This is a genomic window from Bacillus haimaensis, assembly GCF_048270625.1.
GTDB classification, from domain to species: Bacteria; Bacillota; Bacilli; order Bacillales; family Bacillaceae_I; genus Sutcliffiella_A; species Sutcliffiella_A haimaensis.
On record NZ_CP158164.1, the window covers coordinates 402603 to 458967 of the forward strand.

Genomic DNA, 56365 nt, shown 5'->3' on the forward strand with positions numbered 1-56365 from the left:
TCTGGATAGGGCTGCGTCTTGGCCACCAAAGATGGCAGCGACAAGATCGAATTGGAAAAATCCGATTAGTCCCCAATTTATTGCACCAATGATGGTAAGTACTAAAGCAATACGTTGAATTGTGCTCATAACATTCCCTCCTTGAGAAAATAAGTGCTTCCTCTATATATTTTGTTAGAATGAAAAATTTATTCATAAACAGAATAATTTTGTTGGATGCTAGGAGAGTGTTGAGGCTGATTCTTTGCATAGGAAAATAAAATCAGCCATAATCATGGAAAAAGGGAGGGTTTAAACTAATGGAAAATTTCATATTTTATAATCCAACAAAATTAATTTTTGGCAGCGGACAGCTTGAAGTACTGCCAAAGGAGTTAGAGAAATACGGAAAAAACGTATTGCTTGTCTATGGTGGAGGAAGTATTAAAAAGAGTGGGCTCTACAGCGAGGTAACAGAGGTTCTACATAAAGCTGGTGCAGCCTTAACAGAATTAGCTGGAGTGGAGCCGAATCCACGTCTAACGACTGTTCGAAAAGGAGTGGAACTTTGCCGCGAGCATAACATTGATTTCATTTTGGCAGTTGGCGGAGGAAGTGTTATTGACTGCACAAAGGCAATTGCAGCAGGAGTGAAGTATGAAGGAGATGTATGGGATATTGTTCTTAGAAAACATATCGCAACAGAAGCACTTCCATTTGGAACCGTTCTGACACTGGCAGCTACGGGTTCGGAAATGAATTCCGGCTCTGTCATCACCAACTGGGAAACGCAAGAAAAGTATGGCTGGGGCAGTCCCGTTACGTTCCCTCAATTTTCGATACTAGATCCTAAAAATACCTTTACAGTACCAAAAGATCATACGGTATATGGTATGGTTGATATGATGTCCCATGTTCTGGAGCAATACTTCCATCAACCGACAAATGCTCCCCTACAGGATAGAATGTGTGAAGCGGTATTGATCACTGTCATGGAAACTGCTCCTAAGCTGTTGGATGACCTTGAGAGCTATGAACACCGCGAAACAATCCTCTATAATGGTACCATCGCATTGAACGGCATGCTGCAGATGGGGTACCGTGGAGACTGGGCTACCCATGGTATCGAACATGCTGTATCCGCCATTTATGATATTCCGCATGCAGGAGGTTTGGCTATCCTGTTCCCGAACTGGATGGAGCATGTGATGGATGAGAATCTCGAACGATTCAAGCAATTGGCAGTCCGTGTCTTTGGAGTACAGGATTCCGGATCGACCGATAAAGAGGTGGCACTCGAAGGAATAAGAAGACTACGTGAATTCTGGTCCAGTCTGGGGGCACCGACTCGCTTGGCAGATTATGATATCGATGACACGAATATCGAAAAAATGGCTGAGCACGTCATGTCCAGAGGTCCAGTTGGCAATTTCAAATCATTATCTTATGATGATGTGGTTTCCATCTTAAAAGCATCCTTATAATTATAAAAGGCTAATTTCGTAAAGATTGTTGCTTTTAGAATAGAGCTGGATAGAGATAAAGTGTCAACATTAAACACCCTGTTGGTCTCCGTTCCAGGCGTTCGCTTTCCGCGGGCGGCCTCGGGAGCCTCCTCGGCGCTTTTGCGCCTGCGGGGTCTCCCTTGACACGCTGCTCCCGCAGGAGTCTCACACCTTGCACTCCAACCAACAGGGGTGACTCAAAGGAATAATTCACCTTACTAAAGATAGAAAAACTTTAATTTGTCCCTATTTTTTATTTCAATAGAGCAAATAATGTGATTGTAGCGGAGGACACTTGACTCCTGCGGGAGAGTAGAGGGCATGGGAGACCCCACAGGCGAAGCCGAGGAGGCTCCCATCCGTCCCCGCGGAAAGCAAGTGTCCGGAGCGGAAATCAACGGGCAATATTTGATGTATACATTTTATCTATATAGCAAAAATGAATGCAAAAAAACAGCTAACGGTATCTGGCCGTTAGCTGTTTTTCATTTGCTGGATTGTATTGGATTGCCCTTTATTCTTTAAATCATCCTGAACAGTTCCCTTCCAAAGTGGGACATCCGTGTAATATGCAGCTCTAATCAGTAAATGCCCTGCTACAGGAGAGGTAACAAATACAAAAACAATACCCAACACTAAACGGGCACTGAAATAGTTGTCCTCAAACCAAAAATAAAGTAAAGCAGCTATTAATACCAGGAGAACCCCCAATGTGGCGCTCTTGGAAGCTGCATGGCTGCGACAATAGACATCAGGCAGGCGCAATAGCCCCAATGTGGTTACAAGGCTTAGGAGAGCACCTAACAGGACAAGCACGCCAATAAAAACGTTAACTGTTTCTGTCATATTCGATGGCATCCCCTTTCTGTAGAAACTTTGAGAAAGCTACAGTACCGACAAAGGCGATAATGCCTATTAAGAGAATAACCTCCAAAAAGGCATCCGTTTTTAGCAAAATGGAGATGATGGCGGTTATGGCAATTAAGTTTATTCCAATCGAATCAAGTGCCATGACCCTATCAGGAGTGGATGGCCCTTTTATGACACGATACACAAGCCCTAAGGTGGAGACGGATAAAATCAGTAAGCTTACTGTAAGCAATGCTTCCAAAGGAGTGTCAAACATTTTATCTCGTCACCTCCATTATTGCCTTTTCAAACGAGTTTTTTATATCTGAGATTGCCTGATCTGCATCCGGCATATTGATTGCGTGGATATAAAGGATTTTATTATCATCCGATATATCCATCACAAGCGTACCAGGTGTCAGGGTGATGAGAAGAGAGAGCAAGGTGATTTCCCAATCACTCTTCAAGTCGGTAGGCAGTGCGAAAATACCAGGCTTGATGTCAAGCTTGGGGCGAAGAATATCACGGATTACTTGAACATTGGCCAGTAGAAGCTCTCTCAGGAAAAGGAAAAACAGTTTTCCTGCGGCATTGATACGTGAAAAATAAAAACGGCCGGGAATAAAGCGCCTCATAGCCAGAATAAGAAGAAGTCCCCAAAAATAGCCTACAAAAAAGGATGGAAAGCTCCAGTCATTTTTAAGAAACATCCACGTTCCTGCAACCAAAATATTAATAAGAATTTGAAAAGCCATTAGAAACTACTCCTTTAAAACTGCTTGGATATAGATGGATGGATCCATCATTGTTTCTGCTGCCTGCCATACATACGGATATACAAATTCTGCACCTAAACCAAGGAAAGCAGAAAGTGCCAGTAAGATGACAGAAGGATAAATGAGTCCTTTTGTAGAGCCTTGTTCTTCTTTTGCAGATAGTACCTCTGCCTTAAAGAAACAATTCATGAAGATTTTCATGACAGAATAGAGGACGAGTAAACTCGACAACAGCATGACACCAACAAACACATAGTGATCAGCCTCTAAACCACCTTGCACCAAGAGAACTTTTCCTACGAAACCACTTAATGGCGGTATCCCTGCAAGTGACATTGCAGCTGTGAAAAACATCCACCCAAGTAGTGGGTGACGCTTAATAAGTCCTCCCATTTTCTTGATATTATCCGTTCCAGTGACTGCAAACATTGCTCCACCGAGGAGGAAAAGTGCTCCTTTGATGACCATATCGTGTACTAGATAATAGATGGAGCCTGCATAGCCTGTTTCGTTTGCTAGTGCCACACCATAAATGATGACACCAACTGCAGTAACGATATTATAGATGAGAATTTTTTTGACATCCCAGTATGCGATAGCTCCGATTGCACCAATAAGGATGGTGATTCCTGCTAGTATGGCAATAATGGTATGGGTAATTTCCGGTTCATGATAGAAAATAAGGGTGAATGTACGAAAGATTGCATATACACCAACCTTGGTCAATAATGCTCCAAATAACGCTGTAATAGCATATGGTGGGGCATGATAGGAACCAGGAAGCCAAAAGTACAATGGGAAAATTCCGCCTTTCAGTCCGAACACAATTAAAAACAAAATAGCAACTACTGTTAATATTCCGCTTTGACCGAATTCCGCCACTTTATTGGAGATATCGGCCATATTAAGCGTCCCCATAAGCCCATAAATGTAGGCAAGTGCAAGGACAAACAGGGCAGAGGATATCACATTGACAAGTACATATTTCAAAGATTCGCGCAGTTGGCTGCGTGTGCCCCCAATGACAATCAGGGCATAGGAGGCCATCAGCATTACCTCAAAGAAGACGAATAGATTAAATATATCCCCTGTCAGAAATGCCCCCATCACACCTGTTAATAGAAATTGAGTGAAAGCATAATAGTAATAGCTCTCCCGTCCTTTTCCAATGGAGCGGAATGCAAACAGAATACACATGAAGCTTACAATGACCCCTGTCAACACCAACAGGGAGGCAAACATATCGGCAACAAGTACAATTCCGAATGGCGGTCGCCAGTTTCCTATTTCCAGTGTTTGAATTCCGTTTGTATATACCGTATGGACCAGAACGATAGAGGCAATGGTTGCAAACGATAACGAAATGACACTAATCAATTTTTGCAGCTTGATTCTCTTTGGTAAAAGTAAAAGAAGGGTAGCTGTAATTAAAGGGATTAGTATCGGTAAGATCACTAGGTTATTCATGATTTTCATTTCCCCTTAATTTATCCATATCATCTGTCTTCAGTTCTTGATAAGCACGGTATGCCAGGACCAGGAAGAAAGAAGTAACACCAAAACTGATAACGATTGCCGTCAGAATGAGAGCCTGCGGCAACGGATCAGTATAGGAAGAGGCTTCCTCGCCAAGAAGGGGGGCTGCACCTCGCTTCAATCCACCCATCGTTAGAATCATAAGATGGGCACCATGCGATAAAAGTCCTGTTCCGATTACAATTCGTAAAATACTTCTTGAAAGCATCAAATATACAGCAGTTGCAATCAGTATTCCTGCAACTATGGTCATTACTATTTCCATTATTCGCTCTCTCCTATCGTTTGAATAATGGTCATCGCGATACCGACAACAACTAGATATACTCCTAAATCAAATGCAAGCGTAGAAGCGATGGCTGTCTTACCAAGAATGGGAAGTTCGATGTATTCAAATGCATGCGTCAAAAATGGGACGTCAAAAATGAATGCACCCACTCCTGTTAAAATAGAAATCATCAAACCGCTGGCTGCTACTGTCAGAAAGTTAATAGGCAAAGCCTCTTTCATTGTTTTTATATCAAAGGCAAGTAGTAAAAGGACGAGTGCTGCGGAAGTCATCAATCCTCCGATAAAGCCGCCTCCTGGTGTATAGTGGCCCGCAAAGAAAAGGTAGATGGAGAAAATGAAAATGATAAACGCCAAAAAAGTCGTAACAGTTTGTAAAATCAGATCATTCACCTTCATCATTGACTCCCCCCCTTCGTAAGTCGCAGCTTGATCATTGCATAGATGCCGAAAGCTGCAATGGTGAGAACGGCAATTTCAAAAAGGGTATCAAATCCTCGGAAATCTACTAAAATGACGTTAACCATGTTCTTTCCGCCTGCCTCCTCATAGGACGCCGTAACAAAATAATCTGAAATGGACTCGGCTACTCGGGAGCTGTTGACAGACAACCCAATCAAAATAACCACGATACCAACACTGATGGAGATAATGAAATTTGTCAGACGGAATCTTAGTCTGTTCACCTTCTTGGAGATTTCAGGAAGATGGTAGAAACATAATAGGAATAAAGCTACCGATACGGTTTCAACAATTAATTGAGTTAATGCCAAATCAGGTGCCCTGAATAGTACAAAGAACAAGCTCATGGAATAACCTACTACTCCAAGTGCAATGATTGCGGAAAGACGCGATTTCGTAAAGAGGATGGTAACTGCCGCAATCACCATGACTAGTGACAGGATCAGCTCGTAAACGCCGACAGTTGATGCATTGTCTAAGCTGAAGTTGAATGCCCCGGTTTGCCCCATTACATATAAGAGCAATAAGGCCATAAATCCAAATATCATCACCAGGTAATTTCGGATAAACCCTGTCATATAGAATTTAGTAAACGTGAAAGAGCCACGTTCGAGTCCAACAAGACCGCCATCATATAGCTTGTTCAACGTAAGGCGTTTCGGGAACCACTCGTAGATTTTCCCCCATTTTGCCAGGGTAAAGTACAAGAAGGAACCGAACGCAATAACACCAATCGTCATGAATAGCTCGATTGTCCATCCATGCCAGAAGTAGATGTGCACATCCTCCACTGTAAAGTTGCTCGGGAAAATGGAGTGAAGTGCTGCTTCGATTAAGCCTTTTAGAATTTCTGGGAAGAATCCGAAAATAACAACCAAGGAAGCAAGGATAATGGGAGGAATCAACATCCCAAGTGGAGCTTCATGAGGTTTTTTATCCAATTTTTCAGGCTGGTACTTCCCTGTGAAAGTTTTAAACACTAAGACCATGCTATAGATGAAAGTAAAGATACTTGCTATCCAAGCCAATACCGGGAATATCATTCCGAATGTTTCCATGTTCCACGCACCGATTTGTGTAGCGTTTACCATACCTGTAAAGAACATCTCTTTACTGAGAAATCCATTGAAAGGCGGCAGTCCGGCCATCGAAAATCCACCGATGATTGCAACGGTAAAGGTAATGGGCATCAGATTCATTAATCCGCCAAGCTTACGGATATCCCTTGTCCCGGTTTCATGGTCGACGATCCCGACAACCATAAAGAGACTTCCTTTGAATGTTGCATGATTGATCAGGTGGAATACGGCAGCAAGGGTCGCTACGGTATAGATATTTTCTTCAAGATAGTCATAGTAAACGGCAGCACTGCCAATTCCGAGCAGGGTCATGATCAATCCGAGCTGACTGATGGTAGAGAAAGCCAGGATAGCCTTCAAATCTGTCTGCTTCACAGCTGAGAAAGATCCCCAGAATAACGTAATGATTCCGAAAATCGAAATCAACCAGAACCACTCAGGTGCTCCGGCAAATACCGGGCTCATGCGGGCAACAAGGTAAATACCGGCTTTAACCATCGTCGCAGAGTGCAGGTATGCGCTGACAGGTGTAGGTGCTTCCATTGCATCAGGTAACCAAATATGAAATGGGAATTGGGCAGATTTTGTAAAAGCGCCTAATAGAAAAAGAATGAGCGCAGGTACAAATAATTCGTGAGTAGTTACGATATCAACATTCGCGATTGTCTCGCGAACACTGAATGTACCTGTCATCGTGTAGAGTAGAATAATTCCGGCAAGCATGGAAAGTCCGCCGAAAACGGTAATTAGCATGGACTTAAGGGCTCCATAGCGGGATTTTTCCCGATGATACCAATAGCTAATTAATAAGAAGGAAGAGATACTGGTCAACTCCCAAAATGAGTAGAGAACCAGCATATTATCTGATAAAACAACACCAAGCATGGCTCCCATGAACATCAATAGGTAGACATAAAAGGTGTTAAGGGCTTCTTTTTCCTTGGATAAATAATAAATGGAATACAGAACCACCAAGGAACCGATTCCCGTTATTAAAAGGGCAAACAATAACCCCAATCCATCCAGGTACACAGCAAAATTTATTCCCATGGAGGGAATCCAGTTCATTGTGCTCAAATATGTATTACCGTCCATCGTTTCCCCTAAATTTCCTATAAAGTAGATGAACAATAGAATGGGAAGTAACAGGACGAACCAACCGGTATGTATACGCTTAAAATATTTATGCAGCAAAGGCACAAAAATCGCCAGCAAGAAAGGCGATAAGATCACTAAGTGAATCAGTGACAAGACACAAACCTCCTCTATTTCAAGTAACCTCCCTAACATAAGAAAACAATGCAAAGCACATTAATTAATAAGCACCTGCAATGTATTGTTGAGAGTAATTATTTATAAAGAAACATTACCAAATCAAATTATATACTAAATCCAACCTAATAGCATCCATGTCGATTCTTAGTATAGGCCATTTTTCCTTTCTATATTAAATAAATAGAAACTCGTCCAAAACAAATCAAAAAATTTTTTTCTGCATGCATAAAAAACGTCGTATTTTGCCATTCTATAAACAGGGTGGTGGTAGTTATGATGAAAACAAAAGCAGCTGTTGCTCTTTCAATATTTTCCACATTATTTGCTGGTGCATGGTGGGTTAATACCGAGCAGAAAAAGGAATTTGACGATAGTATGAACACCACTGATACTCAGATAGTACTGATTGGAAGCAATCAATTGGACGATCAAGGCAGCTTAAATGTCATCAGACCATTTAAGCCACGTGAATATATTCGTGTAGTAGTGGCGAAAAATAAAGGTGAAAAAGAAGAAGTGGAGCCAACCTGACACTTCTGTAAGTCTTCAGATATTAAATAAGATACGGTTATACGTAGTGTATAGCCGTTTTCTTATGTCCCGAATCCTCTTTGAAAACTGTATCCGCTTTCAAAGAGTGGTCTTCTTGAATTATTGTGTGTTATTAGGTAAAGTGAAAATTGGCATGGCAAATATGTTTTTTGGAGGGTATAAACAATGACACATATTCGCTTCGATTATAGTAAAGCTTTATCATTTTTCGGCGAACATGAAATTACATACTTAAGAGATGCAGTGAAAGTGGCACATCATTCTCTACATGAGAAAACAGGGGCAGGAAATGATTATCTAGGATGGATCGATCTGCCTACTGCCTATGACAAAGAAGAGTTTGCACGAATCGTCAAAAGTGCAGAGAAAATTAAAACGGACTCCGATATTCTATTGGTGGTGGGGATTGGTGGATCCTATCTTGGAGCGCGTGCTGCCCTTGAGATGCTGAATCACTCGTTCTACAATGCACTATCAAAAGAACAGCGTAAAACCCCACAAGTGATTTTCGTTGGAAACAACATCAGTTCCACTTATATGAAAGATTTAATGGACCTATTAGATGGAAAAGACTTTTCCATCAATGTCATTTCCAAATCGGGTACTACTACAGAGCCGGCATTGGCTTTCCGCATTTTCCGCAAGATTCTAGAAGAAAAATACGGAAAAGAAGAAGCTCGCAAACGTATTTACGCAACAACGGACAAAGCGCGTGGTGCATTAAAAACTCTTGCAACGGAAGAAGGATACGAATCATTCATTATTCCTGACGATGTTGGGGGACGTTATTCTGTTCTGACAGCAGTAGGATTGCTGCCTATAGCCGTTTCTGGTGCAGATATCGAGGAGATGATGAAGGGCGCAGCACAGGCAAGCTCTGATTTCTCCGAATCTGAGTTGGAAGACAATGCTGCCTATCAGTATGCCGCAGTTCGTAATGTCCTTTACAACAAAGGCAAGACAATTGAAATGCTCATCAACTACGAGCCAGGACTGCAATATTTCTCTGAATGGTGGAAGCAGCTGTTTGGTGAAAGTGAAGGGAAAGATCAAAAGGGTATTTTCCCTGCTTCTGCAAACTTTTCTACAGACCTGCACTCTATGGGGCAATATGTACAGGAAGGCCGTCGTGACTTGTTTGAGACAATCATCAAAGTGGATACTCCTAGACATGAGCTTAAAGTGGAAGCGGAAGAAAACGATCTTGATGGTTTGAACTACCTGGCTGGTGAGACAGTCGATTTCGTCAACACAAAAGCTTACGAAGGCACATTGCTTGCACATACTGACGGTGGGGTGCCAAACCTTGTTGTGAACATTCCTGCGATGGATGCCTATACATTTGGCTATCTTGTGTATTTCTTTGAAAAGGCTTGTGCAATGAGCGGGTACCTTCTTGGGGTCAATCCGTTTGATCAGCCTGGAGTGGAAGCTTATAAAGTTAACATGTTTGCCCTATTAGGCAAACCAGGCTTCGAAGAGGTAAAAGCGGAGCTTGAGAAGCGCTTGAAATAATTTTAAATGGAAAAGCTGCCGTGGTTGTGGGCAGCTTTTTTTATGCTTTTGCATGACAAACATCCTTAAAGGGAAGCCTACCACTATAAAAGGAGGGATTTCCATGATTCCAATTCCTTCAAAACTGGAAGGTACGGAGTTTCATCTTTATAAGCTGGAACAGGAACTAAAAAGTCTGGGCTACTCAATTGGTGGCGGATGGGAGTATGACCATGGCTATTTTGATTATGAAATCGACAGTGATGTAGGCTACCAATTTTTACGCGTTCCCTTTCAAGCGGTAGATGGGCAGCTTGATTCCCAAGGTACCTCTGTGAGATTGGGAAGACCTTTTTTACTATCACATAAATACCAAAGAGGATTAGATGATAATGTGCATGTAGATAATGCAACAGCTTCATTTGACCAGTTTTCCGAACCAGTAGACCCGGACGCTTCTTTCCCTAAAGAATACATCGATCTCGGCAAAACCCTGGTGAAAGAATTGGAAGCTTTGCTGCTAAGAGATTAGTCTTTAATGACCAAAAGACTATCATCTGCCTGAATAAGCGTGAAGAGAGGAGGATTGACCATCGTTTCCTCTCTTCTTTTTATGCCTATCAATAATATTTTATTTTGTAATAGCTGGTTGCTTAATTGCTCAAAGGTCGTTCCGATATAGGATTCCTCTGCATCCATATACTTCAGCTTGCTGCCCTTTAGTTGATCAAGCATATTAAGGACAGTATTGGACATGCCATATGAAACCATACTGTTGATGAGACAATAGCTTGACAGCATATTGGTCTGGATAATTTCATCTGCACCTGCCCGCCTGGCATTCTTGACCTGGGCCGAAGTCAGTATCTCCACAATGGTATGAACATCAGGATTCAATCCTTTCACGGTCAATAATGTTAAGACGGCATTCATGTCTGCCTGGACTTCATCTTTGCTCTGATCGGATGTAATGACAACGAGTGAAGCATTTTTAACGTTTGCATTTAATAGCACCTGATCATAAATGGGATTCCCTTTAATATAATGGACATTTTGGTCATGAAGTGGGTTTTGCTGCAGGGTTTGATCGATTAAGACAACTCCAACAGGCTTCTTTACAAGCTTTCTTATCTGCATCAAAGACTCTTTGACCCTCTCATTCCAACCGACGATTATGATATGTCCTTCACCTTTATACTCCACTTTGCCCTCCAAATAAGCATTTTGTGTAGCCACAGCACTGGCTGCAAGCGCAACAAAATACGTAGTCACAAAACCTGTCCCGAAAAATATCAATAGTATGGCCAAGGATCTCCCGGTAACTGTAACAGGTACGTAATCTCCATAGCCAAGTGTAGCTGTTGTTACAATGGCCCACCAAATCCCATCAAATATTGCGGGGAACTCAGCCGGTTCGATAAAATGTATCAACACTCCAAATGAGATATTAATAATGAAAATAATACAAAGAATTCTAGTGATTACTGGCCAATGAATAAAGGCGAATAAAAATGAAGTATTATTCTTGAGATTCTTCATGATTCCTTTTCCTCATCAGAAACAAAGGATAGTACTTCTTTGAGGATCAGATTGATCTTTCTTGTCAGGGCGCTTTCTCCATATTTCTCTTTCCCTGCCACGATCAGTGCAATGACCTCATCATCCAGCTCAATAATCGCTTTATCTTCTTCAGCTTCATTATAGAACTCAATAAAACGGTCCAGGCTTTCATTCATCTTGTCTATTGCATCACTTAAGGCTTCTTTTTCATCAGGTTTCAGCTTCATTATGTTCACCTCTTTTTATATTCTTGACAATAGAGGCAAGGGCTTAAACTTTGGAGGCATAAATAAGAGGAAAAAAGCAAAAATATAAAGATGAAGAACATAAGAAAAAAATGCAGGAGTGATAAAAATGGAAACAAAACGTGTGAAACAGATCCTCTCATCATCAGCCGACATAAATGTAACTTTTCAAGGAACAGAGGTATGGATCGATTCCTTGAGCGAGGACGGCAGAACTGCCACCGTTCACCTTCGCGGACCGGGTGAAGAGAGAACAACAGTAGATATACATGATTTGCAGGAAGTGGAACGATAAGATGAGGGAGACTCGATGTTGAGTCTCTTTTTTTAAGGCTGTTTTCGCATTCTTTGTTGTTAAATAGATAAAATATAAGCATCAAATGCAGCCCGCTGATTGCAGCGAGGGATACAAGATTCCCCGGGGACGGATGGGAGCCTCCTCGGCTTTGCCTGTGGGGTCTCCCATGCCCTCTACTTTCCCGCAGGAGTCAAGTATCCTCCGCTACAATCAACTCAAGTTTCAACATTATTTGCTCCACTGAAATGAAAAAATGAGACAAAGTCCAATTTTTCAAACTCTAGGAAGGCAAATTTTATACTTAGAGTCACCCCTGTTGGTTGGAGTGCAAGGTGTGAGACTCCTGCGGGAGCAGCGTGTCAAGGGAGACCCCGCAGGTGCGCAGCACCGAGGAGGCTTCCGAGGCCTTCTTGGATAAGCGAACGCCTGGGACGGAGACCGACAGGGTGTTTAATGTTGACACCTTATCTTTAGCCCTGCCCTATAGCTTATAGCAACAATCTTTATGAAAAAGCCTTTTTTAATGTGCTCACCGAAGTTTGTCTGCGGAGGATAGGGGGTAAATTCCTATTAAAACGATGAGGTGAGATATATGACATCATTTAACGAAACAGCTATCATTTCCTATGTGGAATCCAAAATTAAAGATTTTAGGAAGGATATGGACTCGACCGCTCCTGGTGAAGTCCAGCACGATATCATTCTAGGCAAAATAGAGGCATTTAACGAATTTTTGGAACATTTCGGTTATGAAAGGTTGCAAAGTTGATCATTCACCAACTACCTTAGTATAAAAGAAGCGGAGGACTCAAATTTGAGCCCTCCGCTTCTTTTATCTAATTTGTATTACCGGTCAATCGATCAACCGCGTTAGCAATTGCGCCATCTCCGGTAACGTTACAGGCCGTGCCAAAGCTATCCTGCGCCAGATACAGGGCAATCATCAGCGAAACCAGTGTCTGGTCAAAGCCAAGCATCGTCTGCAAGAGTCCCAGTGCGGCCATAACAGCACCACCAGGAACACCAGGAGCAGCAATCATCGTCACACCGAGCATGAGGATGAACTGGAGGACGGTTGCGAACGAATAATCCATCCCATTGATAAACATGACTGCCATTGCACAGGAGACGATGGTGATGGTACTTCCAGATAAATGAATGGTGGCAAGGAGTGGGACAGTGAAATCCGCTGTTTTTTCTTTTACGTCCATTTTCTTTGCACGCTCGAGCGTAACAGGAATGGTAGATGCGGAAGACTGGGTGCCAAGTGCAGTGAAATAAGCCGGTAGCATCGTTTTAAGCATCTTCAATGGATTTTTCTTGGAGATTGTCCCACTTAACGTATATTGGAAAAGCAGCATGACGATATGAAGCAGAATAATCAAGATGAAAACCTTGGCGAATACCGAAATGATTGTTTGGACTTGACCGCCGTAGGTCATATTCGCAAAAATCCCCAATATATGAAACGGTAAGAGTGGAATAATGATTTTTGAAATCACAAGCTCGATAATCTGTCTGAATTCCACCATCACTGTTTTTAGGGCATTCCCTTTGATAGCAGCCATTCCAAGACCAAGCGTGAAGGCGATAACCAACGAGGTCATCACTTCCAATGGTGCCGGGATTTCAAGCTTGAAGAAAGGTGAAAGCAGAGATTCTTCGGGATTCTCAAAAGCCTTGGACAAATTTGCATTTTTCAAAAGCACAGGAAAAAGGAAGCTTGCTGCAAAGAATGCCAATAGGCCTGCAGCAACAGTGGATAGGTATGCCAATCCTGTTGTGATACCTAACAGTTTCCCAGCCCCCTTGCCGAGTTCCCCTATACCTGGTGCGATGAATGCAATGATAATAAGCGGGATGGCAAAACCAAGGAAGTTTCCGAAAATCTCATTAAAGGTTACAAAGATTTTAATAAACCACTGTGGAGCAAAGTTCCCAACGATAATACCTAAGAGAATAGCTAAAATGATTCTGGGTAAAAGTCCGAATTTTTTCATGTTGTCCTCCCTAAAAATACAGTTGTCTCTTTTCGGAAAAGCTATTGTACTATGTTACATCATATAATCATAAAAAGGAAAGAATAAAATTGCCTGTATTTCAAATATTTTTTTCCAGATGAAAAAATTTTTTCTGAATAGGTTTATATTTTGGATTATCTTGGGTACACTACTACAGAAATTCACCATCGTTGCAGCTTTTTGCTGCATAATCTTCATTGCCGTTTTCCAGCAACACCGTCACATAAAGATGGAAGTTACTAGCAAAACCAAATAAAACTTGATTTTTAAAAGATTAACCTCTATGATTAAGTTAATTGTTTTTGTTCGGTAAGGCTGATAGAAGGAATTTACTTCAACGTTTTTCGTCTTGAAAGATTATGCAGAGCAAGAATGGTAATACAATTGTGGATTCATCCACTGTAGGAGGAAACATTATGTTACAAGGTAAAGTAAAATGGTTCAACGCTGAAAAAGGTTTCGGTTTCATCGAAGTAGAAGGACAAGACGATGTATTCGTACACTTCTCTGCTATCCAAGGCGAAGGTTTCAAATCTTTAGAAGAAGGTCAAACTGTATCTTTCGAAATCGAACAAGGCGCTCGTGGACCACAAGCAACTAACGTTCAAAAGTAATAGTTTTTGACGAGGAAAAGCTCCCTTTTTAGGGGGCTTTTTTTTTGTGTTTTTTTAGAGGGTGCGTACTAATTGTAGTTTTTGTGGGGGAGGGACGCACAAGACCAGGGCCAGACCCTTGCAGTGTTGATTGTTTGTAGGTGAAGGATGGAGAGGTGTTGGGTTTTGTTTGTGTTGATGGGGTAGGAGGGGCAGGCCCCGTACTTTTGATCTTGCGGTTTTGAAGCAGTTGACGTTTGAGAGTGGTGGGTTTTTAGGTTTTGTGCGGGAGGGACGCACAAGACCAGGGCCAGACCCTTGCAGTGTTGAATGTTTGGAGGGTAAGGATGGAGAGGTGTTGGGTATTGTTTGTGTGATTTGGTAGGAGGGTCAAGCCCCATCCTCTTGTATCAGCGGTAAATAATGTAATATTTTCAAATGAATTTATTATATTACCCAAAAGTTTATTATATAGGGTCGAGAACACCAAAAGTAGCGAAAAGCTGATGAAATAAAGGTTTTGCGGTGTGAAAAGGGCAGAAATTGTAGGCGAAAAGCAACTTGGAGAGTGGTTATATAATAGCTTTTAGAGTTAAAATATCAAAGTGTACGTAAATTTTGGAGAGATATCCAACAGTAACAAGGTGTAAAAAATTTATTTTAAAAGATATAATATTAATAGTACAAGTTTTAATGTGCAGTATATTTCATCTTTTTTCCTTGATGTTGGATATGCACCAAACTACTAGATACATATACTAGTTTTCTTAATCAATTGTCAGGAATGGGGCATTTGAGAAAGGAATGAAAATGAATAATTTTATTAAAGTCGATCAAGCCAAAAAAACAAATAGTAAATTTAAGAAAACAAATTCTTTTAGCAGTCGGTTAAATGGATATATCCTATTTAAGGAGAACAAAAGAATTAGTTTTATTAATGATGAAGCTATGAACCTATTAAAGCTTGATGCGTACCCAATACAAGACCAGCATATATTTTCCATATTTCAATTTGAATTGTCCTCTATTATTGATAACCACATAGATAGTGTAATCAAGGAAAGCAGATTCGAGCAATTTGATTTTATGTTCTCTGAATTACCCGTACAGTGGCTAAGATTTATGATATTCCCCTCTCTGGCAGAAGAATACACGTTTATGATTCTGGACATTACAGAAGAATACATAAATAAAGAAAGAATTTCGGAAACGCAAGAGATCAATTCCATTATCAATGAGACCGCGATGAAGCTGAACAACACAGAGCAGCCTAAGGAGTTACTGGATTCCCTATTTCATCGTCTATCGAGTTCATTGGATTTGGATTTCTATTTCAACTATCTTTGGAATAAGAAGGATGAGAAACTGCATCTCATGAATTATTATGGGATTTGCGAAGCTGCTGCAGACCGGATGAGAGTACTCGCTAAAGGCGAGGCGGTTTGTGGATTAGTGGCAAGTAAGCTTACGCCGGAAGTAGTGGAGCATGTAGATAAATTGGATGATAGAAGAGTGGATATGCTGAAGTCATTTGGAATAAAGGCATATGCATGCGAACCTTTGATTTCTTATGGGAAACTAGTAGGTACTTTATCATTTGGTTCAAAAAAACGGGCAAGTTTCACTCAGGAAGAACTGGATCTAATACATACAATCAGTCAGCAGGTAACCCTGGTACTCAATAAAATCAGTATTGTGGAGGAAATGACACACAACACTAACTCACTGCAGAAAGCCAATATTCATCTCATGCAGAATGAACAGAAGCTGCGCGATATTTTCGAAGGGGCGCAGGTAGGAATTATTATTCTTGATAATGAAGGGAATATTGAAGACACCAATCCTGCAGCTTGCTCAATTCTTGGAATAACGGAAGAAGAGTGCAGGTCCCTCCAAGTAAAAAAATTTGTGAGTGATTCAAACCAGACTCCTTTAGAAGAACACTGGAGTAATCTAATGTCATTAGGAAAAACGCATTCTGATGAGTATATGATTAATCGGCCGGACAAGACGGAGAGAATCATCAGCTTTTCCGCTTCCAAAGATATTTATCAAGGTCATCATTTGATTATCTTTCATGATATTACTCTGCAAAAAAGTATCGAGCAATCGCTTATTAATGAAAAAAATGTAGCGGAAAAATCAAATAGAACGAAAACGAACTTTCTGGCGATGATTAGTCATGAGTTGCGTACACCTTTGAATTCCATCATCGGCTTTGCACAAATACTGGATGATGATAAAAAAGATCCTCTCACCGCCAAGCAGGAATATCGGTTAGGGAAAATTCTGTATTCCAGTAAACATCTGCTTCAATTGATTAATAACATTCTCGAATTGGTAAGGATTGATTCCAAGCCTGATATGGCAGATGACAATAACAAGCCTGTCAATGTCAAAGATGCGATTCATGATTGCATGCAACTAGTGAATAATAATGCATTGGATAAAAAGATCCTGATTCTTGTGGAAGAAAACCTGGAGGATGTGACGATATTGGTTGATCCGATACGGTTTCAACAGGTCGTTGTTAATCTGCTGGCAAATGCTATTAAATATAATAAAGTGGAAGGTTCTGTTTCCCTTTATTGGAAAGTGACTGGCCATTATCTGGCACTTTTTGTGAAAGATACCGGTATAGGAATACCAAAGGAGCTGCAAGAAAAGATTTTTGAACCTTTTTACCGAATATTCCATGAAGACTTTAATATTGAAGGAACTGGTATTGGTTTGACCCTGGTGAAACAGAATGTACTGGAGATGAAAGGTACAGTCGGGGTTTGCAGCCAAGAACATGAAGGAAGTACATTTTGGGTGAAGATCCCTATTTAATTTTATGGAAAGAAAGGGGTTTTCTTCGATTGAAGCCAATAAATCTCATTATTGTTGATGACAATCAGGATTCTCTTGAAATACTTAAATTTTTTATAAGTCAGTTAAAAGACTTTAAAATAATCGATATTTGTAAAAATGGAGAACAGTTGATAGATAGTGTTATGAAAAACAAACCCGAGTTAGTAATTGCGGATATTAACATGCCAAATAAAAATGGACTAGAAGCCATTAAGGATTGCCTTGTTTTTGCGCCGGATTTAAAATTCATTTTTGCAACAGGGTACAATGAATTTGCTGTCGAAGCTTTTGCAATCTCAGCAGTGGATTATATCGTAAAGCCGGTAGAAAAAATAAGAGTGTACAAAGCTTTGGAGAGAGCAAAGACAATCATAGTGAACGATCGGGAAGATGCGGATCTTACGGGAAACAAAAGACTTGCTGTCCGTTCCAACAGTTCTTTTTATTATATTGCATTTAATGATATCATTTTTATTGAAAAATCAGGAAAAAAGTGTATTATCTATACCGTCAATCAAACAGTCGAAACCTATGAAAATATTAGTGATATCTACAAGCAGCTAGACAGTAATTTCTATCGAACCCACCGATCCTATATTGTGAATCTGCGAATGCTATCACATATTACACCAAAAAATGAAACCTATTTTGCCTATTTTATCAATCACGAAAAATATGCACATATTTCTAAGCTCAAGATCAATGAGGTTCAGGAAATGCTTGCTCAGATTACGAACATTTAAGGTGAACATTTCGTAATCTGAGCTTTTTAGCAATAAACCCAAGACTTGTCCCTAAATGTAGGCGCAAAAGGGTTGAAATGTTAAGGAACAGGACTGAATGGCAATGTTTTTACACCCAAAGGCTGGTAATTTATTGGACAAAGGTGAAACGTTTCCGATAATATTTATGTATAGAGGTTGAATAGATAAGATGATTCTATTTTCCAATTACTTCCGTTCCACTATATTAGGATTTTTAAAAAGATGAAAAGCTATCTTATTTAAATATTCGTTTACGACACAAACTACCTAGCGAATGGTTGGCAGCTCTAAAGAACAGAATAAGATACCTTAGATCAGCTATTTAGAAAATCCTAACTCTTGGGAGGGAATCTAATGGATTTATTAAGTAATGAATCACTGATGGAAGTATATGAAGCAGCAAAAACGAACAATCTAAATGAAGATTTTTTAAAGTTGATTTTAGAAGAAATAAAGAGAAGAAATATTGAACTACCAATCACACATACATAAATAAAAAGTATAAAAAGATGTTCGGATATAGAAACATCTTTTTTGTCATACTCAAAAATATACCTCAATTACAATGATTCAACCATCAAGAAGGAGGATTTTCATGTATATCGTTCACTCGACATTTAAAGTACCACCAGAAAAATCAGATGAAGTGATTGCCATTTACCATAACCGGTCAGGACTGGTGGAGAAAGCGGAAGGATTCCACCGTTTTCTTTTGCTGCAAAATGAAAAGAAAACCGGAGAATTGACGGTATTTATGGAATGGGATTCCAAAGAAGCGTTTCTTACTTGGGTGCAGGGCGAGGATTATAAACGCATTCATGAGTTGGAAAAAAAGTATCCGGACCAGGAGTTGGCAGCAATTATACCGACTATCACCAGATATAAGGTTGTGGCAACATGACCAAACTGATAATGTCTCCTACCGTACAAAAAATAAAAGCCGATATAGGCGATATAGATGTAACGCCCATAGTTGAAAAAGTGGTGGCAACGATGTACAAGGACTTCCCCTTTTTGGAAGAAAAGTTTGGAGAAAAGGGGAAGGAACGAACAATAGAAGACAACTTCTATCATTTCCTATATCTGAATACCGCTTATAAACTTAACGACACCAATACCTTTACTGAATATGCTACATGGCTGAACAGTGTATTGGTCAGCAGAGGGTTAAAGACGGAGATGATCATCTATAACTTTAAAAAAATCCAGGAGTGCATGCCTGGAACATTGGATCCTGAGGTGGAAAAGAAATTCATGGACTATTTGGAAGCAGGTATTCTGGCACTAAAGGAATTTCACGAATGAGGATTAGTATGAAACAGTGCGGTTTATAACTGCACTGTTTTTTTCCTTTAGGGTTATTTAGCAAATCTAAATAATATACTTATCAACAGGGATGTTTTGAGCATTGAAATATGTGGTGAACAAGGGGGAACTAGCATTGAAAAAATATAAAATCATGTTTTATGGCGTACTCATCAGTTTTTTTCTGTCTGTCCTCTATTCCATTTATATTCACTTATCAGATCCGACCTGGGGTGATTTGGCTGCAGTAGCATCTTTCATTGTCATCTTTCCATCAGCACTTGTTTTGACCATATTGATCCAGCTGGGCTACCTGATATATTGCCGGAAATCAAAAAAATGATAAATGGTACACTTTCACAGCTTTCCACTTCACAGGATTGTCAACTTTCTATCCGCTATAAGGCCCGGAAATCCATTATAATACAGAAAACAACTAGCAAATATTAAGGTGGTTTATATTCTATGAAAAAGACGCCGATCGATCGATTTCGAGTAATGGGACTTATTGAAGGGGGCTCGCTGCTACTCCTGTTGTTTATTGCCATGCCGATAAAATATGGTCTGGATATTCCGGAGGTGGTAAGTGTAGTAGGGGCAATCCATGGATTCCTTTTCATCACCTATCTTTTCGTCATTGCCTATGTAACGTATAAAGTCAGATGGTCGTTTAAATGGATAGCTGGGGCAGTAATCGCAGCGTTTATCCCTTTTGGAAATATTATATTGGACTCCTATCTAAAAAAATCCACTCTAGTAAACTGACCCTCCATCTCGGGGGTCAGTTTTTTGATGCAGTTTGTTATAGATTTCCGTTTCAATGACTTATAATGAATGCAGATATAATCATCAAAGGGGTTGTCGTATTGAAGCTTCGTCCTGTTTTATCGATTTTTGCATTTTTTTCGTTGTACAATATATTCGTTTACTATCTTGGGTGGAATGTGTGGATCTGGGCAAGCACGGCTTTTCATTGGGAACACCACATCCTTTTTAGCATCATTGTAGCAATAATCGCGTATTCCTATATTCTCGGAAGGCTGTTGAAGCTACTTAGTTTCCTCTCCATCATCGGCTCCTATTGGTTTGCGGTGGTGCAATACGGTCTACTTCTTTTCCCTATAGCCAATTTAACTGTATTCCTGCTGAAGTGGAGTCCATTATCAGAAGAAGCTGCAATCATTTGGACCGGAAATGTTACTTTGATCATCTTCATGCTGCTCATGGCATTAGGAATGTTCAACGCATACAGTCCGGTAATTCGAAGCTACGAAATCTCTATACCAAAAAAGGTGAAAAACCATAAGGAACTGAAAATCGCTGTAGCATCTGATATGCATTTTGGAAAGCTATCCGGTAGGGCACATGTGAGTCGGCTCGTAAAAACTGTGGAAAGTATAAAACCGGATTTGATCCTGCTTCCTGGGGATATAATTGATGATGATCCAAAACAATTTGTACGGAAGCAAATGGGGGCGATTCTGACGAATATGCATGCACCAATGGGGATATACGGTGTACTTGGCAACCACGAGTATTACGGAAGGGAAATTCCCGCATTTTTAGAGGAAATGAAAAAGCTAGATATCCAGATTTTGATGGATGAAGTAATTCAAGTCGAGGATAGCTTTTATATATTGGGTAGGAAAGATAAAACAGATTCAAGAAGGAAACTCATAAAAGACTTAGTAGAGAACCTGGACCATAATCTTCCCATCATCGCCATGGATCATCAGCCGACCCAGTTAATGGAAGCAGAAGAAAGCGGAATTGATATTATTTTGTCTGGTCACACCCACAGAGGGCAAATGATGCCCAATCACCTCATTACCAAAAGGATGTTCGAACTGGATTGGGGCTACCTGAAGAAAAACAGCTTACATGCTATCGTTTCCTCGGGGTTCGGTTTTTGGGGACCGCCGATACGAATTGGCAGCAGATCAGAGGTAGTGGAATTAAAAGTGACCTTCTTACAGGAAGATTAGCTTGAAGTAAATAGACTAAAATGGGTCTATTTTTTTTACAAACGATAATGAAGTATAATGAATCTGTTGTAAATAGAAGAAAAATGAGGGTACAGCATGAAAAATAGTTTTAAAGACTTCCAATTAAGTGAAGAGATAGTTAGCGCTCTTGAAAAATTAAGATATACCGTTCCTACGGAAGTCCAGGCAAAAGTTCTTCCCAATGCTTTGGAGAATAAAGATCTCGTCGTGAAATCACAGACAGGCAGCGGTAAAACAGCAGCATTTGGCATACCGCTTTGTGAACTTGTAGAGTGGGAGGAGAATAAACCTCAAGCACTCGTTCTGACTCCAACCCGGGAGCTTGCAGCTCAGGTCAAAGAGGATATAACGAATATCGGCAGGTTCAAGCGGGTTAAAGCCACTGCGATCTATGGCAAGCAGCCATTTGATAGGCAGAAGCTGGAGTTGAAGCAAAAGTCTCATGTGGTGGTGGGAACACCTGGCAGGGTGCTCGATCATATGGAAAAAGGGACGTTTGATGTGGAGCGTTTAAAGTATCTTGTTATAGATGAAGCGGATGAAATGTTAAATATGGGCTTTATTGATCAGGTGGAAGCCATTATCCAAAAGTTGCCCACCGATAGGGTGACGATGCTATTCTCCGCGACATTACCAGAGGATGTCGAGCAGCTTTCTCATAAATATATGAAAACACCAACTCATATTGAAATTCAAGGTACAGGTATCACAACGGATAAAATTGTTCATGAAATTATAGAAGTTCAGGAGAATGATAAGTTCTCTCTTTTGAAAGCTGTTACAACAGTGGAGAACCCGGATAGTTGTATTGTTTTTTGCAGAACTCAGATTCAGGTGGATGATGTATATCGTCAGCTAGATCGCGCGGGCTATCCATGTGACAAGCTGCATGGAGGTTTGGTGCAAGAGGATCGTTTTGCTGTTATAAATGATTTCAAACTAGGGAAATTCCGCTATCTGGTAGCAACGGACGTTGCGGCACGAGGGATTGATATCGCAAATGTTTCTCTTGTGATCAATTACGACCTGCCGATGGAGAAGGAGAGCTATGTTCATCGAACAGGAAGGACGGCTCGTGCAGGAAATTCAGGAAAAGCCATTACCTTCGTTACTCCATATGAAGAAAAATTCCTCGCAGAAATCGAATCTTATATTGGATTTAAGATAACGAAAAGAGAAGCTCCAACTAAAGAAATAGTTTTTCGGGCAACATCTGAATTTGATATGAAAATAAATACACGCCCAACTATTAAAGAAGCAAAAAGTGCGAAATTGGACAAGGATATTATGAAGCTCTATTTCAATGGTGGAAAGAAAAAGAAAATCAGAGCGGTCGACTTCGTCGGCACCATATCCAAAATACAAGGAGTGGCTGCTGGTGACATAGGCATCATCACCATTCAGGATAATGTCTCCTATGTTGATATTTTGAATGGAAAGGGTCCGATTGTGCTAAAAGCGATGAAGCACACCACGATAAAAGGAAAAATGCTGAAGGTCCATGAGGCTCGACAATAATTCTTAGTTGACAAATCGGGATTATCGGGTTTATGATGGTCATAACAAATTACTTTTTCCTGACATAACTTAATAGCGTAACTTATCCAGAGAAGTGGAGGGATTGGCCCTATGAAGCTTCAGCAACAGATTCGAATAAGGAATACTGTGCTAATTCCAGCAGGCAGCAATGCTTGGCAGATAAGTTGAGGTCTCTTTTTTCTTTATAAATCCAACCTCTTCTTGTCTCAGACGGGAAGAGGTTTTTTGTATTTATTCATTTAAGGAGTGATGAAAATGGGAGAAATTTTGAAAAATGCGGTTGAAAATCGACGGTCGGAATTAATCAGTAAGCTCCTCTATTTCCGTGTATTCAAAAAGGAGGATCAGCACCTGTATGAACTGTCCTTAACAGATTTGGAACAGGAATATAAAAAATTCGACCATTACATGCATCCCCATGATGACATGGGATCGATCCAGTGGGTTAGAAGAAAGTAAGGGGAGAAAGGGGAAGGAACTACAAAAATAGGGTTAATTTGCAAGACAGCCGAATATTCTTTGGGGAGAGCCTATATAAGGGGGAACCAAAAATGGCTGAAACCCAAATTGTATCCTCACTTACAAAATTTGTAGATGCACTCCCTATTCCTCCAAAATTAGAACCAGTAAAAAAAGACAACACTTACACCTATTATGAGGTAACAATGAAGGAAACAAAGCAATCCCTTCACCGCGATCTCCCCTCGACAACGGTGTGGGGATATGAAGGAATATTCCCTGGACCGACCATAGAAGTCGACTGTGGGGAGAAGGTATTCATCAAATGGATGAATGCTTTGCCAAAAAGGCATTTGCTTCCAGTGGACTTTACGGTTCATGGTGCCCATAAAGATGTTCCGGAAGTCCGAACAGTTGTTCATGTACATGGTGCAGTCGTGGAACCTGAAAGTGACGGGTACCCCGACTCATGGTTCAGTGCAAATTTTGAACAGGTTGGCCCCACATTTACACAGAAAATCTACCGGTACGATAATTACATGAATTCCTGTACGCTCTGGTACCATGATCACGCACTTGGTATTACCCGCCTCAATATATATGCTGGACTCGCTGGGATGTATCTAGTACGAAGTGATTTCGAGCGTTCCCTGAAACTTCCCTCATCCGCCTATGATATTCCTCTTATCATCCAGGATAGATCCTTTCGACCGGATGGTTCTCTCTACTATCCGACGCAACCGGATGAACCGGTATCAGGATTGAAAACATCTGTAGTACCGGAGTTTTTTGGTAATACAATCCTGGTCAATGGGAAAGTATGGCCATTCTTGGTAGTAGAACCTCGCAAATATCGTTTCCGAGTAGTCAATGCTTCCAACAGCCGCTTTTATCGAATAAAACTGGACTCAGGACAGCTCATGTATCAGATCGGAACGGATAGAGGTCTGATGGATCATCCGATTGGCATCAGATCCATCACTCTTGCACCTGCAGAAAGAGCAGATTTAGTCATTGATTTTACCAACCTCGAAGGAACAAGTATCGTCATGACCAATGATGCACCGGCGCCGTTTCCGGAGGGTGACAAGGAAATTGAAATGAGAGATATGATGAAATTTATCGTGAAACTGCCACTTAAGCATATTGACACCAGTGTTATCCCATCCTACTTGGGAAATTTCCCAAAACTCCAAACAAAAGACGCAGCATTTAAAAGGTTTTTGACATTGGATCATACAATGGACAATTATGGTCGGGAAATTATGCTTTTGGATAACAAAGATTGGGATGCTCCAATATCGGAGAAACCGAAACTCGGGAGTACGGAAATCTGGTACTTGATCAATACAACAGAGGATACCCATCCCATCCATATTCATCTAGTAGATTTTCAAATCCTGGGACGAAGGAAATTTAATGTAGAACGTTTTACACAAGATCGAGTAATCGAGTATATGGGCCCACCTATTCCGCCGGAACCACAGGAATGCGGGAAAAAGGATACAGTCAGGGCAAATCCTGAAGAGGTAACAGAAATTATCATGAATTTCGGCCCATACACGGGACTATATGTGTGGCATTGCCATATGCTAGAACACGAGGACTATGAGATGATGAGACCTTATCTTGTTATAAAATAAGCTTTGGTATGAAGAGAATGGCGGATAGATCATGGATAGTGAAAATAAAATACTTATCGGGTCATGGATACAGGCTGTAGGTACAGTCCTTTCCGCTGTAAGCAGTACCAGATTCCTTGTCAGAGTGGAGGAGCAGAGTGAGGGCTTAGACATGGTTGGAAATGTGCTTCAAGCTACAGGTAATGCATTGGAAGCGGACGGGCAGGAAGGATACACGATTGGAAAAATTGGCAATGGAATTCAAGCCATCGGGAATATCACGGTTATTTCTGGTCTGTTAATAGAGGAAGATACGATTATTAGAGATAAATTGTTTATCAGTGGGAACCTGCTCCAAGCTCTCGGTGGAGCGGCAGCACTTAGAGATGAGTGGGATGGACCAGATGTCGATACCATGGCCATCATCGGAAACCTCCTTCAGGTTATCGGGAACTCGCTACAGGCAATCGGTGGTGCAAATGAGATAAAGACTGGGGAAAGTGAAAGCATTGAAGCGATTATTAATACGGGCAGTTGGATTCAAGCAATTGGTTCAGTTATTCTTGCTATAGACATTACCAAAGAGCAGGCAAATATCAAATAAAAAAATCCCAAAGGAGCGTTAAACTCCTTTGGGATTCCTTTTTGACGTTTCGTTTCCCTATACACCAATCGATTCTTCAATATTAATTTGTTTCAGATAATCAGCCAGCAATTCAGGGGCAGTTAAATAAATCAGACCATTTCCTTCGAGACTCTTAGGGTATCCTAATGGAATGGTACGCTTCACAAGCTGTGCATATAATTCAGGCTCGGTAAGCTTGCGTTCAAACTCGCTTTCGGACAAATTTTTTACCAGGGAGAGGGCGCCTGCTACGTGTGGTGCTGACATGGATGTACCACTGAAAACAGCGTATCTGCCTCCGGGTACCGTGGAAATTATCTTTTCTCCTGGTGCCACGACGTCCACTTCATTATTGGAATTGGTGAAATAGGACGATTTGCGCTGAAGACTCACTGCCCCAACCGAAATTACTTCATTATAGCCTGCCGGATAAGAGAATTCCTCCGTAGAATGCTTTCCATCCCCCTCATTTCCTGCAGCACATACAACCAGGATCTGATTATCCACTGCGGACTTGATTGCATCATGAAGCTCGGGAACATCTATAGGTCCACCAAGTGACATGGAAATGATATCCACTTTCTGAGAAACTGCATATTCTATTGCTGATGTTACCCATTCATAGGAGCCAGAGCCTTCCTCTCCAGCAAGCGCTTTTAAAATCAGCAGTTTAGCTTCTGGAGAAACACCAATTACACCGGATGCGGCATTAATGGCAGCGATGGTTCCGGCAACATGTGTGCCATGTCCGTTATAGTCGGTAATCCTTTCAACGTCGCCATTATCATCATCGGTAAAATTCCGACCTGCTATGATTCTCCCTTCCAAATCCGGATGAGAGGTATCGCAGCCGGTATCAATGACTGCTATGACAGTATCTTTTCCTTTAAAGCCTCTATTCCAGAGAGAGGGAGCTTGTATCATCTCCACTCCTTCGGGAATTTGCTGCGCCTCAAACAATTGATTGTCAACTTTGTACGGAATTAAGTGAACCAGCTTTTCCATTACAACGCCTCCTAATCATTATTTAAAAAAGGTGAGACAAGTTACTTTCTGAAAATTCTACCAATTTCTAATAGAAAGTTCAAGTGCCAAAAAGACTACATAAGACTTCTTCTCATCTCAACAATCATTTTCAATGGTCGTAGCTCCAATAAGCCTCAAGTCTTATCTTAAAATATAGCTCAGGCTCGTTATAGCAATCCTTGAAAGCAGATAAGATAGAGACATGAAAGGAGGAAACACAGATGAAAAAATTTGGATTGTTATTAGTAGGGGTAATCGCGTTCTTCGTATTACTGGCGAATATTGGACCGTTACTCGGGTTGGCCTTAAGCTTGGTGGTTTCCTATTATGCGGTGAAGGAGTTTATGAAAACCGATTCCACCGCCAACAAGGTACTTTGGGGAATCATCGGTTTCATCGCCATTGGATTCTCGATCGCGAATGTCCCGGCCGTACTAGGACTTGTAGCAGCGTACATTTTATATGTCGTCTATAAAAACTGGAACAAATCGAAAGACTCGATTATCGAAGCGAAAGAAAGCAGTGATCCATTTACAAACTTTGAAAAAGAGTGGAACGCACTAAACAACAAATAATTAAAGGAGTGTTTGAAAATGAGTTTATTTACTAGGATTAAGAATACTATCGCAGCGGATTTCCATGAAGCACTTGATAAAAAAGAACAAAAGAATCCAATATCCATGCTTAATCAGTACTTAAGGGATTGCGAGAAAGAAGTTGAAAAAGTACGACTGTTAGTGGAGCGTCAAAATATCCTGAAAGATGAGTTTGTAAGAGAATATTATCAAGCTACCCAACTTGCGGAAAAGAGAAAGCATCAAGCTGAAATAGCTTCTAAAGCTAACGAATCGGAGCTCTATGAATTTGCTGTAAGAGAGTATCAGCAATATGAGGAACGCGCAAATCAGCTGAAGATTTCCTTAGAAAAGGTTACGCAAGATCTAACTTCCCTGGAGCAAAAATATGAAGGTATGAAACACAAGCTTAAGGATATGTACATCAAGCGGATGGAATTGATGGGCAGAGAAAATGTGGCCCGAGCCAACCATCGTATGAATCAAGTCCTGGAATCTAATAACGGAGCAACATCCTCTTCTAGATTCACTGAAATGGAGAGCTATCTAGAGCGTCTGGAGCATCAGGTGAATGCTTCCTACCACCGTCATACAATCGATGCAAGAATCGCTCATATTGAAAAAGAATTGCCAAATGAAGAGAAAACACATTCTCTTTCATCCTAATAACTGATATTCTAAAAAAAGGCGGCATTGTACGCCTTTTTTATCCATTGCAGAAGCAATTAATATGCCATAAAAGGAGGGGAAACAATGTTAAATATGAAGAAAACTGATCTGCTGAGCTATATTCTCATCATTGGATTTTTTATTTTTATCCTGGAAATCTCGTTTTTTGATACCGGGCTCATTTTTTCCCTTCTTATTTCTGGCATATGTCTATATTTCGGTAAAAAGAAATGGAATTGGTTTCTCGGTAAAGTCTTATTTGCAATCGGTGTTCTAACTATTTTCTTTACCATAATCGGATCTTTCACATTCCGGTTTCTGTTATTGGCTTCGATTATTTATTTCTTTATTTTGTTTACGCAATCTAAACAAAATCCGACTTATTTCAGGCCTGAAATAGCGCCAGCCAAGTTCGGACAAATGGTGAAGCGGGAACAGAAGTGGTTCCAGAATAAATTCTTAGGCCGACAAAAAACACCGGAACATTCCTATACATGGGATGATGTCAATATACAGACCGGTATTGGGGATACCATCATCGATCTGAGCTATACCGTTCTTCCGAAAGGGGAAGCAATCATCTCCATCCGTAACGTTGTAGGAAATATCCAAATCCTAATTCCATATGAAGTGGATATTAGTGTCAAGCATTCAGTTATGGTCGGCTCGACGGTTATTTTAGAAGAAGAAGAATCAAAAACATGGAATCGGACGGTACATTACCAAACTTCGGGGTATGAGGATTCCACCCAAAAGATAAAAATAATCACCTCTTGCTTGGTGGGAAGCCTAGAGGTGAAAAGAGTATGAGTATATTGCAAAGGCACTTTCTGTTGGGGGTCACCACAGCCATCATCAGTTTTCTGGCATTTGGTATCTTGTACTTCCTTTCTTTTCCCTTAGTGGAGTGGTCCTCTTTATGGAAAGTAAAAGTGTTTGACCTGCCATTTGTTATATTTGCTTTATGCATATCCGTCTTTCTCGGCTTGATCATTGGCCTTTTTTCAGGAATGTATTGGAGAAAACAAATAGTGGGGATCCACGCTCACCTAATTCAAATGGAACAAGGAAGAAATATAGAATGGGTGGAAAAGAACCCGGTTCATGAAATAGGGGAAATAGAAAGCGAACTGAAAAAAATTCAAAGACAGATGAAGGAACAAACAAAGCTTTCGCAGAAGCTTGCGAATGAAAAAGCGGTGGACCTTGAAAACAGAATTCAGGAAATCGTATCACAGGAGCGTAACAGATTGGCCAGGGAATTGCATGATTCCGTAAGCCAGCAGCTGTTCGCGGCATCGATGCTCATGTCGGCCTTAACGGAGCCGAAAGAGTCACTTGAAGACCGGGAAACAAAGCAGCTCAGGCTGGTCGAAGAAATGATTCATCAATCCCAATTGGAGATGCGTGCGCTGCTTTTGCACTTGAGGCCTGTTGCTTTGAAAGGAAAAACGCTTCAGGAAGGTGCAGAGGAGCTATTGGTGGAATTGATGCAAAAGGTTCCGATGAGCATTGCATGGAAGATTGAACCCTTTTCCATTGACAAGGGAGTGGAGGACCATTTGTTCCGAATACTTCAAGAAAGCCTCTCCAATACGCTTCGGCATGCCAAGGCGTCGTCTGTTGAAGTGCTCTTGATCAGACGAGATGATTTTATCATCTTGAGAGTTGTAGATGATGGGAAAGGCTTCGATGTGGAAAAGGAACGGGCTGGCGCGTATGGATTGCAAAACATGTACGAGCGGGCCGTGGAGATAGGGGGCACGTTAAAAATAGTCAGTGTAGAAAATCAGGGTACAAGATTGGAAGTAAAGGTTCCTAAGTTGGATTTAAAGGGTGAGGAAAATGATTAGAGTCTTATTTGTAGATGATCATGAAATGGTGAGGATTGGTGTCACTGCCTATTTATCCGCACAGAATGATATAGAAGTGATTGCAGAAGCGGATGATGGAAAATTGGCAGTGGAATTGGCACTTCTGCATAAACCGGATATTATCCTGATGGATCTTGTTATGAAGGAAATGGATGGCATTGAAGCAACCAAAAGGATTATCGATCAATGGCCGGACGCAAAAATAATAATTGTCACAAGCTTCTTGGACGATGAAAAAGTGTATCCAGCGCTAGAAGCTGGAGCAACGAGCTATATGCTGAAAACTTCCAAGGCAAGTGATATTGCAAATGCAGTAAGGTCCACATATAAAGGTCAATCCATCCTGGAACCTGAAGTGGCTGGGAAAATGATGAAAAAGATGCGTCAAAAGAATGAACATTACCTGCATGAAGAACTTACAAATCGCGAGATGGAGATTCTGCTCCTTATGACACAAGGGAAGACGAATCAAGAAATTGCGGATGAGTTATTTATTGCATTAAAAACAGCCAAAGTGCATGTAAGCAATATATTGGCAAAGCTGCAGGTCCAGGACCGGACCCAGGCGGTCATTTACGCATTCAAGCATAACATCGTCAAATAACAGGGGCAGTGTGCTGCTTTCTGCCCTTTTTCTTGAACTGCCTTGCAATGTCAACCTTATCTAAGGCTTGCCAAACTTTAATTAAACAGCTTTCATTGCTTTTTTAAAGATTTACCGATAAGCTTTAAAGGCAAGCATTATCAAGATAGAGGATGAGTAGTAGTTGGAAAAGGAACTGGACACACAGGAATTTATTTATACATATGCAAGCAGCCCTGAAGAGCGATCCTTGAGCCACTTGGAGATGCGCTCTTTTTTTAGCATGGAATCACCTTATAACATAATAAAAAGCACCGTTAAAATAGATCCAAGCAGAAGCCCTTTTATAAGGGAACGTATCGAAGTTCTATATGCTGGAGATGAACTATCGGATATTCTAGAGCAGGTCGAAGAAATAGATATGTTGGATAAGACGTTTAAAATCATCTTCATCAAGATCAATGACCTTGAAAAAGAAGCGCAAATCGAATACAACGAGAGAAGATTAATGGAACGGGACCTTGGGGCACGCATCCATGGAGAGGCAGATGTCCATAATCCCGCGCATATATTTGGAATTGTGGCTTATGGAGGCAGATGGTACTTTGGAAATTACCGCAAAAATGAAGCGGTATGGTTGAAGCACATAAAAAAACCTCGCGAATATTCCACTGCATTAAGCACGCGTGTCGCCCGCGCAGTGGCCAATATAGCCGTTCCACACCCAGAAGGAGTAAGAGCAATTGATCCATGCTGTGGTATCGGTACCGTACTGGTTGAAGCTTTGTCCATGGGGATTCATATTGAGGGAAGGGATATAAACCCCTTGGTTACAGAAGGCTCCAGGGAAAACATCGCCCATTTCAACTTAAAAGGAAATGTCACATTAGGACCGATAGCGGATGTTACTGAAAAATATGATGTCGCGATTATAGACATGCCATACAACCTCTATACCCATGCAACACCAGAAGATCAGGCGGATATATTGAGACATGCTCGAAGAATATCGGATAAACTGGTCGTGGTTACCATCGAGACAATCGATGAGATGATAGAAAAAGCGGGCTTTGAAATCAAAGACCGCTGTGTCACGAAGAAAGGGTATTTTTCAAGAGAAATACTTGTATGCTACTAAAATCCGATTTTTGACCAATCAAACAAGGTACCCGGATCCACTTTACGAACTGGGGCATATTCGTGATGACCTACGATATGTTCCCGGTCATTTTTAATAGAGGGATGACGTTTTAAAATATCGACCAACAGCTCGTTCAATGCGGTATACTGGGCCTCGGTGTACCCGATATCTGCAGGCTCTATCCTCTCATAGATTTCCTCAGGGACGATTGGAAACATCTCTTCCTTGGTCCCGATAGCAAGCAATTCTATTCCAATCGAATATTCATTGAAACTATTATGGTAATGCTGATAATTTAAATCAATTCCTTTTCCCGCATGAAAGGCAACCCTGCTTTCAGGTACAAGATGATAAACCTCCCCATCTCTCCCAATCATGTAATGGGCCGATACTTCATATTCTTCAAACAAAGCATACACATCATCCAGATTGTAGGGATCCTCCGGGTTACGCATGGCATTATTCGTGAAATGCAGCATCACATGGGTGACAGAACCGGATCGCATACGCGAATTCTGTCTCGGAAGCATCCATTCACTTACTTTTATTCCCGGAGTATATAATTTTTCATCAGTTTCTGACACTTGAACCTCAGCGCTCTTTTCCACAGGTAGTTTTGCAGGAATTTCTTTAGCGATATCGGATGTGCAGCCTGTTATCAGGAAAGACATTGTACTGATGGCAAACAAAAGCAATTTTTTCATAAGCTACTCCTACTCTAGTTGATATCTTCAACATGACCTCCTTTATTAATTCCTTGAGTATCATGGATTCTCCTTCCTTATGTGTGAAGTTTGTTTACTCATATGATGAAAAGGATAAAGATAAGGTAAGAGTAAATATAAAGGAGGAAAACGTGATGGCATATGATTCGTTGAATGATTTACCCAAGGGAGTCAAAGACAATTTGCCGAAGCACGGTCAGGAAATCTATAAAGAAGCCTTCAACTCAGCCTCAGAACAATACGACAATGAAGAAACCGCCCATAAAGTGGCATGGGATGCTGTGAAGAATAAATACAAGAAAAATGACAAGGATGAATGGGTCGAAAAGTAAAAGCAGTTCCCTTATATAAACGAGTTCCTTTATGGTAAAATGAAGCCAAAGCAAACATCAAGGAGGGCTTCAGATGAACCAGAAAGTTATCGTCTATTCCGCAAAGGGATGCAAGGACTGTGAATATGTAAAGGAATATCTGAAACAAGAGGAAATTCCATTTGAAGTAAGGGATATCTTGGCAGATCCAGTCTACCAACAGGAAGTGGAAAAGTTCGGATATATGGGAATTCCAGTTACGGCAGTGGGTGATAAAGCGGTAAAAGGATTTAATCCGATGGAGATTAACAAATTACTAGAGTCTGTAAAATAAATGGCTGCAGTCGATTTTTTCGACTGCAGTTTTGTTCTTTTATAAAACCTTCACACATCATCAATCCCTGTTTGTTCAGATTACATACATTTTAAAGATACACTTAGTTGTTTCGTGATAATGCCATATCTTGTATAATGAAGAATAAATAGGGGAAATGTGGGGAGTGGACAAAATAAAGATATTAAAAACCAATTTGAAATGGCTGATAATTGTTGTCTTGCCACTTATCATGATTATGCTGGTGTATTATATTGCAGCTGTCGAGCCTGAATCTGGTGGGGGTTTTAAATTGAAAAATCCATTAACCGAAGAAGTGGAACCAGGAGCACAGATGAATTTTCAAGAAACCATCACAACAATAAAAGATGACTTTCCAACGGATATGTCGGAATTGGCCGTTCAGAACGCCATTCATCATATGAGCCATCAAAAGGTGGAAGCGGATAAAAAATGGGGAGTCCTCCCTTTAACCGAGGAACGTGTCGATAGGCTGCTGGAAGTGGTGCAGCACAATAGGGCTGACTACAAGCATGGCAGTGTCTACGAGGAAATCCTCCTTAAATGGCAGAATAAGAACTTTACAAATGTCGATGATGACCATAATGCCATCTGGGAACTGCAGGATGGATCTATCGGAAGAGCGACCGGGATTTTGAGTGCGAAGGAAGAGCAGGCGTTTATTGAGGAGAAATTCAGTAACAGGCAATAAATTTATTCATAATAGAGGGAGAATCAAAAGTCTGGAAATTTTCACTTCTATAAATAGAATAGCCCCCTACAGATTAAAGTAGGGGGGCTTATTCCTTCAAGAAAAGAGGGGGGAATTACTGAGAATTATCAAACTAAAAAGTTTAGTATCCTCCACAACCTCCGCCATAACCTCCACCGTAACTGCCACCTACAAATGCAGCTCCGACAATTACTAAAAGGATAAATAAAACAACTATTAAAGAGAATCCATCTTTTTTACCATCACGACTCATACCTTACACCACCTTTTGTTCAGGTTATTTATTTTATGTGAAAGTATGAGAGATGAAAGGGACAAAAACACATGAAAAATAATATTAATGAAAATGTCCTCACTATGTTGTGTACTCAGCAGTTGTCACCCTTTGTTAGAATATAAGCAATAAAAAAATCCTTAAAGCCATGGGCTTTAAGGATTTTTAGTATGGAGCATAGCGGGCTCGAACCGCTGACCTCTTCGCTGCCAGCGAAGCGCTCTCCCAGCTGAGCTAATGCCCCGTTAGGACTGAATTAATTTTATCAAAAAATTATTGTTTTGCAAATACTTTTTTTGAATGATTTGTTATTAATCGATATTCTCCACTTCTGCTTGGAAAACTCCGGTCAAGCTTTTGATTTCATAATAGACATCAGTGGTATAGATGCTTTTCTTGGTTGTAATGATGCAATTCAGCACGATATCGTCTCTTTCCTCTTTTACTTTCACCCTTTTGATGTTGAGGTTCTTGCTGTGAATCTCCTTCATGACGGTCGTAAGATTCACATCTTTTTCAATATAGATTTTGACCTTTATTTCCTTTTCTTTGAGCTTTTTTGGCCCGATAACGTCAAATAGGGAGGGGATGACTTTTACACCTAAAATAATGAATATTACACCTGTTAAGGCCTCAATGAAAAAGCCTGCTCCGATAGTAATTCCTATTCCAGCGGATGCTAAAACAAGAGCAGCGGTCGTTAATCCGGAAATGGCCTCGTTGCTTCTTCTCATGATTACACCTGCACCCAAAAATCCGATTCCACTAATAACATAAGATGGAATACGTCCTGGATCCATCGGTCGTGAATACTCTTTGGAATAGAGAAACGCCGATTCGTAGGAAACAATGGTCAGAAGGCACGCCATCACGGAAACAATGACACATGTTTTCAATCCAAGTGGCTTTCCTTTCAGCTCTCTTTCCAATCCGATGATCACTCCGGCAACTACTGCAAAGCTAAGTTTTATGATAAAATCATACTCTATGAAAAACTCCAAGATGTCCTCCATTGAACTCCTCCTCTATCTATGTATGCTGCAAAAAATAATAAATAAATGATTAGAAAATTATAGCAATATTCAGTACAATTAGAAAGTAATATCTACATCATGGAATCTGGACAAGGAGACTGAAAAATGAACAAGTGGATGAATCCATATATGGCCTTGGCGATTGGTGTCGTAACCGTATCCACATCAGCCATTTTTGTAAAACTTGCAGAGGCACCGGCCGGCGTGACTGCCTTTTATCGTCTGCTTTTCTCCGTACTGCTGATCATGCCTATATTCCTATATAAGTATATGCAGGAATTAAAGGTTATAACGAAGCGAGATTGGACCTTTTCCATCGTTGCTGGGATTTTTTTGGCTTTCCACTTTATATTATGGTTTGAATCCCTTAACTATACGAGTGTCGCCAGTTCCACTGTACTGGTTACCTTACAGCCTTTGTTCGCATTTATAGGAACATACATTTTCTTCAAAGAAAAGCTAAGTCCCAAATCCATTACTAGTGGAGCGATTGCAATCATCGGCAGCGTCATCATCAGCTGGGGAGACTTCCGAATCAGTGGGATGGCACTTTTCGGAGACATACTGGCATTGGTTGCATGCGCACTGGTTACCGCCTATTTACTTTTTGGCCAGGACGTCCGGAAAAGACTGTCTCTCATTACATATACCTTTATTGTGTATGGAGTAAGCACGATTGCGCTATTTTTTTATGTTGTGCTCACAGGTGATTCTTTTACAGGCTATTCGGAAATGGATTGGTTATGGTTTCTGTTGCTCGCACTCATACCAACCCTGCTCGGGCACTCCCTGTTCAACTGGGCAATCAAGTATATCAGTACCAATGTCATTTCTATGAGCATCTTATTTGAACCGATTGGTGCAGCAATTCTTGCCTATTTCGTATTACAGGAATACATCACCTGGACACAGTTCACTGGTGGTATGCTGGTCATGCTCAGTGTGGCCTATTTTCTAAGAGACAACAAGAAATCAAAATCCATAGAGATGATAGAGTGAGGGAGAGAAGATAATGAATATCAGACTAGCCAAAAAAGGTGATGAAGCATCCATTGCAAAAGTGCATGTGGATAGCTGGAAAACCACCTATAGAGGAATTGTTGATGATAGCTACTTGGAATCCCTATCCTATGATAATAGACAAAAGATGTGGGAGACAGCAATAGAGGCAGGGTTTGGGAAAAGTTGCCTTTTTGTAGCGGAAGTGGACGGCGATATCGTAGGTTTTGCAAGTGGGGGACCTGAACGGACGAAGAAATATGAGGTGGATGGAGAACTATATGCCATCTATATCCTTCAAAGCTATCAGAAAAAAGGAATCGGAAAGGCGCTTTATAGCAAAGTGCGTGAATTCTTAAATGAGATAGGCAACAAATCGATGCTTGTATGGGTGCTGACTGACAATCCAAGCCGAGCCTTCTATTTATCTTTTCACCCCGAGGAGATAGATACCGAACAAATACAAATTGGTGACCAGTCATACGAAGAGATAGCCTATGCGTGGAAATTTTTTGGAGAGTGAACGATGATGGAACTTGTTAAGGTGCAAGAAGCAAATGGGTTATCCGCTTTTTTAGAAAAGCACAAGGTGAGCAGGCACCCAATTATTGGGGGGGTACTTTCAGGCCTGCAAATTGGTATGGCCTACGTAGACAATCATGATAATCCGAAGATGCTTGTTGTATATGCCGTCCATGAAATGATTTATTTTATTGGAGAAATAGGGGGCCATGATTTTGAAAAATGGTTCCAGGCGGAGCTCCTTCCGATGGCGCGGTCCTATAGGGAAGAGGACATCAATATAGAAACATATCCCCGAAAAGATGAAGCGGAAATGAAAAATATATTTCAAAGAATTCCTATTAAACAAGGAACAAGAGTGGCATTTGATTTTTCTAAAGAAAAGTATGTTTCTTCTAATAAAAAATTCAACCTACCAAAAGCATACAAAGTGGCATTTATTGACCGTGACATTCTCTTAAAGGATCATGATGATTTACTGACAGCAGAAATATTAAAGTTTTGGCACTCCATTGATCTGTTTCTAGAAAGCGGACTTGGGGTCGTTGCCTATTACAAAGACAAAGTAATCGGAGCCTGCCTCTCGGTCTATCAGCATAATGGAATCAAAGAAATTGGAATCAATACCTATGATACTGCACATCGTGGCAAAGGAATTGCTTCCGCTATGGCCAATCTTTTTATTGAGGAGTGTCTGAAACGAGGAGATACGCCGAACTGGACAACGGAACTATTTCGAAAAGATTCCATTGCCATTGCTCGGAAACTTGGCTTTGTCAACGAACGTAACTACGATTCCTATTACTTTTTGCTTGAAGAAGTTTGAATCAGGTCATTAACAAATGGAAGCCGACTCGCATAAGTCGGCTTCTTTATTTTAGGAAACAAGATCATTGGCAATCAAGGCAAAAACCATCGCAAGTGAAAAGCTAATGATGACACCCTCACCTCTGACTCTTCCTTTTTGGTTGCACAACCGGAGCCCCTCGAAGTAACCGTATAAAAATAACCCAATTGAAGATAAGAGAGCCACAACCATTGCTGCGTCTTTAACTACAATCATTACAGAACCTCCTACATTAGCGTTTACTAGAATATATGTAGGACTCTTTCATTACATTCTAGTAAAAATAAAAACAAAAAAGCTAATCCCGGAAGATTAGCTCAAGAAACGGTTTTGCTAAAAGAGAAAATTCTTGGAACTGCCTTGATCAGCAGCAAAGTAACGATTGTCGAGATTACAAAGCTAGGCAACATATATGTACCATTATAGATGAGCGAATAAATCTCAATCGGTTGCCCTGCAGGTGCAGCATCCCTAAAGAAAATGATTCCCGCAAGATAGTGTGCGAAAAATCTAAGCGTGCAGGCAATGAATGATGCAATGGTTACAAAATAGATAGCTTTTTTGAAATTGTCCATCTTTACTGCAATTACAACCTGTCTAGCGAACAAACCGGCAAACCCTAACACCACAAAAGCTACTATATAGTCCAACATGATCTGAACAACATGAACTCCAACTGGTCCGAATGTGAGCTGCAATAATCCCAGTATCAACCCCGAAAGCAATCCACCTTTTAATCCCCAGCGAAATGCCATAATAAAAACAGGGACCATCGCAATGGAGATGGAACCTCCCTGCGCCCATATTTTTAATGACAAAACTCCTGCTAAAACATCTAGCAAATAAGCTAAAGCGCCGAAAATAGCAACTTCCACAAGAAAAAGCGTATTCGATTTTTTTATGATAATCTCCTCCTTCAAATAAAAAAAGCAACAAAAGAGAGGTTAGGCTCTTTTATTGCTTAATTAAAATAAGTAATAAGTTTGCCACATCCCTACGATAGAATTATCTAACAGGTTCAGAGGGTTAGAACATCATTGTTCAGTCTCAGCCAAAAGTGGCACCCCTTGTGGACATGAAGTTATGTTGTCTGTCCAATTTCCATCATACAAGAGACGGAGAGGAAGAACAATATATTTTTCAAGTGGCAATTCTAGCATTAGTTTGTTTTTCATTTATTATGAAGAAAGTGTATAAAACTATGAAGAATTTTCATCACTATTATAATCCTACTATATAGGTTCTATTTAGAGAGGGAAATTGCTTTGAAAATTATCAAAAAAAGTATTGCAATATAGTTTGTGGGATGGTATATTTAAGTTCGTCGCCAAGGAACACGGGTAACAAACGAATATCCTGGTAACAACGGTGATGAAAAAGTTTAAAAACAGCTTGACACTTTAGGGACAAGTTGTTATGATTAGGAAGTCGCTTTTAAGCGATTCGCATCACAAAATGATCTTTGAAAACTAAACAAAACAACAGCGTCCACGTTAATCTTATAGGGATTAACAAAGAACGAAAAAGAAACATAAGCTAGTCAGCATTTGAGCATAAGCTCAAACTCTTTATTGGAGAGTTTGATCCTGGCTCAGGATGAACGCTGGCGGCGTGCCTAATACATGCAAGTCGAGCGGACTTACAAAAGCTTGCTTTTGTAAGTCAGCGGCGGACGGGTGAGTAACACGTGGGCAACCTGCCCTTGAGACTGGGATAACTTCGGGAAACCGGAGCTAATACCGGATAATATAAGGAACCTCCTGGTTCCTTATTGAAAGATGGTTTCGGCTATCACTTAAGGATGGGCCCGCGGCGCATTAGCTAGTTGGTGAGGTAACGGCTCACCAAGGCGACGATGCGTAGCCGACCTGAGAGGGTGATCGGCCACACTGGGACTGAGACACGGCCCAGACTCCTACGGGAGGCAGCAGTAGGGAATCTTCCACAATGGACGAAAGTCTGATGGAGCAACGCCGCGTGAGTGATGAAGGCCTTCGGGTCGTAAAGCTCTGTTGTTAGGGAAGAACAAGTGCGAGAGTAACTGCTCGCACCTTGACGGTACCTAACCAGAAAGCCACGGCTAACTACGTGCCAGCAGCCGCGGTAATACGTAGGTGGCAAGCGTTATCCGGAATTATTGGGCGTAAAGCGCGCGCAGGTGGTTTCTTAAGTCTGATGTGAAAGCCCACGGCTCAACCGTGGAGGGTCATTGGAAACTGGGGAACTTGAGTGCAGAAGAGGAAAGTGGAATTCCAAGTGTAGCGGTGAAATGCGTAGAGATTTGGAGGAACACCAGTGGCGAAGGCGACTTTCTGGTCTGTAACTGACACTGAGGCGCGAAAGCGTGGGGAGCAAACAGGATTAGATACCCTGGTAGTCCACGCCGTAAACGATGAGTGCTAAGTGTTAGAGGGTTTCCGCCCTTTAGTGCTGCAGCTAACGCATTAAGCACTCCGCCTGGGGAGTACGGTCGCAAGACTGAAACTCAAAGGAATTGACGGGGGCCCGCACAAGCGGTGGAGCATGTGGTTTAATTCGAAGCAACGCGAAGAACCTTACCAGGTCTTGACATCCTCTGACAACCCTAGAGATAGGGCTTTCCCCTTCGGGGGACAGAGTGACAGGTGGTGCATGGTTGTCGTCAGCTCGTGTCGTGAGATGTTGGGTTAAGTCCCGCAACGAGCGCAACCCTTGATCTTAGTTGCCAGCATTAGGTTGGGCACTCTAAGGTGACTGCCGGTGACAAACCGGAGGAAGGTGGGGATGACGTCAAATCATCATGCCCCTTATGACCTGGGCTACACACGTGCTACAATGGACGGTACAAAGGGCAGCAAAACCGCGAGGTCGAGCCAATCCCATAAAACCGTTCTCAGTTCGGATTGCAGGCTGCAACTCGCCTGCATGAAGCCGGAATCGCTAGTAATCGCGGATCAGCATGCCGCGGTGAATACGTTCCCGGGCCTTGTACACACCGCCCGTCACACCACGAGAGTTTGTAACACCCGAAGTCGGTGGGGTAACCTTTTGGAGCCAGCCGCCTAAGGTGGGACAGATGATTGGGGTGAAGTCGTAACAAGGTAGCCGTATCGGAAGGTGCGGCTGGATCACCTCCTTTCTAAGGATTATGACGCTGTTTGTTTTGTTTAGTTTTGAGAGAGCATTCTCTCAAAAAAATATGCGCTTGCGTCTGCAAGTGAATTCAATAAGTTGGATTCCTCAGCGCATGGCAGCATGAAGTAACGGTCTGAAGCATCGCATGAAGTGATGCAAATCAGTAGCCATGTTCCTTGAAAACTAGATAACGTTAAGTAATATCAAGATACATTCACAAGTATCGTTCATCTTAGTAATTTTCTTTTAAGATATCATCGCTGATATCGAAAAAACATGACAATTAGTTTGTCAACGGTTAAGTTATTAAGGGCGCACGGTGGATGCCTTGGCACTAGGAGCCGATGAAGGACGGGACTAACACCGATATGCTTCGGGGAGCTGTAAGTAAGCTTTGATCCGGAGATTTCCGAATGGGGAAACCCACTGCTCGTAATGGAGCAGTATCTTTACCTGAATACATAGGGTACTGAAGGCAGACCCGGGGAACTGAAACATCTTAGTACCCGGAGGAAGAGAAAGCAAACGCGATTTCCTGAGTAGCGGCGAGCGAAACGGAATTAGCCCAAACCAAGAGGCTTGCCTCTTGGGGTTGTAGGACACTCAACATGGAGTTACAAAGGAACGGGGTAAATGAAGCGATCTGGAAAGGTCCGTCATAGAAGGTAAAAACCCTGTAGTTGAAACTTCGTTCCCTCCTGAGTGGATCCTGAGTACGGCGGGACACGAGAAATCCCGTCGGAAGCAGGGAGGACCATCTCCCAAGGCTAAATACTCCCTAGTGACCGATAGCGAACCAGTACCGTGAGGGAAAGGTGAAAAGCACCCCGGAAGGGGAGTGAAATAGATCCTGAAACCGTGTGCCTACAAGTAGTTAGAGCCCGTTAATGGGTGATAGCGTGCCTTTTGTAGAATGAACCGGCGAGTTACGATCCCGTGCAAGGTTAAGTCGATGAGACGGAGCCGTAGCGAAAGCGAGTCTGAATAGGGCGAATGAGTACGTGGTCGTAGACCCGAAACCAGGTGATCTACCCATGTCCAGGGTGAAGTTCAGGTAACACTGAATGGAGGCCCGAACCGACTCACGTTGAAAAGTGAGCGGATGAGGTGTGGGTAGGGGTGAAATGCCAATCGAACCTGGAGATAGCTGGTTCTCTCCGAAATAGCTTTAGGGCTAGCCTCATATGTTAGAGTCTTGGAGGTAGAGCACTGATTGGACTAGGGGTCCTCATCGGATTACCGAATTCAGTCAAACTCCGAATGCCAAAGACTTATCTATGGGAGTCAGACTGCGAGTGATAAGATCCGTAGTCAAGAGGGAAACAGCCCAGACCGCCAGCTAAGGTCCCAAAGTATACGTTAAGTGGAAAAGGATGTGGAGTTGCTTAGACAACCAGGATGTTGGCTTAGAAGCAGCCACCATTTAAAGAGTGCGTAATAGCTCACTGGTCGAGTGACTCTGCGCCGAAAATGTACCGGGGCTAAACGTATCACCGAAGCTGCGGACTGTTCTTACGAACAGTGGTAGGAGAGCGTTCTAAGGGCGTTGAAGCTAGACCGGAAGGACTGGTGGAGCGCTTAGAAGTGAGAATGCCGGTATGAGTAGCGAAAGAAGGGTGAGAATCCCTTCCACCGAATGCCTAAGGTTTCCTGAGGAAGGCTCGTCCGCTCAGGGTTAGTCGGGACCTAAGCCGAGGCCGAAAGGCGTAGGCGATGGATAACAGGTTGATATTCCTGTACCACCTCCACTCCGTTTGAGCAATGGGGGGACGCAGAAGGATAGGGTAAGCGCACTGTTGGATATGTGCGTCTAAGCAGCAAGGCTGAGAAGTAGGCAAATCCGCTTCTCCTATAAGGCTGAGCTGTGACAGCGAGGGAAATATAGTACCGAAGTTCCTGATTTCACACTGCCAAGAAAAGCCTCTAGCGAGGAGTATGGTGCCCGTACCGCAAACCGACACAGGTAGGCGAGGAGAGAATCCTAAGGTGAGCGAGAGAACTCTGGTTAAGGAACTCGGCAAAATGACCCCGTAACTTCGGGAGAAGGGGTGCTCTGTTAGGGTGTTAAAGCCCGAGAGAGCCGCAGTGAATAGGCCCAGGCGACTGTTTAGCAAAAACACAGGTCTCTGCGAAGCCGTAAGGCGAAGTATAGGGGCTGACGCCTGCCCGGTGCTGGAAGGTTAAGGGGAGAGGTTAGCGCAAGCGAAGCTTTGAACCGAAGCCCCAGTAAACGGCGGCCGTAACTATAACGGTCCTAAGGTAGCGAAATTCCTTGTCGGGTAAGTTCCGACCCGCACGAAAGGCGTAACGATCTGGGCACTGTCTCAACCAGAGACTCGGTGAAATTATAGTACCTGTGAAGATGCAGGTTACCCGCGACAGGACGGAAAGACCCCGTGGAGCTTTACTGTAGCCTGATATTGAATTTTGGTACAGCTTGTACAGGATAGGTAGGAGCCTGAGAAGCCGGAGCGCTAGCTTCGGTGGAGGCGTCGGTGGGATACTACCCTGGCTGTATTGAAATTCTAACCCGCAGCCCTTATCGGGCTGGGAGACAGTGTCAGGTGGGCAGTTTGACTGGGGCGGTCGCCTCCTAAAGAGTAACGGAGGCGCCCAAAGGTTCCCTCAGAATGGTTGGAAATCATTCGCAGAGTGTAAAGGCACAAGGGAGCTTGACTGCGAGACCTACAAGTCGAGCAGGGACGAAAGTCGGGCTTAGTGATCCGGTGGTTCCGCATGGAAGGGCCATCGCTCAACGGATAAAAGCTACCCCGGGGATAACAGGCTTATCTCCCCCAAGAGTCCACATCGACGGGGAGGTTTGGCACCTCGATGTCGGCTCATCGCATCCTGGGGCTGTAGTCGGTCCCAAGGGTTGGGCTGTTCGCCCATTAAAGCGGTACGCGAGCTGGGTTCAGAACGTCGTGAGACAGTTCGGTCCCTATCCGTCGTGGGCGCAGGAAATTTGAGAGGAGCTGTCCTTAGTACGAGAGGACCGGGATGGACGCACCGCTGGTGTACCAGTTGTCTTGCCAAAGGCATAGCTGGGTAGCTACGTGCGGACGGGATAAGTGCTGAAAGCATCTAAGCATGAAGCCCCCCTCAAGATGAGATTTCCTTTTACTTCGGTAAGTAAGATCCCTGAAAGATGATCAGGTAGATAGGTTCGAGGTGGAAGCATGGCGACATGTGGAGCTGACGAATACTAATCGATCGAGGACTTAACCCAAAAAACAATGAACGGCACTTGTGAATCTTGATAAGAAAAACGTTATCTAGTTTTGAAGGAATATAGCAAATAATGCTTGATTTTCTTTCAAAAGTTTATATAATATTAATAGTCTGGTGGCGATAGCGAAGAGGTCACACCCGTTCCCATACCGAACACGGAAGTTAAGCTCTTCAGCGCCAATGGTAGTTGGGGGCTGTCCCCCTGTGAGAGTAGGACGTTGCCAGGCTATATATATTCGGAGGATTAGCTCAGCTGGGAGAGCATCTGCCTTACAAGCAGAGGGTCGGCGGTTCGATCCCGTCATCCTCCACCAAGATTTTTTCACGTAGTGAAAATAATCAACCATTTTTCACGCAGTGAAAATAATCATCATTTCATGCCGGTGTAGCTCAGTTGGTAGAGCAACTGACTTGTAATCAGTAGGTCGTGGGTTCGACTCCTATCGCCGGCACCACTTTTCTTAAATATTTTACGTGCCATTAGCTCAGTCGGTAGAGCATCTGACTTTTAATCAGAGGGTCGAAGGTTCGAGTCCTTCATGGCACACCATTTATCTTGCGGGTGTGGCGGAATTGGCAGACGCGCTAGACTTAGGATCTAGTGTCTTTGACGTGGGGGTTCGAGTCCCTTCACCCGCATTGTAATTTTATAACGCGGAAGTAGTTCAGTGGTAGAACACCACCTTGCCAAGGTGGGGGTCGCGGGTTCGAATCCCGTCTTCCGCTCCAACAGACTTGCCGGGGTGGCGGAACTGGCAGACGCACAGGACTTAAAATCCTGCGGTAGGTGACTACCGTACCGGTTCGATTCCGGTCCTCGGCACCAGATTTTCTTCGCAGAAGCAAAATAACTTTCATAAGCGCCCGTAGCTCAATTGGATAGAGCGTTTGACTACGGATCAAAAGGTTAGGGGTTCGAGTCCTCTCGGGCGCGCCATTTACGGGGAGTAGCTCAGCTTGGTAGAGCACTTGGTTTGGGACCAAGGGGTCGCAGGTTCGAATCCTGTCTTCCCGACCATTAAGATTTCATTTGGGGCCTTAGCTCAGCTGGGAGAGCGCCTGCTTTGCACGCAGGAGGTCAGCGGTTCGATCCCGCTAGGCTCCACTTATAGAAATATAAACTTCACTTTTTTGGCGGTGTAGCTCAGCTGGCTAGAGCGTACGGTTCATACCCGTGAGGTCGTGGGTTCGACTCCCTCCGCCGCTACCAAAAAAAGGACCTTTAGCTCAGCTGGTTAGAGCAGACGGCTCATAACCGTCCGGTCGTAGGTTCGAGTCCTACAAGGTCCACCAGAAATTCTTATATTCGGAGGAATACCCAAGTCCGGCTGAAGGGATCGGTCTTGAAAACCGACAGGGGCGTCAAAACCCGCGGGGGTTCGAATCCCCCTTCCTCCTCCATTATATATATAAGAATGATGAGAATTTTATATGTATTTACATTGTCGCGGGGTGGAGCAGTCCGGTAGCTCGTCGGGCTCATAACCCGAAGGTCGCAGGTTCAAATCCTGTCCCCGCAACCAAATGGTCCCGTGGTGTAGCGGTTAACATGCCTGCCTGTCACGCAGGAGATCGCCGGTTCGATCCCGGTCGGGACCGCCATTTTTAACTTAATAGTGGCTCGGTAGCTCAGTTGGTAGAGCAATGGACTGAAAATCCATGTGTCGGCGGTTCGATTCCGTCCCGAGCCACCATTTTTATATTAATGAACATTAGCCGGTGTAGCTCAGTTGGTAGAGCAACTGACTTGTAATCAGTAGGTCGTGGGTTCGACTCCTATCGCCGGCACCAGTTCTACAAAAAAATAGTATTATGGCGGTTGTGGCGAAGTGGTTAACGCACCTGATTGTGGTTCAGGCATTCGTGGGTTCGATTCCCATCAGTCGCCCTTTTTTTTTTGCGGGTGTAGTTTAATGGTAAAACCTCAGCCTTCCAAGCTGATGTCGTGGGTTCGATTCCCATCACCCGCTCCATATGGGCCTATAGCTCAGCTGGTTAGAGCGCACGCCTGATAAGCGTGAGGTCGGTGGTTCGAGTCCACTTAGGCCCACCATATGATTTATTCCACCATAGCTCAGCGGTAGAGCATTCGGCTGTTAACCGAAGGGTCGTAGGTTCGAATCCTACTGGTGGAGCCATATTCGGGGAAGTACTCAAGTGGCTGAAGAGGCGCCCCTGCTAAGGGTGTAGGTCGTGTAAGCGGCGCGAGGGTTCAAATCCCTCCTTCTCCGCCATCAAAATTCAATCATGCGGCCCGTTGGTCAAGCGGTTAAGACACCGCCCTTTCACGGCGGTAACACGGGTTCGAATCCCGTACGGGTCATCAAAAAGTTGTGGTATTTTTATAAATATCATGGCTTTTTTTATTTTGCGAATTTGTTTGAATAAGCCTTTCTTCTCTTTACGTCGTAATAAAAAATATGATAATTTGATCTTATATTATTTTTTGATCCCCGGATTTTCTCATTATAAACGATATCAGTCCAATCAAATTCCTCCTAAACTAGCTGCTCCTTATTCCCCAAAGAAACTTCTTCTAACTTATTTTTATACCCCATATACTACCCAATAAAACCCAAATTCAAATAATAATATTATTATTTTTATATAACTTTTAAGATGTAACCGCTTCCACATTCATTCACCCTTCTTTTTCTGTAAAAAACTTTTCGACAAAATCTCTTATAAAACAATTGAATATCCTGTCATATTTTCTTTATTGTAAACCTTTACATTTATTCAGTCATATCAAGAACTCTGAAGGGATGGTAATGGAAGCGGTTTCCGTAAAACAGCGTATTTTCGACAAAATAGCAAAATATTGTGAATTTTGTAATTTCGTGTCTAGCGATTGGACCTTGTCGTAAAAAGGAGAATGGGTTAAAAAAGAGAATAGTAAAGTATAACAATAATCTTTTTGAAACTATTCCGAAAGGGTGACGATATTGATTGCAACGAGCGCCACTGATTTTCAGCTGCACCTATTTCATGAAGGGACCTTGTATAAAAGCTATGAGCTTTTTGGTGCACATGTAATAAAGCATCGGAAAAAGGTTGTCGGCACCAGGTTTACAGTCTGGGCACCTCATGCAAAGGCGGTTAGGCTGATTGGTACATTCAATGACTGGAATGGAAAAGAATACGTATTAGAAAAACTGAATAATGAGGGTGTCTGGAGTATTCAATTGCCAGAAGAGCTAACTGGCCACCTTTACAAATATGAAATAGTGACAAAAGAAGGGGAAGTGTTACATAAGTCTGATCCATTTGCATTTCATGCAGAGGTCCGTCCAAAGACCGCTTCCATCGTCTATGACCTGGAAGGATACAAGTGGAAGGATCAAAACTGGCGGAGACGAAAAAAGAGAAAGCTAGTGTATGAGAAGCCGATGTTCATTTACGAATTACATATGGGCTCATGGAAAAAGAAGGAGAACGGAGAGCTATACTCCTATTTGGAGCTAATAGAAGAATTGATTCCCTATGTGAAAGAGCATAAATTTACTCATATAGAGCTCTTGCCATTGATTGAGCATCCTTATGACAGGTCTTGGGGATATCAGGGGACAGGTTATTATGCTGCAACGAGCCGTTATGGCACTCCACGTGAGTTAATGGCTTTTATTGATGCCTGTCATCAAGAGGATATCGGGGTGATACTGGATTGGGTACCTGGACACTTCTGTAAGGATGCGCATGGGCTATCCATGTTTGATGGAACTCCAACATTTGAGTATCAAACCTACAATGATCGGGAAAATGAGGTATGGGGAACGTCCAATTTCGATTTGGGGAAGCCTGAAGTAAGAAGCTTTCTGATTTCCAATGCGATGTTTTGGATGGAGCATTTCCATGTGGATGGATTCAGGGTAGACGCTGTTGCCAATATGCTGTATTGGCCCAATACGCAGGAAGTCCATGCGAATCCTTTTGCACAGGAATTCTTGAAAAAGCTGAATGAAGCGGTTTTTGAATTCGACTACAGTGCACTGATGATCGCGGAGGATTCAACGGATTGGCCATTGGTTACCTCCCCTACATCTGTTGGAGGACTTGGTTTTAACTATAAATGGAATATGGGCTGGATGAATGACATTCTTAGCTATATGGAGGCTCCTCCCGAGCAAAGGAAGCATTTGCATGACAAGGTCACCTTTTCCATAGTCTATGCCTTTTCAGAGAATTTCATTTTACCTTTTTCCCATGACGAAGTAGTCCATGGGAAGAAATCTTTATTGAATAAGATGCCAGGAGAATACCAGGATAAGTTCAAGCAGCTGAGGCTATTGTATGCTTTTCTGGTCGCCCATCCAGGTAAAAAGCTGCTATACATGGGAAGTGAATTTGGCCAGTTTGATGAATGGAAGGACCTCGAGCAGCTCGACTGGTTCCTACTGGAAGAGTATGAAACACATCAGCAGATGAATCTATATGTAAAAGATCTGCTTGCCTTCTACCAGAGTCAAAAGGCTTTATATGAACTGGATCATTCACCTGATGGATTTGAGTGGATTGATGCAGATAATCGGGAACAAAGCATTTTCTCCTTTGTTCGAAAAGGAAAGAAGCAATCTGATACACTCGTGGTCTTATGTAATTTTACCGGAGCGTCCTATGAACAGTATAAAATTGGTGTTCCACTTTTAGCGGATTATGAAGAGGTTTTCCATTCCGATCACGTACAGATTGGTGGTACAGGTATCGGAAATGAGGAGGTAATTAGTGCGCAGGAAGGTGCATATCACGGCAAGGAGTTTCATATGATGGTCAATGTTGCGCCCTATGGAGTGAGCATGTGGCGTCCTAGGAAAATTCGAGGGGAGAGTAATGGGAGATGATGAAGAATAAATGTGTAGCAATGTTACTGGCAGGAGGAAAAGGAAGCCGATTAAGTTCCTTGACTAAAACACTTGCAAAACCTGCTGTACCGTTCGGTGGGAAATATCGGATCATTGATTTTGCATTAAGCAACTGCACCAACTCCGGGATTCATACGGTTGGCGTTTTGACACAATATCAGCCACTTGTATTAAATTCATATATAGGAATTGGAAGTGCATGGGACCTGGATCGTAAAAATGGAGGAGTGACCGTTTTACCTCCATATACGGAATCCTCCGGTGTGAAATGGTATACGGGAACGGCAAGTGCCATCTTTCAGAACCTTAACTACTTAAAGCAATATGAGCCTGAATATGTGCTTATCCTATCTGGTGACCATATTTATAAAATGAACTACGCAGAAATGCTGGATTATCATATTAAGAAGGATGCTGATGTCTCCATATCAGTAGTGGAGGTTCCATGGGAGGAAGCAAGCCGCTTTGGAATCATGAATACGAATGAAAAGCTTGAAGTAGTGGAATTTGACGAGAAGCCGGCCAACCCGAAAAGCAATCTTGCATCCATGGGAATCTATATTTTCAAATGGTCCGTTCTGAAGGAATATTTGGAGATGGATGATCGTAACCCGGATTCCAGCCATGATTTCGGAAAGGATGTCATTCCTTTGCTGCTTGAAGAGAATAAGAGATTGGTAGCCTATCCTTTCGAAGGCTATTGGAAGGATGTCGGAACGGTTAAAAGCTTATGGGAAGCCAACATGGATCTATTAAAAGAGGATTGCGAGTTGAACTTGTTTGAATATGACTGGCGTGTTTATTCAGTCAACCCAAATCAGCCTCCTCAATATATTGCTCCATGTGCGGATGTAAATGATTCCCTTGTCAATGAAGGCTGCTTCATCGAAGGGAAAATCGATCATTCTGTCCTTTTCCAGGGAGTGAAGGTAGGGAAGAATTCCGTTATTCAAAATTCTGTCCTGATGCCAGATGCGGTGATTGGTGAAAATGTCTATATCAATAAGGCAATCGTACCTTCCGGACTTGTGATCCCTGATGGAGTTGTCATATGCCCAGAAAAAAATGAAGATGAAATCATTTTGGTCACGGAAGAAATGATGGAAAAAGGGATTTTCTCTATATCATAATTAGAATACGCCAAAGGAAGGATGAGAATCATGAATAAATCTATGCTCGGAATCATTGATGCGACCATTCATAATGAAGAAATGAAGGAGCTTACGTTAAAGAGGTCTATCGCTGCTGTTCCGTTTGGCGGCCGTTATCGCCTGATCGATTTTGTTTTATCCAATATGGTAAACTCGGAAATTCAAAGTGTAGCAATTTTTCCTCGATTTCAGTATCGCTCATTGATGGATCACCTGGGTTCAGGCAAGCAATGGGATTTGGACCGTAAACGTGACGGCTTGTTCTTTTTCCCAAGCTCTGTGGGGGAAGTGGACGGAAATACAGGGTCATTTCAGCATTTCAAGGAGAATGAAGATTTCTTTCTGAGAAGCACGCAGAAGTATGTGGTTATCTCAAACAGCTATACGGTTTGTAATATGAATTTCAAGGTAATGCTAGAGCGCCATTTGAATAACCGCTGTGATATTACACATGTTCTTCATCAGGAAGAGTCCATGGACATATTTATTTTAGAAAAGGATTTGCTGGTAAAGCTTTTTATGAACTATGAAAAAACAGGCTATGGAAGCATAATGGATGTAGTAGACGATATGAATAGCGGGTATAAGGTCTGTAACTATGAATTTACTGGTTATGCGGCTGTCATAGATTCCATTGAAAGCTATTATAAGCATAGCTTAGAACTGCTGAATCCTGCTGTATGGCAGCAAGTGTTCATGAAGAACCAGCCCATCCTTACAAAAGTCAAGGATGAACCGCCGACAAGCTATGGCAAGGATGCCTTTGTTAAGAACTGCATGATAGCCAATGGTGCTATCATTGAAGGGCATGTGGAAAATAGTATCATTTTCCGAGGTGTGAAAGTAGGCAAAGGGACTGTCATCAAAAATAGCATTGTCATGCAAAAAGGTGTAATCGGATCGAATTGTGTTTTAGATTCTGTCATTCTAGACAAAGATGTAAAGGTAGAGGATGGCACGGCAATAACAGGTAAACAAGATTCTCCATATCTAGTTAGAAAAGGTACAGTACAAGGAGCTCTGATGAATTCGTGAAGGTATTGTTTGTCGTATCGGAATGTGTTCCGTTTGTAAAATCTGGTGGCTTGGGCGATGTTGCGGGAGCATTGCCTAAGGAACTGAAAAAGCTTGGTACGGATGTAAGGGTCATTCTGCCGAAGTATGGGCAGATCCCAGAAGCATACAGAAAGAAAATGAAGCGAATCCAGACCACCTATGTGGATGTCGGTTGGAGACATCAATACTGTGGAATTGAACAATTGGTGCTGGATCATGTCACCTATTATTTCATTGACAATGAGTATTACTTTAAGCGAGATTCCTTGTACGGCCATTTTGACGATGGGGAGCGCTATTCCTTTTTCTGCCGGGCGGTACTGGAAAGTATGACGGCCATCGATTTTGTTCCTGATGTGATTCATTGCCATGACTGGCACACGGGAATGGTCAATTTCCTGCTTGAAATAGAATACAGGAAAAATCCACGCTTTGAGCATATTCAAAGTGTATTTACTATTCATAACCTGCAATTTCAGGGGGTCTTTCCTCAGGATATCCTGAAGGACCTATTGGGAGTGGAAGAGCAGTTCTTCTCAACAGACCAGCTTGAGTTTTATGGAAATGTGAATTTTATGAAGGCAGCGCTAGTTTCTTCCGGACTGATTACAACGGTAAGTCCGACGTATAAAGATGAAATCCAAACCGCATTTTTTGGGGAGAAGCTCGATGGAGTCCTGCGCTTCCGCGGTGATGATCTGATTGGCATCATTAATGGAATCGATGATGAGATGTATAATCCAGAAACGGATGAGCATATCGCAGCCACTTATCATGCATCCAAACCTGAAGATAAGAAAATAAACAAACGGGCGCTCCAGAATCTATGTGGATTGCCTGTTAAAGAGGATATTCCCATCATCGCAATGGTTAGTCGCCTGACCAAGCAAAAAGGGTTGGACCTGGTGACGAGAGTCCTTCATGAAGTGCTAGAGGATGATGTTCAGGTGGTGGTATTGGGAACGGGAGATCACAGGTTCGAAAATTATTTCCGTGAATTGTCTCATCATTATCCTGAAAAAGTAAGGACCTTCATCGGATTCGATGAGGCACTGGCTCACCAGATATACGCTGGTGCTGATATGTTCCTCATGCCTTCCCAGTTTGAACCTTGCGGATTGGGACAATTGATTGCCTTGCGATACGGGACCATTCCGATTGTACGTGAAACGGGCGGATTAAATGATACGGTGCATTCCTACGATGAATCCACTCTTGAAGGGAATGGCTTCAGCTTTACTAATTTCAACGCCCATGACATGTTATATACCATCAGAAGGGCCATCTCCATCTATCAGCAGCCGGAAGTATGGGGCGGTATCATGAAGGAAGCCATGGAGCGGGACTACAGCTGGGCCAAGTCCGCTTTCAAATATAATCAGCTATATTCAACATTGATTGCGAGGAGCGGAGTACATGTTCTCTAACAAGGAAAAGTTTAAAGCAACCTTTTTGAAAAAGCTTGAGAGTATGTACGGAAAAAGCTTTCAGGAATCCACTTCACGAGATCATTATCATACACTCGGCAATATGGTGCGCGAATACATAAGCTCCGATTGGATTGCGACAAACGAACGTAATCGTGCTGCCAACGATAAGCAGGTATACTATCTTTCCATTGAATTTCTTTTGGGAAGGCTACTTGGAAACAACCTATTGAATCTGGGAATCCAGCAAGTGGTTGAGGATGGGCTCAGGGAACTTGGCCTTGAACTGTCAGCAATCGAGGAGATTGAAGCGGATGCAGGTCTTGGTAACGGGGGACTTGGACGTTTGGCAGCATGCTTCCTGGACTCCTTGGCTTCTTTAAACCTTCCAGGACATGGCTGCGGTATCAGGTATAAACATGGATTGTTTGACCAGAAATTTGTAGATGGCTACCAAGTGGAATTGCCGGAGCAATGGCTGAGACACGGCAATGTCTGGGAGGTAAGAAAACCTGACCAAGCAGTGGAAGTGCATTTCTGGGGCAGGGTGGAGTCCTATCTGGAAGGGGACAAACAGAAATTCAGGCATGCAAAGGGAGAAGCGATTACTGCAGTTCCCTATGATATGCCAGTCATCGGATACCAGACCAGCACAGTCAATATGCTGCGTCTATGGAGTGCGGAGCCTGCCCCTTTCCCGACAAACAAGGACATCATGCAATACAAGCGGGACACAGAGGCTGTATCCGAATTCCTCTATCCGGATGATACGCATGATGAAGGGAAAATATTGCGCTTGAAGCAGCAGTATTTCTTAGTGGCAGCGAGCATTGGAAGCATTGTGCGTTCGTATCGTAAAAAGAATGGTAGTTTGGTAGATTTCCATAAAAGAGTGAATATCCATATCAATGATACGCATCCTGTACTTGCCATACCTGAGTTGATGAGGATACTGTTGGATGAAGAGGACATGAGCTGGGAGCAGGCGTGGGAGATTACCTCACAAACCATTTCCTATACCAACCATACAACCCTTTCGGAAGCACTGGAAAAATGGCCGGTGTCCATATTCCAGCCTTTACTGCCAAGGATCTATATGATTGTAGAAGAGATAAATGAGCGGTATTGTGCAGAGCTATGGAAGAAGTACCCTGGGGATTGGCACCGAATTGAGGAAATGGCAATCCTTGCACATGGCCTTGTGAAAATGGCCCATCTTGCCATTGTGGGCAGCTTTAGTGTGAATGGAGTAGCAAAAATCCACACAGAAATACTAAAGAATCGGGAAATGCGTTTATTTTATGAAGCCTTTCCGGAGAAATTCAATAACAAGACAAATGGGATTACTCATCGGCGTTGGCTATTAAAGGCAAATCCACAGTTGACTCAATTGATACAGGATACGATTGGAACAGGCTGGATCAAGGATCCCACACAGCTTCGTCAGCTTGATGTTTATGCAAACGATTCCGCCTTTCATGAGAAGCTGGATAGGATGAAAAGGGAACGAAAACTTATCCTTGGTGAGAGAATCAGAAAGCAGACCGGGATGATCATTGATCCCGACAGCATCTTTGATGTTCAGGTTAAAAGGCTTCACGCCTATAAACGCCAACTACTGAATGTATTTCATATCATGTATCTCTACAACCGTTTAAAAGAGGATAACGGCTTTCACATTCATCCACGTACCTTTATTTTTGGCGCAAAGGCATCACCTGGATACTATTATGCAAAGCGTGTCATTAAGCTGATCAATTCCTTGGCGGATAAAGTGAATAATGATCCAGCCATTGGTGGCCGATTGAAGGTGGTCTTCCTGGAGAATTATCGTGTGTCGCTTGCCGAGGACATTTTCCCTGCAGCCGATGTGAGTGAGCAGATCTCTACAGCAAGTAAAGAGGCGTCAGGTACCGGCAACATGAAATTTATGATGAACGGTGCCTTGACGATCGGGACTCTGGATGGTGCCAATATTGAAATCAAGGAAGAGGTAGGCGAAGAGAACATGTTCATCTTCGGGCTTACAGCAGAACAGGTGCTTAACTATTACCAAAATGGGGGCTACCGTTCGAGTGAATACTACCATCATGATAAGCGGATTCAACAAATATTGGAGCAGCTGATAAACGGCTTCTTTCCGGATGTGGATGATCATTTCGAGCCGATTCATGACAGCCTGTTGATGCAAAATGATGAATATTTTGTATTGAAGGATTTCGCATCCTACATTGATGCCCAGGAGAGGGTGGATAATGCCTACCGTGATCGGAAGGCTTGGCTGACAATGAGTGCGAAGAATATCGCGCATTCCGGTTTCTTCTCCAGTGATCGGACAATTAAACAGTATGCAGATGAGATTTGGGGATTGGAACCGAGTTTTAGTCGGAAGTAATAAGGAAGAGCATTGTTGCTCTTCCTTTTATTGTCTTCGGAATGATTCAAAGCTTCGTTTTCATCGCTTCAATATATGTTTCAATGCTGTGGTTCTTTACAATGGAGCCCTTGCGCAGCAGGAATTGGGAGGGAGTAATAGTATGTTTGTAGTGCCAAGTCTTCTTGGAAATGGGTCCTGTCACTTTAGTTGGCGGGACAAAAGGAACGATATCCGCAAGGTTTACAAAGCGGATGGAGGCTGGTACATGTTGATTGTACTCTTTTGCAAAAGAGGGATCTCCCACTCTTGGAGCAGCATAGCTGTACATATAGATGGAAGAAAAATTGGAATTGAGGGAGCAATCCAGCGCATGAAGTGCGGCAAGCGCCCCGCCCAGACTGTGGCCGGTGATAAAAAGTGTTTTTTCTTTGGATAGAGCGGCCAAGCTATCCAGGACATCCTTTCGGAAGGATTCATAGATGGATAGGAATCCGCCGTGGACAAGTGGTTTTGCATCGCAATACGGAAAAGCTTCCTGGTAAATTTCAGCATCAGAGATCCAATCAGGGTCAGATTGAGTACCTCTGAAAGCAACGATGACCGTTTCATCGGATTCCATAATGAACCCAAACCATTCTAGACTATGAAAAGAAACACCTTTAAATTCTTTCACCACTTTAAAACCATATGGAACGGAAAATATCCCGTTTTGAAGGTATTGGTCATATGCCATCTGGCAGCACTCTGCCAAAAAAACAGCCCATTCCTTAGAAAGGATTCCTCGGGTATACATTTGTCATATCCCTCACTTTACATCAAAAATCGTGATAGTGGTCTATGATAATGTATTGAGTGCTTCCCAAATGGTGCACATTTATCGATATAAAAAAGCCGAAGTGTATAGTCACTTCAGCTTTTCACAATGTTCACCCTTCTGTATACGGATCCTTTTCGTAGCCTGGCAAATCACCGAATGAGGTCATGGTTCCTTCTTCATCAAGGGCATCTTCATATGCTTCATGCTTTACAGAAGGATATACCTTAATGTTCTGGCCATACATATCTGTTCCAATAAAATTTTCGTAATCCTCGACATAGCCTTCATTTTCTTCACTTTCCACATAGGCACGTCCGTAATGCTCGATATCCTCCGAAAAATCGGAAGGGGATTCTGAAGTTCCGTAGCTTTGGACAATCTGCCACGTATCCTCGGAATCAAAGGACGTTCCTTCTGATTCATCATATTCAAATCTTCCATAAGCCGGGGCAAGCACTTCCTCTTCTACAGGGCGATTTTTTGAAACTGCCTGATCAGGACTATGCTCCTTGCAGTACGTTGTAGTGGGCAGCGCTTCGAGACGTTCTTCGTTGATTTCTTTTCCGCAAGCTTCACAGATCCCATATGTTCCGTTTTCCATCGCTTGCAGCGCATGATCTATGTCCTGGAGTTCTTTTTCGGCATGTTCATTCAAAGCGATATCCTTTTCACGCTCATAAAGCTCTGTTCCAAGGTCTCCGGGATGATTGTCATATGCGGATAGCTCGCTCACAGTTTCGTATGGGTGCTCAATTTCCAATTGATAATGATCATTTTGTTCCAGATGAGCCTTTACTTCTTGTTTTGATTGTTCCAGCTGTTGTTTCAAGTGAGTAATTTTTTCATGGGAAATCATAATGAAGACTCCTTTCAAAATCCTGTCTATTTGTATTATGAACCTCCCACGAAAAAACATGATTTCCAATTAGTGAGCAAATAAAAAAGGTCCACACAAAAACGTGTGAACCTTTGTTCATTGAAAATTAGACAAAATATCCAAT

General features: G+C 42.3%; 56 protein-coding genes, 23 tRNA genes, 3 rRNA genes and 2 riboswitches (2 of these 84 only partly in view). Of the genes, 61 read left to right on the forward strand and 21 right to left on the reverse strand.

Features of this window, described 5'->3' with window-relative positions; translation table 11 throughout:
• Window positions 1–129 carry the 5' portion of a DUF378 domain-containing protein gene (locus tag ABN702_RS01795; protein ID WP_224841174.1) on the reverse strand. 105 nt of this gene lie to the left of the window's left edge, so only the first 129 of its 234 coding nucleotides appear in the window; its start codon is at window positions 127–129; the stop codon falls past the left edge of the window.
• Between the two features lie 170 nt (window positions 130–299).
• Here ABN702_RS01795 and ABN702_RS01800 point away from each other — a divergent pair, with 170 nt between their 5' ends.
• Complete coding sequence (locus ABN702_RS01800; protein ID WP_417899160.1) at window positions 300–1463, forward strand: iron-containing alcohol dehydrogenase; 1164 nt, start codon at window positions 300–302, stop codon at window positions 1461–1463.
• A 495-nt stretch (window positions 1464–1958) separates the two neighbouring features.
• Here ABN702_RS01800 and mnhG read toward each other — a convergent pair whose 3' ends face one another.
• From mnhG to ABN702_RS01835, 7 genes are read right to left on the reverse strand one after another with little or no spacing between them, the layout of a single operon-like run.
• The gene (gene mnhG / locus ABN702_RS01805) at window positions 1959–2330 is read right to left on the reverse strand and encodes a monovalent cation/H(+) antiporter subunit G (RefSeq protein WP_417899161.1); all 372 of its coding nucleotides are present in this window, start codon (window positions 2328–2330) and stop codon (window positions 1959–1961) included.
• Entirely contained in the window at window positions 2314–2610 is a 297-nt protein-coding gene (locus ABN702_RS01810; RefSeq protein WP_417899162.1) for a Na(+)/H(+) antiporter subunit F1, read from the reverse strand. The genes mnhG and ABN702_RS01810 overlap by 17 nt, the downstream gene beginning before the upstream one ends.
• Before the next feature lies 1 nt (window position 2611).
• Entirely contained in the window at window positions 2612–3088 is a 477-nt protein-coding gene (locus ABN702_RS01815) for a Na+/H+ antiporter subunit E (RefSeq protein WP_417899163.1), read from the reverse strand.
• Window positions 3089–3094: 6 nt separating this feature from the next.
• Complete coding sequence (locus ABN702_RS01820) at window positions 3095–4576, reverse strand: Na+/H+ antiporter subunit D (protein ID WP_417899164.1); 1482 nt, start codon at window positions 4574–4576, stop codon at window positions 3095–3097.
• Window positions 4569–4910: a Na(+)/H(+) antiporter subunit C gene (locus ABN702_RS01825; RefSeq protein ID WP_417899165.1), complete on the reverse strand. Its 342-nt coding sequence runs from the start codon at window positions 4908–4910 to the stop codon at window positions 4569–4571. Before ABN702_RS01825 ends, ABN702_RS01820 begins: the two co-directional genes overlap by 8 nt.
• A complete protein-coding gene (locus ABN702_RS01830; RefSeq protein ID WP_417900789.1) occupies window positions 4910–5332 on the reverse strand; it encodes a Na(+)/H(+) antiporter subunit B in 423 nt (140 codons plus the stop codon). The genes ABN702_RS01825 and ABN702_RS01830 overlap by 1 nt, the downstream gene beginning before the upstream one ends.
• Window positions 5332–7725, reverse strand: a complete 2394-nt coding sequence (locus ABN702_RS01835; protein ID WP_417899166.1) for a Na+/H+ antiporter subunit A — start codon at window positions 7723–7725, stop codon at window positions 5332–5334. Before ABN702_RS01835 ends, ABN702_RS01830 begins: the two co-directional genes overlap by 1 nt.
• A 297-nt stretch (window positions 7726–8022) precedes the next feature.
• Here ABN702_RS01835 and ABN702_RS01840 point away from each other — a divergent pair, with 297 nt between their 5' ends.
• The 3 genes from ABN702_RS01840 (at window position 8023) to ABN702_RS01850 (ending at window position 10327) form a co-directional block, all read left to right on the forward strand.
• Window positions 8023–8280, forward strand: a complete 258-nt coding sequence (locus tag ABN702_RS01840) for a hypothetical protein (protein WP_417899167.1) — start codon at window positions 8023–8025, stop codon at window positions 8278–8280.
• Between the two features lie 186 nt (window positions 8281–8466).
• The gene (locus ABN702_RS01845; RefSeq protein WP_417899168.1) at window positions 8467–9816 is read left to right on the forward strand and encodes a glucose-6-phosphate isomerase; all 1350 of its coding nucleotides are present in this window, start codon (window positions 8467–8469) and stop codon (window positions 9814–9816) included.
• 103 nt (window positions 9817–9919) lie between these two features.
• Window positions 9920–10327 (forward strand): YugN-like family protein, encoded by a 408-nt coding sequence (locus ABN702_RS01850; RefSeq protein ID WP_417899169.1) that lies wholly within the window; start codon window positions 9920–9922, stop codon window positions 10325–10327.
• On the opposite strand, the gene ABN702_RS01855 is transcribed toward ABN702_RS01850, so the two are convergent.
• Together ABN702_RS01855 and ABN702_RS01860 are read right to left on the reverse strand one after the other, a co-directional pair.
• Complete coding sequence (locus ABN702_RS01855; RefSeq protein ID WP_417899170.1) at window positions 10324–11334, reverse strand: potassium channel family protein; 1011 nt, start codon at window positions 11332–11334, stop codon at window positions 10324–10326. The genes ABN702_RS01850 and ABN702_RS01855 overlap by 4 nt on opposite strands.
• A complete protein-coding gene (locus tag ABN702_RS01860) occupies window positions 11331–11582 on the reverse strand; it encodes an atypical membrane-integrating protein (Mistic protein) (protein WP_417899171.1) in 252 nt (83 codons plus the stop codon). The genes ABN702_RS01855 and ABN702_RS01860 overlap by 4 nt, the downstream gene beginning before the upstream one ends.
• Before the next feature lie 127 nt (window positions 11583–11709).
• Here ABN702_RS01860 and ABN702_RS01865 point away from each other — a divergent pair, with 127 nt between their 5' ends.
• Entirely contained in the window at window positions 11710–11895 is a 186-nt protein-coding gene (locus tag ABN702_RS01865) for an H-type small acid-soluble spore protein (protein WP_417899172.1), read from the forward strand.
• A 595-nt stretch (window positions 11896–12490) separates the two neighbouring features.
• On the forward strand, window positions 12491–12667 hold the full coding sequence (locus tag ABN702_RS01870; RefSeq protein WP_417899173.1) for a hypothetical protein: 177 nt from the start codon (window positions 12491–12493) through the stop codon (window positions 12665–12667).
• A 67-nt stretch (window positions 12668–12734) separates the two neighbouring features.
• On the opposite strand, the gene ABN702_RS01875 is transcribed toward ABN702_RS01870, so the two are convergent.
• Window positions 12735–13898 carry a dicarboxylate/amino acid:cation symporter gene (locus ABN702_RS01875; protein WP_417899174.1) on the reverse strand — a complete coding sequence of 388 codons (1164 nt, stop codon included), beginning with the start codon at window positions 13896–13898 and terminating at the stop codon, window positions 12735–12737.
• Between the two features lie 437 nt (window positions 13899–14335).
• On the opposite strand from ABN702_RS01875, the gene ABN702_RS01880 reads away from it, so the two are divergent.
• The 13 genes from ABN702_RS01880 to ABN702_RS01940 all read left to right on the forward strand — a co-directional run bounded on the left by ABN702_RS01880 (window position 14336) and on the right by ABN702_RS01940 (window position 25664).
• A complete protein-coding gene (locus ABN702_RS01880) occupies window positions 14336–14533 on the forward strand; it encodes a cold-shock protein (protein WP_204420134.1) in 198 nt (65 codons plus the stop codon).
• 789 nt (window positions 14534–15322) lie between these two features.
• Window positions 15323–17344, forward strand: a complete 2022-nt coding sequence (locus ABN702_RS01885) for an ATP-binding protein (protein WP_417899175.1) — start codon at window positions 15323–15325, stop codon at window positions 17342–17344.
• Between the two features lie 29 nt (window positions 17345–17373).
• Entirely contained in the window at window positions 17374–18108 is a 735-nt protein-coding gene (locus ABN702_RS01890) for a LytR/AlgR family response regulator transcription factor (RefSeq protein WP_417899176.1), read from the forward strand.
• A gap of 375 nt (window positions 18109–18483) precedes the next feature.
• Window positions 18484–18621: a sporulation histidine kinase inhibitor Sda gene (gene sda, locus ABN702_RS01895; protein ID WP_417899177.1), complete on the forward strand. Its 138-nt coding sequence runs from the start codon at window positions 18484–18486 to the stop codon at window positions 18619–18621.
• Window positions 18622–18724: 103 nt separating this feature from the next.
• A complete protein-coding gene (locus ABN702_RS01900; protein WP_417899178.1) occupies window positions 18725–19030 on the forward strand; it encodes an antibiotic biosynthesis monooxygenase family protein in 306 nt (101 codons plus the stop codon).
• Complete coding sequence (locus ABN702_RS01905) at window positions 19027–19434, forward strand: hypothetical protein (protein ID WP_417899179.1); 408 nt, start codon at window positions 19027–19029, stop codon at window positions 19432–19434. Before ABN702_RS01900 ends, ABN702_RS01905 begins: the two co-directional genes overlap by 4 nt.
• A gap of 136 nt (window positions 19435–19570) precedes the next feature.
• The gene (locus tag ABN702_RS01910) at window positions 19571–19777 is read left to right on the forward strand and encodes a hypothetical protein (RefSeq protein WP_417899180.1); all 207 of its coding nucleotides are present in this window, start codon (window positions 19571–19573) and stop codon (window positions 19775–19777) included.
• 122 nt (window positions 19778–19899) lie between these two features.
• Window positions 19900–20199 (forward strand): DUF3817 domain-containing protein, encoded by a 300-nt coding sequence (locus ABN702_RS01915; RefSeq protein ID WP_417899181.1) that lies wholly within the window; start codon window positions 19900–19902, stop codon window positions 20197–20199.
• Window positions 20200–20264: 65 nt separating this feature from the next.
• On the forward strand, window positions 20265–21419 hold the full coding sequence (locus ABN702_RS01920) for a metallophosphoesterase (protein WP_417899182.1): 1155 nt from the start codon (window positions 20265–20267) through the stop codon (window positions 21417–21419).
• Window positions 21420–21515: 96 nt separating this feature from the next.
• On the forward strand, window positions 21516–22958 hold the full coding sequence (locus tag ABN702_RS01925; RefSeq protein ID WP_417899183.1) for a DEAD/DEAH box helicase: 1443 nt from the start codon (window positions 21516–21518) through the stop codon (window positions 22956–22958).
• Window positions 22959–23037: 79 nt separating this feature from the next.
• Window positions 23038–23145: riboswitch (SAM riboswitch) on the forward strand.
• Between the two features lie 89 nt (window positions 23146–23234).
• Window positions 23235–23438, forward strand: a complete 204-nt coding sequence (locus tag ABN702_RS01930; RefSeq protein WP_417899184.1) for a Fur-regulated basic protein FbpA — start codon at window positions 23235–23237, stop codon at window positions 23436–23438.
• A 92-nt stretch (window positions 23439–23530) separates the two neighbouring features.
• On the forward strand, window positions 23531–25081 hold the full coding sequence (locus ABN702_RS01935) for a multicopper oxidase family protein (protein WP_417899185.1): 1551 nt from the start codon (window positions 23531–23533) through the stop codon (window positions 25079–25081).
• A 31-nt stretch (window positions 25082–25112) separates the two neighbouring features.
• Window positions 25113–25664: a DUF6944 family repetitive protein gene (locus tag ABN702_RS01940; protein WP_417899186.1), complete on the forward strand. Its 552-nt coding sequence runs from the start codon at window positions 25113–25115 to the stop codon at window positions 25662–25664.
• A 57-nt stretch (window positions 25665–25721) separates the two neighbouring features.
• Here ABN702_RS01940 and ABN702_RS01945 read toward each other — a convergent pair whose 3' ends face one another.
• Entirely contained in the window at window positions 25722–26690 is a 969-nt protein-coding gene (locus tag ABN702_RS01945) for a S8 family peptidase (protein WP_417899187.1), read from the reverse strand.
• A gap of 242 nt (window positions 26691–26932) precedes the next feature.
• On the opposite strand from ABN702_RS01945, the gene ABN702_RS01950 reads away from it, so the two are divergent.
• The 6 genes from ABN702_RS01950 (at window position 26933) to ABN702_RS01975 (ending at window position 31550) form a co-directional block, all read left to right on the forward strand.
• Complete coding sequence (locus ABN702_RS01950) at window positions 26933–27286, forward strand: flagellar basal body rod protein (RefSeq protein WP_417899188.1); 354 nt, start codon at window positions 26933–26935, stop codon at window positions 27284–27286.
• 18 nt (window positions 27287–27304) lie between these two features.
• Complete coding sequence (locus tag ABN702_RS01955; RefSeq protein ID WP_417899189.1) at window positions 27305–27952, forward strand: PspA/IM30 family protein; 648 nt, start codon at window positions 27305–27307, stop codon at window positions 27950–27952.
• A gap of 87 nt (window positions 27953–28039) precedes the next feature.
• On the forward strand, window positions 28040–28765 hold the full coding sequence (gene liaF, locus ABN702_RS01960) for a cell wall-active antibiotics response protein LiaF (RefSeq protein ID WP_417899190.1): 726 nt from the start codon (window positions 28040–28042) through the stop codon (window positions 28763–28765).
• Window positions 28762–29808: a sensor histidine kinase gene (locus ABN702_RS01965; RefSeq protein WP_417899191.1), complete on the forward strand. Its 1047-nt coding sequence runs from the start codon at window positions 28762–28764 to the stop codon at window positions 29806–29808. Before liaF ends, ABN702_RS01965 begins: the two co-directional genes overlap by 4 nt.
• Entirely contained in the window at window positions 29801–30433 is a 633-nt protein-coding gene (locus ABN702_RS01970) for a response regulator (RefSeq protein WP_417899192.1), read from the forward strand. The genes ABN702_RS01965 and ABN702_RS01970 overlap by 8 nt, the downstream gene beginning before the upstream one ends.
• A gap of 163 nt (window positions 30434–30596) precedes the next feature.
• Entirely contained in the window at window positions 30597–31550 is a 954-nt protein-coding gene (locus ABN702_RS01975) for a TRM11 family SAM-dependent methyltransferase (RefSeq protein ID WP_417899193.1), read from the forward strand.
• Here the strand turns inward: ABN702_RS01975 and ABN702_RS01980 are convergent.
• Window positions 31547–32257 (reverse strand): N-acetylmuramoyl-L-alanine amidase, encoded by a 711-nt coding sequence (locus ABN702_RS01980; protein WP_417899194.1) that lies wholly within the window; start codon window positions 32255–32257, stop codon window positions 31547–31549. The genes ABN702_RS01975 and ABN702_RS01980 overlap by 4 nt on opposite strands.
• Window positions 32258–32412: 155 nt before the next feature.
• Here ABN702_RS01980 and ABN702_RS01985 point away from each other — a divergent pair, with 155 nt between their 5' ends.
• From ABN702_RS01985 to ABN702_RS01995, 3 genes are all read left to right on the forward strand, one after another.
• Window positions 32413–32610: a ChaB family protein gene (locus tag ABN702_RS01985; protein ID WP_417899195.1), complete on the forward strand. Its 198-nt coding sequence runs from the start codon at window positions 32413–32415 to the stop codon at window positions 32608–32610.
• A 73-nt stretch (window positions 32611–32683) separates the two neighbouring features.
• A complete protein-coding gene (locus ABN702_RS01990; protein ID WP_417899196.1) occupies window positions 32684–32923 on the forward strand; it encodes a glutaredoxin family protein in 240 nt (79 codons plus the stop codon).
• 166 nt (window positions 32924–33089) lie between these two features.
• Window positions 33090–33635, forward strand: a complete 546-nt coding sequence (locus ABN702_RS01995; protein ID WP_417899197.1) for a DUF6241 domain-containing protein — start codon at window positions 33090–33092, stop codon at window positions 33633–33635.
• A gap of 142 nt (window positions 33636–33777) precedes the next feature.
• Here the strand turns inward: ABN702_RS01995 and ABN702_RS02000 are convergent, their stop codons facing one another.
• The 3 genes from ABN702_RS02000 to ABN702_RS02010 all read right to left on the reverse strand — a co-directional run bounded on the left by ABN702_RS02000 (window position 33778) and on the right by ABN702_RS02010 (window position 34943).
• A complete protein-coding gene (locus ABN702_RS02000) occupies window positions 33778–33909 on the reverse strand; it encodes a YjcZ family sporulation protein (RefSeq protein ID WP_417899198.1) in 132 nt (43 codons plus the stop codon).
• Between the two features lie 192 nt (window positions 33910–34101).
• Window positions 34102–34174: transfer RNA gene (locus ABN702_RS02005), tRNA-Ala, on the reverse strand.
• Window positions 34175–34241: 67 nt separating this feature from the next.
• A complete protein-coding gene (locus ABN702_RS02010) occupies window positions 34242–34943 on the reverse strand; it encodes an MgtC/SapB family protein (protein ID WP_417899199.1) in 702 nt (233 codons plus the stop codon).
• A 126-nt stretch (window positions 34944–35069) separates the two neighbouring features.
• Here ABN702_RS02010 and ABN702_RS02015 point away from each other — a divergent pair, with 126 nt between their 5' ends.
• Genes ABN702_RS02015 through ABN702_RS02025 form a run of 3 tightly spaced genes read left to right on the forward strand, consistent with a single transcriptional unit; the run spans window position 35070 to window position 37311 of the window.
• Window positions 35070–35963 (forward strand): DMT family transporter, encoded by an 894-nt coding sequence (locus tag ABN702_RS02015; RefSeq protein ID WP_417899200.1) that lies wholly within the window; start codon window positions 35070–35072, stop codon window positions 35961–35963.
• A gap of 13 nt (window positions 35964–35976) precedes the next feature.
• Window positions 35977–36486, forward strand: a complete 510-nt coding sequence (locus ABN702_RS02020) for a GNAT family N-acetyltransferase (protein ID WP_417899201.1) — start codon at window positions 35977–35979, stop codon at window positions 36484–36486.
• A 3-nt stretch (window positions 36487–36489) separates the two neighbouring features.
• The gene (locus tag ABN702_RS02025) at window positions 36490–37311 is read left to right on the forward strand and encodes a GNAT family N-acetyltransferase (RefSeq protein WP_417899202.1); all 822 of its coding nucleotides are present in this window, start codon (window positions 36490–36492) and stop codon (window positions 37309–37311) included.
• A 51-nt stretch (window positions 37312–37362) separates the two neighbouring features.
• On the opposite strand, the gene ABN702_RS02030 is transcribed toward ABN702_RS02025, so the two are convergent.
• Window positions 37363–37548, reverse strand: a complete 186-nt coding sequence (locus ABN702_RS02030; protein ID WP_417899203.1) for a hypothetical protein — start codon at window positions 37546–37548, stop codon at window positions 37363–37365.
• 101 nt (window positions 37549–37649) lie between these two features.
• Window positions 37650–38207, reverse strand: a complete 558-nt coding sequence (thiT, locus tag ABN702_RS02035; protein WP_417900790.1) for an energy-coupled thiamine transporter ThiT — start codon at window positions 38205–38207, stop codon at window positions 37650–37652.
• A gap of 99 nt (window positions 38208–38306) precedes the next feature.
• A riboswitch (TPP riboswitch) is annotated at window positions 38307–38410 on the reverse strand.
• A 490-nt stretch (window positions 38411–38900) separates the two neighbouring features.
• Between thiT and ABN702_RS02040 the strand changes: the two genes are divergently transcribed.
• The 30 genes from ABN702_RS02040 (at window position 38901) to ABN702_RS02185 (ending at window position 54565) form a co-directional block, all read left to right on the forward strand.
• Window positions 38901–40450, forward strand: a 16S ribosomal RNA gene (locus ABN702_RS02040).
• 292 nt (window positions 40451–40742) lie between these two features.
• Window positions 40743–43675: ribosomal RNA gene (locus ABN702_RS02045) — 23S ribosomal RNA — on the forward strand.
• Window positions 43676–43787: 112 nt separating this feature from the next.
• Window positions 43788–43904: ribosomal RNA gene (gene rrf / locus ABN702_RS02050) — 5S ribosomal RNA — on the forward strand.
• Together the 16S, 23S and 5S rRNA genes with 22 tRNA genes alongside form the textbook arrangement of a ribosomal RNA operon.
• 11 nt (window positions 43905–43915) lie before the next feature.
• Window positions 43916–43991: transfer RNA gene (locus ABN702_RS02055), tRNA-Val, on the forward strand.
• Window positions 43992–44056: 65 nt separating this feature from the next.
• Window positions 44057–44132: transfer RNA gene (locus tag ABN702_RS02060), tRNA-Thr, on the forward strand.
• A 19-nt stretch (window positions 44133–44151) separates the two neighbouring features.
• A tRNA-Lys gene (locus ABN702_RS02065) sits at window positions 44152–44227 on the forward strand.
• Window positions 44228–44235: 8 nt separating this feature from the next.
• Window positions 44236–44316: transfer RNA gene (locus ABN702_RS02070), tRNA-Leu, on the forward strand.
• Window positions 44317–44331: 15 nt separating this feature from the next.
• Window positions 44332–44406, forward strand: a tRNA-Gly gene (locus tag ABN702_RS02075).
• A gap of 8 nt (window positions 44407–44414) precedes the next feature.
• Window positions 44415–44503: transfer RNA gene (locus tag ABN702_RS02080), tRNA-Leu, on the forward strand.
• A gap of 34 nt (window positions 44504–44537) precedes the next feature.
• A tRNA-Arg gene (locus ABN702_RS02085) sits at window positions 44538–44614 on the forward strand.
• A gap of 4 nt (window positions 44615–44618) precedes the next feature.
• A tRNA-Pro gene (locus ABN702_RS02090) sits at window positions 44619–44695 on the forward strand.
• A 14-nt stretch (window positions 44696–44709) separates the two neighbouring features.
• Window positions 44710–44782 (forward strand) — tRNA-Ala (locus ABN702_RS02095).
• 28 nt (window positions 44783–44810) lie between these two features.
• Window positions 44811–44887 (forward strand) — tRNA-Met (locus ABN702_RS02100).
• A gap of 6 nt (window positions 44888–44893) precedes the next feature.
• A tRNA-Ile gene (locus ABN702_RS02105) sits at window positions 44894–44970 on the forward strand.
• A gap of 15 nt (window positions 44971–44985) precedes the next feature.
• Window positions 44986–45078, forward strand: a tRNA-Ser gene (locus ABN702_RS02110).
• A 45-nt stretch (window positions 45079–45123) separates the two neighbouring features.
• Window positions 45124–45200 (forward strand) — tRNA-Met (locus ABN702_RS02115).
• A 3-nt stretch (window positions 45201–45203) separates the two neighbouring features.
• Window positions 45204–45279, forward strand: a tRNA-Asp gene (locus ABN702_RS02120).
• Window positions 45280–45295: 16 nt separating this feature from the next.
• Window positions 45296–45371 (forward strand) — tRNA-Phe (locus tag ABN702_RS02125).
• Window positions 45372–45392: 21 nt separating this feature from the next.
• Window positions 45393–45468, forward strand: a tRNA-Thr gene (locus ABN702_RS02130).
• 24 nt (window positions 45469–45492) lie between these two features.
• Window positions 45493–45565 (forward strand) — tRNA-His (locus ABN702_RS02135).
• Between the two features lie 11 nt (window positions 45566–45576).
• Window positions 45577–45650, forward strand: a tRNA-Gly gene (locus ABN702_RS02140).
• 3 nt (window positions 45651–45653) lie between these two features.
• Window positions 45654–45730 (forward strand) — tRNA-Ile (locus ABN702_RS02145).
• 10 nt (window positions 45731–45740) lie between these two features.
• Window positions 45741–45815: transfer RNA gene (locus ABN702_RS02150), tRNA-Asn, on the forward strand.
• A gap of 5 nt (window positions 45816–45820) precedes the next feature.
• Window positions 45821–45911: transfer RNA gene (locus tag ABN702_RS02155), tRNA-Ser, on the forward strand.
• Between the two features lie 17 nt (window positions 45912–45928).
• Window positions 45929–46000 (forward strand) — tRNA-Glu (locus ABN702_RS02160).
• A 622-nt stretch (window positions 46001–46622) separates the two neighbouring features.
• Window positions 46623–48515, forward strand: coding sequence for a 1,4-alpha-glucan branching protein GlgB (gene glgB, locus ABN702_RS02165; RefSeq protein WP_417899204.1), 1893 nt, complete (start codon window positions 46623–46625; stop codon window positions 48513–48515).
• Window positions 48512–49666 (forward strand): glucose-1-phosphate adenylyltransferase, encoded by a 1155-nt coding sequence (locus tag ABN702_RS02170; protein WP_417899205.1) that lies wholly within the window; start codon window positions 48512–48514, stop codon window positions 49664–49666. The genes glgB and ABN702_RS02170 overlap by 4 nt, the downstream gene beginning before the upstream one ends.
• A gap of 30 nt (window positions 49667–49696) precedes the next feature.
• Complete coding sequence (locus ABN702_RS02175; protein WP_417899206.1) at window positions 49697–50722, forward strand: sugar phosphate nucleotidyltransferase; 1026 nt, start codon at window positions 49697–49699, stop codon at window positions 50720–50722.
• Window positions 50719–52170: a glycogen synthase GlgA gene (gene glgA / locus ABN702_RS02180; protein ID WP_417899207.1), complete on the forward strand. Its 1452-nt coding sequence runs from the start codon at window positions 50719–50721 to the stop codon at window positions 52168–52170. The genes ABN702_RS02175 and glgA overlap by 4 nt, the downstream gene beginning before the upstream one ends.
• Window positions 52160–54565, forward strand: coding sequence for a glycogen/starch/alpha-glucan phosphorylase (locus ABN702_RS02185; protein WP_417899208.1), 2406 nt, complete (start codon window positions 52160–52162; stop codon window positions 54563–54565). Before glgA ends, ABN702_RS02185 begins: the two co-directional genes overlap by 11 nt.
• Window positions 54566–54611: 46 nt before the next feature.
• On the opposite strand, the gene ABN702_RS02190 is transcribed toward ABN702_RS02185, so the two are convergent.
• The 3 genes from ABN702_RS02190 to ABN702_RS02200 all read right to left on the reverse strand — a co-directional run.
• The gene (locus tag ABN702_RS02190; RefSeq protein WP_417899209.1) at window positions 54612–55340 is read right to left on the reverse strand and encodes a lipase family protein; all 729 of its coding nucleotides are present in this window, start codon (window positions 55338–55340) and stop codon (window positions 54612–54614) included.
• 133 nt (window positions 55341–55473) lie between these two features.
• Window positions 55474–56220: a TraR/DksA C4-type zinc finger protein gene (locus tag ABN702_RS02195; protein ID WP_417899210.1), complete on the reverse strand. Its 747-nt coding sequence runs from the start codon at window positions 56218–56220 to the stop codon at window positions 55474–55476.
• A 127-nt stretch (window positions 56221–56347) separates the two neighbouring features.
• Window positions 56348–56365: the final stretch of a 1,4-dihydroxy-2-naphthoate polyprenyltransferase gene (locus ABN702_RS02200; protein ID WP_417899211.1), read on the reverse strand. Its footprint extends 921 nt past the window's final position; 18 of the gene's 939 nt are visible here — the last part of the coding sequence; the start codon falls outside the window, past its right edge; its stop codon occupies window positions 56348–56350.

What these genes read in the sequence shown, in the direction of transcription:
- ABN702_RS01880 (WP_204420134.1), top strand. Translation starts at nt 14,336, where the DNA reads ATGTTACAAGGTAAAGTAAAATGGTTCAACGCTGAAAAAGGTTTCGGT.
- ABN702_RS01970 (WP_417899192.1), top strand. Translation starts at nt 29,801, where the DNA reads ATGATTAGAGTCTTATTTGTAGATGATCATGAAATGGTGAGGATTGGT.
- ABN702_RS01800 (WP_417899160.1), top strand. Translation starts at nt 300, where the DNA reads ATGGAAAATTTCATATTTTATAATCCAACAAAATTAATTTTTGGCAGC.
- ABN702_RS01865 (WP_417899172.1), top strand. Translation starts at nt 11,710, where the DNA reads ATGGAAACAAAACGTGTGAAACAGATCCTCTCATCATCAGCCGACATA.
- ABN702_RS01945 (WP_417899187.1), bottom strand. Translation starts at nt 26,690, where the DNA reads ATGGAAAAGCTGGTTCACTTAATTCCGTACAAAGTTGACAATCAATTG.
- ABN702_RS02025 (WP_417899202.1), top strand. Translation starts at nt 36,490, where the DNA reads ATGATGGAACTTGTTAAGGTGCAAGAAGCAAATGGGTTATCCGCTTTT.
- ABN702_RS01905 (WP_417899179.1), top strand. Translation starts at nt 19,027, where the DNA reads ATGACCAAACTGATAATGTCTCCTACCGTACAAAAAATAAAAGCCGAT.
- ABN702_RS01820 (WP_417899164.1), bottom strand. Translation starts at nt 4,576, where the DNA reads ATGAATAACCTAGTGATCTTACCGATACTAATCCCTTTAATTACAGCT.
- ABN702_RS01855 (WP_417899170.1), bottom strand. Translation starts at nt 11,334, where the DNA reads ATGAAGAATCTCAAGAATAATACTTCATTTTTATTCGCCTTTATTCAT.
- ABN702_RS01900 (WP_417899178.1), top strand. Translation starts at nt 18,725, where the DNA reads ATGTATATCGTTCACTCGACATTTAAAGTACCACCAGAAAAATCAGAT.
- ABN702_RS01860 (WP_417899171.1), bottom strand. Translation starts at nt 11,582, where the DNA reads ATGAAGCTGAAACCTGATGAAAAAGAAGCCTTAAGTGATGCAATAGAC.
- ABN702_RS01990 (WP_417899196.1), top strand. Translation starts at nt 32,684, where the DNA reads ATGAACCAGAAAGTTATCGTCTATTCCGCAAAGGGATGCAAGGACTGT.
- ABN702_RS02170 (WP_417899205.1), top strand. Translation starts at nt 48,512, where the DNA reads ATGATGAAGAATAAATGTGTAGCAATGTTACTGGCAGGAGGAAAAGGA.
- ABN702_RS01850 (WP_417899169.1), top strand. Translation starts at nt 9,920, where the DNA reads ATGATTCCAATTCCTTCAAAACTGGAAGGTACGGAGTTTCATCTTTAT.
- ABN702_RS02190 (WP_417899209.1), bottom strand. Translation starts at nt 55,340, where the DNA reads ATGTATACCCGAGGAATCCTTTCTAAGGAATGGGCTGTTTTTTTGGCA.
- ABN702_RS02185 (WP_417899208.1), top strand. Translation starts at nt 52,160, where the DNA reads ATGTTCTCTAACAAGGAAAAGTTTAAAGCAACCTTTTTGAAAAAGCTT.
- liaF (WP_417899190.1), top strand. Translation starts at nt 28,040, where the DNA reads ATGTTAAATATGAAGAAAACTGATCTGCTGAGCTATATTCTCATCATT.
- ABN702_RS01815 (WP_417899163.1), bottom strand. Translation starts at nt 3,088, where the DNA reads ATGGCTTTTCAAATTCTTATTAATATTTTGGTTGCAGGAACGTGGATG.
- sda (WP_417899177.1), top strand. Translation starts at nt 18,484, where the DNA reads ATGGATTTATTAAGTAATGAATCACTGATGGAAGTATATGAAGCAGCA.
- ABN702_RS01925 (WP_417899183.1), top strand. Translation starts at nt 21,516, where the DNA reads ATGAAAAATAGTTTTAAAGACTTCCAATTAAGTGAAGAGATAGTTAGC.
- ABN702_RS01830 (WP_417900789.1), bottom strand. Translation starts at nt 5,332, where the DNA reads ATGAAGGTGAATGATCTGATTTTACAAACTGTTACGACTTTTTTGGCG.
- ABN702_RS02015 (WP_417899200.1), top strand. Translation starts at nt 35,070, where the DNA reads ATGAACAAGTGGATGAATCCATATATGGCCTTGGCGATTGGTGTCGTA.
- ABN702_RS02020 (WP_417899201.1), top strand. Translation starts at nt 35,977, where the DNA reads ATGAATATCAGACTAGCCAAAAAAGGTGATGAAGCATCCATTGCAAAA.
- ABN702_RS02030 (WP_417899203.1), bottom strand. Translation starts at nt 37,548, where the DNA reads ATGATTGTAGTTAAAGACGCAGCAATGGTTGTGGCTCTCTTATCTTCA.
- ABN702_RS01980 (WP_417899194.1), bottom strand. Translation starts at nt 32,257, where the DNA reads ATGAAAAAATTGCTTTTGTTTGCCATCAGTACAATGTCTTTCCTGATA.
- ABN702_RS01870 (WP_417899173.1), top strand. Translation starts at nt 12,491, where the DNA reads ATGACATCATTTAACGAAACAGCTATCATTTCCTATGTGGAATCCAAA.
- ABN702_RS01930 (WP_417899184.1), top strand. Translation starts at nt 23,235, where the DNA reads ATGGGAGAAATTTTGAAAAATGCGGTTGAAAATCGACGGTCGGAATTA.
- ABN702_RS01965 (WP_417899191.1), top strand. Translation starts at nt 28,762, where the DNA reads ATGAGTATATTGCAAAGGCACTTTCTGTTGGGGGTCACCACAGCCATC.
- mnhG (WP_417899161.1), bottom strand. Translation starts at nt 2,330, where the DNA reads ATGACAGAAACAGTTAACGTTTTTATTGGCGTGCTTGTCCTGTTAGGT.
- ABN702_RS01920 (WP_417899182.1), top strand. Translation starts at nt 20,265, where the DNA reads ATGAATGCAGATATAATCATCAAAGGGGTTGTCGTATTGAAGCTTCGT.
- ABN702_RS01955 (WP_417899189.1), top strand. Translation starts at nt 27,305, where the DNA reads ATGAGTTTATTTACTAGGATTAAGAATACTATCGCAGCGGATTTCCAT.
- ABN702_RS01915 (WP_417899181.1), top strand. Translation starts at nt 19,900, where the DNA reads ATGAAAAAGACGCCGATCGATCGATTTCGAGTAATGGGACTTATTGAA.
- ABN702_RS01885 (WP_417899175.1), top strand. Translation starts at nt 15,323, where the DNA reads ATGAATAATTTTATTAAAGTCGATCAAGCCAAAAAAACAAATAGTAAA.
- ABN702_RS01845 (WP_417899168.1), top strand. Translation starts at nt 8,467, where the DNA reads ATGACACATATTCGCTTCGATTATAGTAAAGCTTTATCATTTTTCGGC.
- ABN702_RS01935 (WP_417899185.1), top strand. Translation starts at nt 23,531, where the DNA reads ATGGCTGAAACCCAAATTGTATCCTCACTTACAAAATTTGTAGATGCA.
- ABN702_RS01810 (WP_417899162.1), bottom strand. Translation starts at nt 2,610, where the DNA reads ATGTTTGACACTCCTTTGGAAGCATTGCTTACAGTAAGCTTACTGATT.
- ABN702_RS01840 (WP_417899167.1), top strand. Translation starts at nt 8,023, where the DNA reads ATGATGAAAACAAAAGCAGCTGTTGCTCTTTCAATATTTTCCACATTA.
- ABN702_RS01940 (WP_417899186.1), top strand. Translation starts at nt 25,113, where the DNA reads ATGGATAGTGAAAATAAAATACTTATCGGGTCATGGATACAGGCTGTA.
- ABN702_RS01985 (WP_417899195.1), top strand. Translation starts at nt 32,413, where the DNA reads ATGGCATATGATTCGTTGAATGATTTACCCAAGGGAGTCAAAGACAAT.
- ABN702_RS01950 (WP_417899188.1), top strand. Translation starts at nt 26,933, where the DNA reads ATGAAAAAATTTGGATTGTTATTAGTAGGGGTAATCGCGTTCTTCGTA.
- ABN702_RS02195 (WP_417899210.1), bottom strand. Translation starts at nt 56,220, where the DNA reads ATGATTTCCCATGAAAAAATTACTCACTTGAAACAACAGCTGGAACAA.
- ABN702_RS01825 (WP_417899165.1), bottom strand. Translation starts at nt 4,910, where the DNA reads ATGGAAATAGTAATGACCATAGTTGCAGGAATACTGATTGCAACTGCT.
- ABN702_RS02000 (WP_417899198.1), bottom strand. Translation starts at nt 33,909, where the DNA reads ATGAGTCGTGATGGTAAAAAAGATGGATTCTCTTTAATAGTTGTTTTA.
- ABN702_RS02010 (WP_417899199.1), bottom strand. Translation starts at nt 34,943, where the DNA reads ATGGAGGACATCTTGGAGTTTTTCATAGAGTATGATTTTATCATAAAA.
- ABN702_RS02175 (WP_417899206.1), top strand. Translation starts at nt 49,697, where the DNA reads ATGAATAAATCTATGCTCGGAATCATTGATGCGACCATTCATAATGAA.
- ABN702_RS01875 (WP_417899174.1), bottom strand. Translation starts at nt 13,898, where the DNA reads ATGAAAAAATTCGGACTTTTACCCAGAATCATTTTAGCTATTCTCTTA.